Raw genomic sequence first — 45,789 nt, 5'->3', positions numbered from 1 at the left:
GGATTTGATGACGGAATCATGTACAAAATTATCTACAAGGCTGATAAGATGAACCGGTTTGTAAACTTCTACGAAAAAATCGCAGTATAGCAGGTTGTTGATAATTCTTACTTCCGAAACTTGAGTAATTCATCAAATCTACTGTTTTTTTTAGAATTCTTCTTAAGAACTTCAAGAATCGCCTTCTTACTTTCTTTCATTCAATTATATTGTTGATTTGTACAATGCTTTTGTATAATAATGCAAAGATAGGGTGAATCGGCGGATGCCTCACCGTCTTACATATTACTATTCCGTTAAAATAGCGTTACAAGACCTTTGATTCTTTGATGCAGAGTCCCCTTCTCTGTAAAGAGCAATCTCCTAAAATTCACCATCCTCGGCCAACACAAATCCGAATGTCCCACCTAAGGTCTAGTTGGACATTCGGTGTCCGTCTGACCAAGGCAATTTACTTTAACCGGCTTTCCAAATGCTCCTTAATGGCAGCAATAAATGCCTGAGAATTCACCTGTCTGGCGTCTACGCCTTCCATAAGAGGGACGAGATCCTTTGTGGCTACTCCTGCATTCAATGTATCCAGGCATGCGCCTTCCAACTGATTGCCGAAGTTCTGAAGTCCTTCCAGATGGTCCAGTTCGCCCCGCTTACGCAACGCCCCGCTCCATGCAAATATTGTAGCGATCGGATTCGTCGAAGTTTCCTCCCCTTTCAGATAGCGGTAATAATGCCGGGTGACCGTCCCATGGGCAGCCTCATATTCATACTTTCCATCAGGGTTAATCAGCACAGAGGTCATCATCGCCAGTGAACCGAAAGCGGTGGAAAGCATATCACTCATCACATCGCCGTCATAATTCTTGCAAGCCCAAATGAAACCGCCCTTGCTCCGTATCACACGAGCGACGGCATCATCTATCAATGTATAGAAATAAGTAATCCCGAGTTTTTCGAAGTCGGACTTATATTCTTTTTCATAGACCTCATTGAAGATCTCGCGGAAGCGCGCATCATAGGTCTTGGAGATTGTATCCTTCGTGGCAAACCACAGATCCTGCTTACTTTCCACAGCAAACTTAAAGCAACTTTCTGCGAAGGAATGAATACTTTTATCGGTATTGTGCACCCCTTGGATGACACCGGGACCGGAAAATTCGTGGATGACTTGTTCTTCGCTTTGACCGTCCTTGCCTTTAAAGACCAGTTTTGCGGTACCTGGCTCATTGACCCTGATTTCCACATTCTTATAGATATCTCCATAGGCATGGCGGGCAATGGTGATCGGTTCTTCCCAACCTTTCACCAACGGATGGATGCTCGGGATAGTGATAGGTGCACGGAAGACAGTGCCATCCATGATACTTCGGATTGTAGCATTAGGACTCTTCCACATTTTATGCAGATGATACTCGGTCATACGCTGGGCATTTGGCGTAATCGTAGCGCATTTCACAGCGACGCCATATTTTAAAGCGGCATTGGAGGCATCAATGGTTACCTGATCGCCTGTCTTGTCACGATAAGGCAGTCCTAAATCATAATATTCTGACTTCAGGTCTACGAAAGGCAATATCAGTTCGTCTTTGATCCACTTCCATAAGATACGGGTCATCTCATCTCCGTCCATCTCCACAATAGGAGTACTCATCTTGATCTTATCCATACTATTCTTTATTGCGATTCATCCACGTTTAAAGGGATGAAATCCGTTAATTACTTTGTATCAATTTCCTACAAAAATAGCTCTTTAATATGGTTTCCCCAAGAAAAGAAGACGTTTTTTCACAAAAACAGATATAAAAGAAGTTGAAAAGAATAAAACTGCTTTTTCCGATCAATAAAATTGACATAAAAAATCCCCAGGAAGTATTCTCCCTGAGGATTTCACTCTATTCTGTCTGTTTCAGGCTCAGTCATGACACCGGTCATGGACATTTGCCTCTATGCAAGCATTGACTTTCATCCGAAAACTCCGGAAGTCGGAAAGGATATTCTTATCCCCAAACTTCCTTGGCGATCGACTGGACCAAATCCACTTTCTTCCATTGCTCATCCTCGGTCAGTTTATTGCCTTCCTCTGTGGAAGAGAAACCACATTGGGGACTCAGGCAAAGCCGGTCTTTAGGAATGTAATTGGATGCGTCATCAATACGACCCAAAATCTCTTCCCTATTTTCCAGTTTAGGACTCTTGGAAGTAATCAGTCCCAATACGACAAGTTTATCTTTCGGGACAAAGCGAAGCGGCTCAAAGCCACCTGCGCGGTCGCTGTCATATTCCAGATAGAAGGCATGGACCTTTTCATGAGAAAACAGGATATTGGCAATCGGTTCGTACCCGCCTGAAGCTGCCCAAGTAGAATGGTAGTTGCCACGGCAGACATGCGTGTTGATGACCAGGTCTTCAGGGAGATTTTCTATAGCCATATTATTGACTTCCAGATAGGTATCAGCCAGTTCTCTGACATCATAGTCATCACCTCCTTGATTGGTCCAGAAGCGCCTGTCTACCAGCATGCCCCAAGTACAATCGTCCAACTGTATATTTCTGCATCCCAGTTCATAGAAAGCCAGTATCGTCTTATGGTATGCAGTAGCCAAATCCGTCAGGAGAGCATGGTTATCGCCACCATAGATGCGCTTGATATCTTCTGTATTCTCCCCACGGGTCAATTCAGCATAGGTCTGTGCCGGTGCAGGGATGGTCTGACGTGGTACGACGTCTTCTCCGGCAATGTCCCGAAGGAATTTAAAATGTTCAAAGAAAGGATGCTGCGGGTTGAAGGAGACCTTATCGACCAGATGGGCGGAATCATTCCGGGTATTCTCCCCGTGGAAGTGATAACCTTCCTTCATTTCTTCCTTCTCTATTCCATTCAAGCCCCACATGAAATCCAGATGCCACCAACTGCGGCGAAACTCACCATCAGTCACACCTTTCATACCATGCTCCTTCTCTTTCTTCACTAAGTCGCGGATGCATTCATCCTCTACAGCTTTCAAACCAGAAGCATCAATTTTGCCTTCTGAAAAAGCTTTTCTCGCATTTTTCAACTTCTCCGGACGAAGAAAACTCCCTACTACGTCCGCTCTGAACGGCGCATTCTCAAAATCCTTTTTCATTTCATTTAATCCTGAATAATATTTCTTAATTATAAAAGTTTCTTTAAGGTTACTAGGACAACTGACACGTCTATCAAATAAAAATGTCTTCCAAGGAGAGGTCCACAGGAAGACATTTTTTATTAAAGTACAGACATTAATTTTCAGAAACAGTACCCTGGTCAGCAGGAGCCTTGTCTATCAAGTCCATAAACTGATCCAGTTTCGGAGTGATGATAATCTCGGTACGGCGATTACGCTGCTTACCCAGTTCTGTGTCGTTGCTGACAATCGGATTGTATTCGCCACGGCCACCGGCAGTGATACGCTTAGGTTCTACGCCGAAGTGATCTTGCAGATACTGGGCTACAGATGTAGCACGCAAAGCAGAGAGATCCCAGTTGTTGCGGATATTCTTCATCAGTGCACTCTTCGTGTTCACCGGTACGTCATCCGTATTACCTTCGATCAGGATATCATAGTTCTTGTAATCCATGATGATCTTGGCGATCTTGCCCAAGGTCTCTTCTGCACGGTCATTGACGAGATAAGAACCGCTCTGATAGAGCATATTATCGGCCAAGGAGATGTACACAACACCCTTGAGAACTTTGACATCAACTTCCTTCAATTCATCCTTGCTCAGTGAACGGGTCAAATTGTTCGTGAGAACCAGATTCAGAGAATCGCTCTTGCTCTTTACCTCTACAAGATGGCGGATATACTGGTTGGACTCGTTGATCTGATCAACCAATTTCGAGATATTGATATTCGTAGAATTGGCATTGGTCAAACTTTGGTTCAGGGAGTGCTGTAAAGCATCATAAGCCTTCTTCTGCTGATCGAGTTGATCTTCCAAAGAAGTCACACGCACATTGGCTGCAGACAGTTGCTCCTTGGTGTTCTGGTAATCAGAAGTGAGCTGCTTGTTTTCAGTCTGGCAATTTTCAAGAGCCTTTTTACTGGCACAACTTGAGACAAGAAGTGTAGCGACAATAAGGCTTAAAAACAATACGTTTTTCTTCATATTTATCCTTATATTTTTAGTTATTAATTATCTCAAAAATATTGTTTTGTTCGATTGTTTACGCAAAATCCCTTGTATGCAAAGTTATGAATAAGACGTCGAAAAGTCCTAAAAAGTTAAAGCGTTTATATATTTTTAACTTCGTGGAAAAGAAATTACTGAGTATTAACGATTACAATTAGAATAAAAGCGTTAACTTTGCAGCCGAAATTCGAATTCGGGGGCGTAGCCCAGTTGGTTTAGAGCGCTGCAGTCACATTGCAGAGGTCAACAGTTCGAGCCTGTTCGTCCCCACCATGAATTTCCTTTTTCTTTCTCATTCAGTTATTCTGAAAGATCACTTTTCCGCATTTCGTTCCCAGTCCATATCCCTTTCCTATAATAGGATTATCTCCGGATAGGTTCAAGCATCTTCATGTACATCCCATAACCGGCTTTTTCCATTTCCTTTTCAGGGATGAATTTCAGAGAAGCGCTGTTGATGCAATAGCGTAGAGATCCGCTGCAAGCCGGACCGTCATTGAACACATGTCCCAGATGAGAATGGCTATGCGCACTGCATACTTCTTTCCTGACCAAACCGTGGGAAGTATCTGTCTGCTCCGTCAAGAGATGATTGTCAATGGGTTTGGAAAAGGCCGGCCAGCCGCAACCCGAATCAAATTGATCAGTGGAGAGGAAGAGTGGCTCCCCTGTAATGATATCTACATAGATTCCCGGTTCGAAATTGTCATAGTAAGCATTCGAAAAAGGTAATTCCGTCGCCGCATGCTGCGTCACTTCATATTGTTCCCTTGTCAGCATTTTCCTCAGTTGGGCATCATCGGGCACTTGGGCGTATTTCACTTCAGTACCATTCTGGTTGGCGAGCCTTGCCAACTGGAAGATGCTTTGAGGCAAATGGCAATATCCTCCGGGATTCTTATCCAGATAGTCTTGATGATAATCCTCTGCTTTAAAGAAATTATGTAGTTCAGAGACCTGAATGGCGACTTGTCCTTTTATCTCTTTCTGCAATTTCCATAGTTCAGCCTTGATGACTGGTAAATCAGCCGGGTCTGTATAATAGATTCCTGTCCGGTATTGAGTTCCGCTGTCATTTCCTTGCTTGTTCACGGCTGTAGGATCAACAGCCCTGAGATACAGTTGCAGTAGCAACGTCAAAGGTAAGATCTGTGGATCGTAAGTCAGATGGACAGTTTCTGCGAAACCTGTCTTATCCGTGCACACATCTTCATAGGTAGGTGCTTTCCCATGACCGTTGGCATATCCAACTTCTGTATGGGTAACACCCCTAATTTGCTTCAGAAAATGTTCAGTACCCCAGAAACATCCTCCTGCCAAATATAATTCTGCTTGGATATTCATAGCATTTTCCCTCCTTAATTTTAATGAGCAATCTACAAACAAGAAATGGATGCCCTGCTTCTCTTGCAAAGCCAATAAAAAGATTCCTTCTGCTTGTATTGGCAAATATACGATATATTTCGGAACTATGCAAATTATCACCTCTAACTTCATGCGTGTTTAAAGGATTCTTTTCCTAAGGCTTCCTTGATGTCCCAAAGGGTCCTTCTTATAAGGATCTGACTTCTTTGGAAAGACTGATCAAAGTCGGGAAGGGAGAGGGCAAGATGATGAAAGCGATGAGGGGATATTCACAAAACTTGAGGAAACGATTTCACCTTATTATAGTTGGCATTGAACTCCGTGCTACGGATAACGAAGAATTGACTTATTATTTGTCATTCTCTAACAAAAAACGTTTCCATATAGTTGTATCTCATATAAAAACATTATCTTTGCAGGCAAAAGTAACACGCGTCTAATATATAGAAATATGATTCTTTTTTTCAGAACTCCATCAAAAAGTGTGATCGCAACCGAAATCGACCATCAGCCGAATGAGGAAGAAATCAAAGAACTGAGTTGGCTGTATGACGATGCCAAACCTGAGGACTCACAGGAACTTAAAGGTTTCTTTGTAGGGCCACGCCGAGAAATGGTTACTCCTTGGAGTACGAATGCCGTAGAGATTACTCAGAACATGAATCTCCACGGCATTTCTCGTATAGAGGAATTCTTTCCTGTCAGCAACAAGGATGCGCAGTACGATAAGATGCTGCAGCGGATGTATGAGGGCATCAACCAGGACGTGTTCACCATTGACCGCCAGCCTGAGCCTATCCGCTACATTGAAGACATCGAGAAATACAATGAAGAAGAAGGTTTGGCCTTGTCTCCTGAAGAAATAGAATACCTCAAGAAAATAGCAAAAGAAAACAACCGCCTTCTAACTGATTCCGAAATTTTCGGTTTCGCACAGATCAATTCTGAACATTGTCGTCACAAGATCTTCAGTGGTGAGTTCATCATTGACGGAAAGGAAATGGAAAGCTCTCTTTTCGCAATGATCAAAAAGACAACAAAAGAGAATCCCGGCAGAATACTTTCCGCCTATTCAGACAACGTGGCTTTCGCCCAAGGTCCTGTCATTGAGCAATTCGCTCCTGCTGACCAGACGACCTCAGACTTTTTCAAAGTTGAGGATATGGAAAGTGTCATCTCATTAAAAGCAGAGACACACAACTTCCCCACTACTGTAGAGCCTTTCAACGGGGCTGCAACAGGAACGGGCGGTGAGATAAGAGACCGTATGGGTGGAGGTATCGGCTCTTGGCCGATCGCCGGTACTGCTGTCTATATGACTGCCTATCCGCGACTGAAAGATGATAACGGCAAACCTGATCCTGAACGTGACTGGGAAAATATCCTGCCTGTCAGAAAATGGCTCTATCAGTCACCTGAGGAAATCCTTATCAAGGCCTCCAATGGTGCCAGTGATTTCGGCAACAAATTCGGTCAACCTCTGATCACGGGTTCTTTGCTGACCTTTGAGCACACAGAGAACAATGAGAAATATGCTTACGACAAAGTTGTGATGCTCGCAGGAGGTGTCGGCTATGGCAAGAAGCGCGACTGCCTGAAGAAGAAACCTGAAGAAGGTAACGAGATCGTAGTTGTCGGAGGTGACAACTACCGCATCGGTCTGGGTGGCGGCTCTGTGAGTTCTGTAGACACCGGACGATATAGCAATGGCATTGAGTTGAACGCTGTGCAACGCGCCAACCCTGAGATGCAGAAACGTGCCTATAACCTCATCCGTGCTCTTGTTGAGGATGAATCCAATCCGCTGATCAGTGTTCATGACCATGGCTCAGCAGGTCACTTGAACTGTCTCTCTGAACTGGTTGAGGATTGTGGTGGAAAAATCGACATGACTAAATTGCCCATCGGTGACAAGTCACTCAGTGCTAAAGAAATCATCTGCAACGAGAGTCAGGAACGGATGGGACTTCTGATCAATCAGAAATATCTTGACCATGTCCGGAAAATTGCTGACCGCGAGCGTGCCCCGATGTATGTGGTAGGGCAAACGACCGGTGATGCACATTTCAGTTTTGTACAAGGTGACGGGAAGAAACCTTTCGACCTGGATGTATCGCAGATGTTCGGACATTCTCCCAAGACAGTAATGGTCGACAAGACTGTCGAGCGGCATTACGAGAATGTTTCTTACCAACAGGATCTCTTGGATCAATATCTCAACCGTGTCTTACAATTGGAAGCTGTAGCCTGCAAAGACTGGTTGACAAATAAGGTCGACCGGTCTGTCACGGGGAAAGTGGCTCGTCAGCAAGGCCAGGGTGCTATCCAACTGCCCCTGAGCGATTGTGGGGTTGTCGCTCTGGACTATCGTGGGACACAAGGTATCGCAACTGCCCTCGGACATGCTCCACAAGCAGGTCTGGCTGATCCGGAAGCCGGCAGTGTCTTGTCGGTTGCTGAATCTCTGACGAATCTCGTATGGGCACCATTAGGAGAGAAAGAGACAGGACATGCAGGAACAGATGCTGACAGACCACTAAATTATGTTTCTTTGTCTGCCAATTGGATGTGGCCTTGCCGCAGTCAAGATGGAGAAAACACCCGATTGTTTACAGCAGTGAAGGCTTTGTCGGATTTCTGTTGTGCCCTTCATGTGAATGTGCCTACAGGAAAAGACTCCTTGTCTCTCAGTCAGGACTATCCTAATGGAGAAAAGATCATTTCTCCGGGAACAGTCATCGTCACTGCCGGCGGACAGGTAAGTGATGTCAAGAAAACGGTCAGTCCGGTCCTCGTCAACGACAAGAACTCCTCTCTCTACCATATCGATTTCAGTTTCGACGAACAGCGTCTGGGAGGAAGTGCATTCGCCCAAAGCCTCAACAAGATAGGAGACGATGTACCGTCCGTCAAAAACCCGGACTATTTCGTAGACTGCTTCAATGTCATACAGGAACTTGTCCATCGGGGTTGGATCATGTCGGGTCACGATATCTCCGCAGGTGGCCTGATCACCACACTGTTGGAAATGACCTTCGCTAATCCCAACGGAGGTATGCACATCAATTTGTATGATTTTGCAGGTAGTGACATTGTCAAGAATCTATTCGCAGAAAACCCGGGCGTGATTATCCAAGTCAGCGATGAACACAAACACGAGTTGAAAGAATTCCTGGATGAAGAGGGCATCGGTTTTGCGAAAATAGGTTATCCTACACCCAATATAAGAAAAATCGTGGTCGTCAAGAATGAATTCAAACACGAATTTGACATTGACGCACTTCGGACTGTCTGGTACAAGACTTCTTATCTGCTGGACCGCGACCAGAGTATGAACGGAATGGCCAGGAAGCGGTATACCAATTATAAGAAGCAACCCCTGGAATTCAAATTCAATCCTCATTTTACGGGTAAGTTTGCTCAATATGACTTGAATCCTGACCGTCGCGAACCTTCAGGCGTCAAGGCTGCCATTATCCGGGAAAAGGGAACGAATGGAGATCGTGAGATGGCTTACGCTTTATACTTGGCCGGATTTGACGTAAAGGATGTCATGATGACAGACCTCATCAGCGGCAGGGAAACGCTGGAAGAAGTCAATTTCATCGTGTTCTGTGGAGGATTCTCCAACTCTGACGTACTGGGGTCCGCAAAGGGATGGGCCGGTGCATTCCTCTATAATCCGAAAGCGAAAGAAGCTCTTGACAAATTCTATGCGAGAGAGGATACCTTGAGCCTGGGTATCTGCAACGGTTGCCAGTTGATGATAGAACTCAATCTCATCAATCCTGAACATCAGCACCGTGCTCATCTTCGCCCGAACCGATCTCAGAAATTCGAAAGTGCTTTCATCGGTCTGAGCATCCCGTCAAATGACAGTGTCATGCTCGGCAGTCTGTCGGGAAGCAAACTTGGAATATGGGTAGCTCACGGAGAGGGTCGTTTCTATCTGCCTGAACCTGAGGACCACTATCATGTCATCGCCAAATACAATTATGCGGAATACCCGGGCAATCCCAATGGCAGTGACTACAATGTCGCAGGACTCTCATCTGCTGACGGCAGACATATCGCAATGATGCCACATCCGGAACGTTCGATCTTCCCTTGGCAGAATGCTTACTATCCGGCAGAACACACCCATGATGAAATCACGCCTTGGGTTGAGGCTTTCGTCAATGCCCAGAATTGGATTGAACAAAAAACGAAATAAGTACAACTCTTATAACGAGGGGGATGCAATATTCCCCCTCTGCTTTCTAAATTGATCATGCCTATTTCTGAAACTAAAATAGAGTACAGTGCCCTCTTCAAAGCTTTCTTTAAGATCGGACTGATGACGTGGGGTAAAAGCAATGCTTTGGTCACTGCGCTGAAGAACTATACCGTTGACAAGAACAAATGGATTGATCAACGGCAATTCGACAATATGATATCCATCGCAGAAAGTTGCCCGGGCATAAGAGCCATTAATATAAGTGTCATTACAGGTTATACACTCCGAAAGACTCTAGGAGGCATCCTTGCAGCCTTAGGCCTTATTATCCCCTCTGCAATACTCATTTCAATTATAGCCATGATCTTTCTGTCTGTCAGGCATACCCATATCTTCGCAGCCATGTTCAGAGGAATCCGCCCCGCTGTTGCAGCCCTCCTCGCACTCCCCACTTTCAATTTAGCGAAGCGGTCACATCTGACGTGGGCCAATTGCTGGATACCCGTCAGTGGGATGCTATTCATTTGGCTCCTGGGCCTCAACCCCATTCTGATCATTATCGCAGCTTGTGTCGGCGGTTTTGTATATGGGAAATTCGTGCAACCTACAGAAGAGAAATGATATTCCTTTTAAGAAACGAAATACCAACTCCCCAATAATTCAGGACAGATCGTACAAGATGATTTTTCTATACCTCTTCATAGCATTTTTTGAGATCGGACTCTTTGGGTTCGGTGGAGGAACAACTATGCTCTCCTTGATCCAAGGACAGACCGTCGGTCATTTCGGTTGGTTGACGATGGGGGAATTTACGGATCTTCTTGCGCTCTCACGAATAACTCCGGGACCTATCGAACTGAATTCTGCGACTTACTGCGGGTACACCGTTATCCATAATGCCGGCTTTGACAATATGGCATCAATATTAGGAGCATTCATCGCACTTCTGGCGATGATCCTGCCATCCCTCATTATTATCATTTTCGCAGGAAAGATATTGATGAAGTATCTTCATACCTCTATAGGGAAAAGCATATTAATGGTACTCAGACCGACAACAGTAGGTCTATTGGCAGCAGCTACGCTCCTACTATTTACAAGTGATAATTTTTCCACACCAGATCAACCGTGGCAGTTTGGAATCAGCATTTTCCTATTTTTAGCGACGCTCATAGGAACCGGGAAGTTCAAGATCAGTCCGGTCAAGATGATCGGTTATTCAGCTATTGCCGGTCTCTTACTTCTTTATTGAAGTAACGTGATCCCAAGAGCAATTAGTGTTTCTATCGTTCTTTGAACACTAATGTACAATTTTGTCTCAATAACAAATCGTGTAGGTAAGTTATAGAATTATTTTTGCCAACTGAAAAAGTTTACCGAACAGTAATTTATTTAGTGGACACAAGTGAACGAATGTAAACGTTTGCATGGAGTTAATGATATTTTTAACTTAAAACAACAACAAAGTAACATTAAAGATTTTAATTTTGCATTAGTAAAATTTAAAACTTTGATAAATGGACCAAACCTATTAATACTGTTGAAATAATCTAAAACCTAAACCTTACAATTAACAAGACACTTAATATTCCTAATAGTGAGTTTCCGACAGTTAAATCAGAAATCATGGAACAGGAAACATGAAACAACCTTAATTTTAAAAAAATGATGAATCAGGTTAAATTTACAATGTCTCTTAGGATATTTGCATTATTATGCGGATTTATCCTCTCTGCTAATGGCTTTGCACAGCAGATCATAGTTAAAGGACATATCAAAGACGTTTCAGGTGAACCTATTATCGGTGCGACCATACGTTTTGCTAATGGCAATAGCGGAACTGTATCCGATTTGAATGGCGATTTTACCTTGAAAGCAAACACAAGTGAAAATTTAACGATAACCTATGTAGGCTATCAAAAAGCTACTGTCAAAGCAATCCCAAGGCTGACGGTTATTTTAAAAGAGGATAACAAGATGCTAAATGATATTGTTGTTATCGGTTACGGAACCGTTAAGAAAAGTGATGCAACCGGCTCTGTCGTATCCGTTGAGGCAGACCAATTGAACAAGGGCCTTGCCACTTCTCCTGCGGACTTGTTACAAGGTAAAGCCACTGGAGTGCAAATCATTAGTAATGGAGGTGGGCCTGGAGCTGGATCTTCTATCCGTATTCGTGGCGGCTCTTCTCTTTCGGCATCAAATGATCCTCTTATTGTCATTGATGGACTACCAATAAGCAGTACAAGCATTTCCGGACAGAGCGACATTCTTTCAAGCATTAATCCGAACGATATCGAAAGTTTCTCTATACTAAAAGACGCTTCAGCCACTGCTATATATGGTTCACGCGCTTCAAATGGTGTTATCGTCATAACAACCAAAAGAGGAACAAGTGGGAAGCCTCAAGTTACAGTTGACCTGACAAGTTCTTTTCAAAAAATTGCTAAAAAGGTAGATGTAATGAATGCTAACGAATTTAAAGAATTTTTCATGGACAATTATGGCTCAAATGAAAATGCAGTTGCAAGTTTGGGAAACTCCAGAACAAATTGGCAAAATGAGATTTATCGTACAGCCTGGACTGAAGAAATTAATGCGGGAATCTCAGGAGGATATATGACAAAAAATAAGGCATTCTCTTTGCCCTACCGGATTTCTACCGGATTTCTCAATGACGATGGTATTGTCAAGACAACAAATATGAAACGTGGAACATTGTCATTTAATCTAACCCCCACACTATTGGATAATCGGCTCACTATTAATTTGAACGGAAACGGTGTTTATTCGAAAAACACTTTTGCTGACGATGGAGTCATCAATGCAGCAGTACAATATGATCCTATGAAACCAGTTTACGACACATCTGGAATTCTCGGTTACACAGCATGGCAAACCAGTTCGAGGGTTTCTAATACAATGTCAACCTTAAATCCTGTAGCTATGCTCAATGCCGAAGACAAGACATCAAACATTAGGCGTTTCATCGGAAATACTCAATTCGATTATAAATTTTTCTATATACCTGGTCTTCGTGCAAACCTGAATCTGGGCATTGACGTCTCCACATCAGATGGCTGGAACCATTGGCTAAAAGGAAGTGAAGTCTCTTTCCACGATAAAGTCCAGAATGGTGCAGGTTTGTGGGAGAAATATACCCAATTCCGGAGAGACCAGACCTTAGAATTTTATCTTGATTATGCAAAAGACCTAAAATCTATAGCCAGTCATTTTGACATATTAGGAGGTTACTCTTGGCAACATTTCTATAACAAAACGACAGATATCAAGAAATCTGCTGACGGAACCAGTGATTATGCATCGACTCCACTTACAAAAACAGAAAGCTACCTGATTTCCTTTTATGGACGTTTGAATTATTCTCTTATGGATCGCTATTTGTTCACATTCACATTACGCGATGATGGTACTTCACGATTTCAAAATAACAAATGGGGACTTTTCCCCTCTTTAGCTCTTGCATGGAGAATGTCAGAAGAACCTTTTATGAAACAAATCAACTGGCTTTCTAATTTAAAGCTACGCTTAGGATATGGTATCACAGGGCAGCAAAATATTGGTCAAGGAGATTATCCTTCTATTCCAACTTATCACATGAATCAAGGTGGTTCCTATTACCAGTTTGGTGATCAAGTTATTATTCCAATCACACCAAAAGCTTACGATGCTGATATCAAATGGGAATCAACGACTACGTATAACCTCGGCCTAGACTTTGGATTTCTCAATAATCGTATTAACGGTAGTATTGATGCTTATCAACGTAAGACTAAAGATCTCCTAAACTATGTTCCCATCCCCGCTGGTACAAATTTGTCCAACTATTTACTTATGAATATCGGAAACTTAAAAAATACAGGATTGGAATTAACCTTAAATTTCGTTCCTATTGAGAATAGGAACTGGCATTGGGACATCGGTTTTAATGTTTCCTATAACAAGAATAAAATCACCAAATTAACAGCTGATGATAATCCTGATTATGTAGGTGTTCTTACTGGCGGTATTAGCGGTGGTGTAGGTAATAATGTACAAATCTATCAAGTAGGTCAAGCAGCAGGCTCATTCTATGTTTATCAGCAAGCCTACGACTCCAATCATCATCCAATAGAAGGTACTTATGTAGATAGAAACGGAGATGGTCAGATTAATGAAAAAGATAAATATGTATATAAACATCCAAATGCAGATGTTTTTATGGGCTTCAATACTGAAGTCAGATATAATCAATGGACATTATCCGCGTCTCTTAGAGCAAGTTTAGGGAATTATGTTTATGACAATGTTGCCTCTAATAATGAAATGAAAGCAGATATGTGGACAAATAATTTCATTGCCAATCGATTAAAATCTGCTGTAAATAGTAATTTTTCACAGGCACAATATTTATCAGATTACTATGTACGAAATGCCTCTTTCCTAAAGTTGGACAAAATCACATTAGGCTATAATGCAACTAAATGGTTACAATTACACTTGACGGTTCAGAACGTATTTACTATAACTAAATATGACGGAGTGGATCCAGAATTACCTATTACTACTGATAATAAGCAAGGAGGAATAGACAATAATATGTATCCTCGTCCACGAACAGTATTATTTGGAGCAAGTTTTAAATTCTAAAGACAGCAATTATGAATAACAAAAATAAATTATATAGGATTTGTGCATTAACCTGCATAACAATAATCACTTTTTCAGCCTGCACAGGTGATCTAAATGTGACTCCAATTGATCCTAGTACCAATACACCTTCCAACACTCTTACTAGTACTGAAAAATACGACCAATTATTAGCAAAATGCTATAGTGCTTTTTCAGTAAGTTCACCGGATGGTAGTTCTGGAAGTCCGGATATTGATGGTATTGACGGTGGATTCGGACAATATTTACGGGCCTACTTTAATTGTCAGGAACTACCCACAGATGAATGTATAATGGGATGGAACGACCAAACTATAAAGGATCTACACGGTTTACAGTGGACATCCTCAGATGTTTTTGTATCAGCTATGTACTATAGAATTATGTACGAAGTGTCCTTATGCGATGAAGTGATCCGTCAGATCAACAATTCCAGCATTAAAGACCCCAAGATGGAACAATACAAAGCAGAAGCCCGTTGTATACGTGCCTTAGCATATTTACAAGCAATTGATCTATATGGAAATGTTCCTTTCACCGATGAGACATCATCTGTAGGAGGTACCAAGCCATCACAAATCAAGCGTTCAGACTTATTCTCATGGTTGGAAAACGAACTCAAATCGCTGGCAGAAGATGATAACCTACCAGCTAATCCGGAGAAATATAGAGCAGGGAAGGGAATGGCTTACATGATGCTTGCAAAACTCTACCTTAACGCAAAAGTATACACAGGAATCGTAAAATATACAGAGTGTGCAGAAACGTGTAAAAAAATTTTAGAATTAGGTTATCAACTTGAATCACAAAGTAATTACTTTAATATGTTCGGAGCCGATAATGACCAATTTCAAGGTATCGGCCATGAAATCATATTCAGTATTTACCAAGATCATATCAATACACAAGCCTATGGTGGAACGACTTACATTATTAACAGTGAGACTGGTGGTTCTATGGATTATTTGAATCTTATAGGTCTTGGAGGTGCTGGATGGGGAGGTCTAAGAGTAACACCTGAATTTGTTGATTTATTCCAATCATCTGATATTCGTGGCAAGCGTTTCTATACAAACGGACAAAATAAGGATATTAAAGATATAGGAACCTTCACAGATGGTTATGCATATTATAAATTTACAAATAAAAAGGCAAACGGAAGTAATGTAACTAATATCAATTCTTTTACTGACACTGATTTCCCTATTTATCGCTTAGCCGATGTTTATCTGATGCTTGCTGAGTGTCAAGTAGTAGGAGGGGTTAATGTCAATATTGATGGTCATAATGGCATCTATTACTTTAATGAAATCAGAAAGCGTGCAGGTGCCCAAATAATCGCATCACCAACAGCAAATGACATCATTCAAGAGCGTGGTCGTGAATTAGCATGGGAAGGACACCGTCGCACAGATCTTGTCAGATTCGGACAACTTACTTCCAATAATTATTTGTGGAGTTATAAAGGTATGAATAGCAATACCGGGGATCCTCATGCCGTAGACAATAAATTTAATCTATATCCGCTCCCAGCTAGTGAAATTACAGCCAACACAAATCTGACACAAAATTCGGGATATTAACTAAAATAATGTGGGTGTATAAAAAATAATGGTAGTAAGACTTAACTGTGTCAAAAGCCCCAACTTCCACAAAAAAAGTAGCCTGATCTATAGCCTAACAGAGTGCTTCCATTGTAATAGCAACCTGCAGAGTTTCTTCAAAAACCTGTCCAGGAAATAGGAATACATTATTAAAAGCACGTAGTATACTCCCGAAACTGTGCTGCTATAAGAGAATTCACTTATCTACTTCTTGTTGGCTACTGTAGAGAACAATCCACGGATGAGGTACCCTCCATTTGAGAAATGTTGCGTAAGTAACAGGAGAAAAAATCAGTCCTGGCCCAGCATCCTTTTCCTGAAGAGGATAAAGAACATCATCCACAACTTATAGCAGCCTATCCCAAGATTCTGCCGGCAGGTTTTCATAGCATTCTTTATAATATTTGCTATCCACTAAATTCTAAAAAAGCCAAAATCAGCAGAGGGAAACCCGTAACTGGGCTTTTCCTCTGTTTTTTTATAAAAGTTAACTCCCCCGCAATTCAATAAGGCTCTAACTCTGCGGAGCTTTTTCCCATTCTTCCATGATCACAGATTCATCACTATCAGTATTGCCATAAATGAGGTAAAGTCAATGTAATACATCTATGTAAGGATGAGCATAATAACGATTTATGAGAAAGTCACTGTCTGACCTTTCTGCTTATGATGTTACAAAGTAAATGTGCCGCAAACATCACCCATATCTCTATCTGTATTGTGGTGACACTATCCTCATAGAAAAAGTGTAATAGGAAGTTCTGTTTGAACCGCTTGTAAAGCGCCTCTATATCCCATCTCTACCTATATACCTCATCAATATCAGCACCTCATGTTCAAAATTGTTAGTTAGCAATACGACAGGATTTTGCCTTTTTATTACTCCATCGCCAAACCCTAGCTTAGCCTAGATCTCTTTCTCAAAGACAATGTGCTTGTCGGTATGTGCTATTTTGCCTTTAGGGCTGATATAGGTAAAAACAATTAACTCAGTGTCCCTGAAGCCCTTTGCCATTTAAACCACATAACACAAACTCCTTTCCGTCAGTCCTCTGTACTGGGCATAATAAATGTAAGATCGGGCCATGATCAAAGTCGCATTGGGGGAAGAAGCACTCCATTGAGCAGATAATGGTCGTACTCAGCAACGGACATGAGCTGGACGGACCATAAGGGTCCCCCGATAAGATACTTTACTGTTATGCTTCCTGTTGCTCTTGGGAAGGCGATCAACACCTTTGAGGATATTGTCGAACAATGTGAACATCGTTGAGCCCATTATACATAGCAGCATCTCCAGTTCCTTTCCTTCGTGATTTATCCGTCTATCTGCTAAAATGTCCAAAAATGCTCCAGAAGATGACATGAAACACGGCAAAGAGCTTCTGGGAGCAGTGCCTATAGGTTTCGTCAAACATACTTGCAGTGGAATGAATACCTAATGTCCAAATGATTCGATTTTCTAACTTCCACTTTCATGCTAAATTCTCACAGAAAATTAAGGTGTTCCTATACGCCAATAAGTATAATGATAATAAGATGTGTAGATGTGTCCAACCGTCAGCTTCTCACATAGGACTTGCCACTGGTTGTCCAGTGGCAAATTTCCTGGATTTCTGACTTATTCTACAATTTTATCAGTTTACTATACACATACAGTCCTGTAAAAACAAAAGTAACAGCAATGGCAGAATTTCATACGATGAGTTCAAACTAAATTTTCAACTAACAAAAAGGTTACTAGACAGCATTATTTATAAATATCTAACCATAGCAGGATAAGTCAAATCTTTTAGAACGAAATCAAATCAACAAATATCTCAAGACTTATAGCTCTATGATCAAAGTTTGACGTGGCTTCAATTCTAAATTTCTATCTAGTTTTACAGTTCCTCCTGTTATTACATCAGTTCCAGAAATGTGGTCACCAATTATCTCTGCATAACGTTTCACATCCATTGTAGTGGGTTTAGAAGTCCCATTCAAAATTGTCATTAAAGCCTTACCTTTATATTGTCGAGCAATAACATATACTCCTCCATACGGACAAAATTGTATTTGTCTACCTTGCGTGATCAAAGCATTATTTTGCCGCCAATGTAAAAGTTTACTCAACCAATCAAATATATTGTTTTGAATTTTTGAACGTCCTTGGTAAGTAAAACAATTATACTTATCACCAGGAAAACCACCAGGAAAATCTTTACGAACATTACCATCAGTGACTTCTTTTGTGCCATTCATAAGAACTTCTGTACCATAATAAAGTTGAGGGATTCGGTTAATTGTTAAAAGTAATGCCAATGCTTGTTTCAAACTCGATGTATCATTTCCATTTTCTAAAAACCGATTTGTATCATGATTTTCTATAAAAGCCATTACAGAAGAAGGATTAGCATAAAGATAATCATAGCACAGACTATTATATACACGATTTAAGCCTTTTTCGCCATTATCAGTTTCCTCAGTTTTAGCCTTATTAATTTTATCATAAAGACTAAAATCCATAACAGTTGGAAGATAACTGTTCAGTTTGGAGATTTTAGAATCTTTCTGCCATGCAGCAGTATAAGCAGGTTCAGTAACCCAAGTTTCACCAACCACGTTAAAATGCGGATATTCTTGAATAAGTGTTTTCATCCAACCCGCCATTGCTTTTCGGTCAGCATAAGGGTAAGTATCCATACGAATACCATCTATGCCAACAGTTTCTATCCACCACTCACTATTCTGAATAAGATATTTCATGACATGGGGATTACGCTGGTTTAAATCAGGCATAGTAGGGACAAACCATCCGTTTACGGTCTCTCTCTTATCTATCTGAGAAGCATAGGGATCGAGCACAGGGGCCAATTTATAAGAGGTCTGTCGATATTTACTCTTTGCATCCTCACCGATAAGCCATTCAGGAGAATTAAACCAATCTTTAGAAGGCATATCTTTCACCCATGGATGCTCAAAACCACAATGATTGAATATCATATCCATTATGACTTTCAATCCCTTTGCATGAGCAGTTCGAACAAATTGCTGATATTCTTCATTTGTACCAAACCTCGGGTCTATATGATAATAATCTGTTGTTGCATAGCCATGATAGGTACTGGTCCCGTCATGATCAGGAGAATTATTCTCCAAAACAGGAGTGAGCCAAAGAGCTGTAATCCCCAACTGCTTAAAATAATCGAAATGGTTCATGATTCCTTCCAGATCACCACCATGTCGAAGGCTTGGTACAGAACGATCTTCCCGATAAGAATTCAACCCTTTAATATGATTTTTATGATGAGGCCCCTGAGCAAAGCGATCAGGCATGAGCATATATAAAACATCAGCATTGGTAAAGCCTAAACGACAATTACCCGGCATTACACGATCTTTTAATTCATAACTCACATCCTTTTTAACCTTACCTTGTGTAAAACTCAAGATCATACGACCAGCTTTAGCTCCCTTTATATTTAAATATACAAATAAATAATCTGGTGAATCTAAACGTACCACAGAATCAACTTCCACACCTGGATAGTTCATAGAAAAAGTTGAATTTCTAATGTCTTTACCATAAACCATTAACTGTAAAGAGGGATTCTTCATCCCTACAAACCAATTTGTGGGTTCAATACGATCTATCTTCATAGCTTTTATTTGTCCTATGACCAATAAACACCAAAACAAAAATAATAATTTTTTTTTCATTTTTCGAATCTTTTTTTAGGAGTTTCCATGATTATATAATATCAAGAATCATCTGAGATCCGATTAATATTATTCATCATTCCAAATACCATTATCTAATTTCTTATATTTGTCATTCCATCCAATTTTAAATTTTAGTCATGAAAAATTAGAGCAGACTGGGGATATACAAATATCTGACTTGAGTTGATCGTTCGAAGTCCTTCCTCATTAATTTGTCCTTTTTCGCAAACGATCGTATACCTTCCCGGAGGAATAATGATTGACCGTGTATCCTTACTACCGTTCAAGACGACGAATATATTTTTCCATGGGTCTTTTCCTGCATGATTTCTCAATACAAATGCGACCAATGCACTTTGAGAAGGCAAAAAGGCTAAATGCTTCCTTACAAGCTCTGCCTTACCCAGCCGAAAAGCAGGATGATCTTTGCGCAATTTTATTAAATTGCTATAATATCCGTAGACTTGAGGATAACGTTTCAAATTAGTCCAATCCAAATGATTTATGCTGTCCGGAGAATCAAAACTGTTTTGGACTCCTTTTTTACTCCTCAGCATTTCTTCACCAGAAAACAAAAAAGGAATTCCTTGAGAAGTAAATACAGCAGTTTGTGCAAGCTCATCGAGACGGATCAATTCATCAATGCTTATATTTGGAATTTCTTTTTTCAGTCGATCAACTAAACATAAATCGTCATGGCAACTCACATAAGTAATTTGCTGAGTTGGTTGAATAGTCCAAGCCTTCTTATCATAATTTACCCTAATCATATCTACTTGGGGATGAGAAATAGCCCCTACTATGCCAAACTTCAAACTTTCTTCTTCTCCTGGAATACCAGCCAAGAAAGCACCTTTATGCACGTCTGAAACGGGACCAAGAAGAGCATCGCGCATATCATCAGAAAAAGCGGCAACGCCAGGCATCTTCATAAGATTACCTTTTAATGCCAACTGATTTTCAGGATAAGCACAATGACCAGCACTCCACCCTTCACCGTAAATAAATATTGAAGGATCTATTTTATCCACTTCCGATCGAATATCATTTATTGTCTGAATATCATGAACTCCCATTAAGTCAAAACGAAAGCCATCGATATGATATTCTCTTATCCAATATTTTATGCTTTCAATCATAAACTTTCTCATCATTGGCTTCTCAGAAGCAGTCTCATTACCACAACCAGAGCCATTAGAATATTTCCCCTCTCTTGTCTTCCGATAGAAATAATCAGGATATGTTAATTGAAAATTACTGCCTTTTATCTGATAAGTGTGATTGAAGACTACATCTAAAATGACCCTAATACCTGCTCGATGTAAAGCCTGTACCATTTCTTTAAATTCCCGAATACGTACAGAAGGATCATACGGATTCGTAGAATACGATCCTTCTGGAACATTATAGTTCAGAGGATCATATCCCCAATTATACTGAGGAGAATCAAGTTTCATTTCGTCTATAGAAGCGAAATCAAAAGAAGGCAGAATGTGTATTGCATTCACACCTAGAGAATGCAAGTAATTAATAGCCTTCCGGTCCGTCAAAGCTAGAAATTTTCCTTTATTGGCAAAGCCGGAAGAAGAATCAATGGAGAAATCACGAAAATGCAATTCATAAATGACCAGATCAGCAGGAGTATGGAGATCAGGTTTTTTGTCTCTATTCCAATGAATCGGATCTGTTGATTTCATATTGATTATAGCCCCACGCTTACCATTTATTCCTACAGCTTGAGCAAAAATCCCAGGTGTCTCTCCAAAACCCGCATCGAAAGTGTAAAATAATCCTTTCAAATCTCCATTTATTGATCCAGTCCATCTACAATTTTTTGTTCTCTTTAAATGCAAGATTCTCTTAGGTTCTCCACCTATTCCAGTATTGTAAATTCTAACCAACACGCCCTTTACCTCATTAGGAGCGAAAAGGCTAAAGGAAGTTTTATGAGAAGTATAAACTATTTCTCTAATAGATTGTGCATGTAAACCATAAGAGAAACAGCATGCAAGCACAAACACAAATATAGAATGATTAAGCTTCATATTTATGCATTATTAAATACACACGTTCAAAACGTTAAGTAATCACTGATATGAGTTCTTCACTATCCTCTTCCCGACTGACGAATCAACTCTGAAACCATAGTAGAGAATTTTTGATTCGATATCAAATCCTCAATATTCAAATGCATCCGATAACGCCAATAATGATGCGGATCTGAGGGAATGTTGATGCGCTCGCCATTTTCATCAGACAAACGAAGGCTCTCATCTAAAGACAGCCAATCCTGAATACTCAAAACACAAAGCATAGACGGTGAATACAAATGACAGGAAATAATTTCCTTTGCCAGCCAACCCGGTAGCGGATGAGGGGCTGCCCCCTGATGTCCCAATACTGAATGATAATAATCCTGTGTGCGAGACAAGTCCTCGTCCCACCACTGTCTCAAAGTAGGCATATCATGACTGGATATTGTACTGACAGAACGATAGGGATTCCGTTCCAAATGACTAAAACGCATATTTGACTCCTTTGGCATGCTCTGAATTTCAAGGCTGAGGATCTTCAGACGATTGATAACCTCAGGCACACAAGCCGGCACCATTCCCAAATCTTCGGCACAAACTAACATCCGGGTTGATTGGATCAACCGAGGCAATTTCTTCATGGCCTGTTCCTGCCAAAAAGTATTATTCCGACGATAGAAATAGTCGTCATAGAGTCTATTGAAAGCCGCTTTATCACAATCAGACAAACTCTCATAAATAAAATTGAATTGGGCGGAAATCCTAGGATGGAATTTATGACAATCCTTATAGTCACGAACGAAAAGGACATCACTAATCAGAGTGTAAAGCCCATCCCTTACTTGTTTGTCCGACTCGCTCACAGACGCTCCGAAAGTTTCTTTTATCTTTCTCTGTGTGTCATACTCAGGGCGCATACAATAGCACTCGGCATCTATTTTCTCTAAATATTTTTCACGCACCTCGCCTATTCTGTCATGGAACACCCTGTCAAGTACCCAGTCTGTAATAAACGGTTCTGTAAAACGCCTTTCTTGGAAATTGAGTCCATAGCCCCGAATCTCATCTATCGACAGACCTAAGGCAGGAGAGAATTGGCCGAGAATGCCTTGCACAGCATTTATTGGAATCTCCCAAATACGGAAAAAGCCTAAAATATGATCGATGCGATAGGCGTCAAAGTATTTTGCCATATTCTGGAAACGATGAACCCACCACCTACAATGATCTTTTAACATTACGCCCCAATTATAGGTCGGGAAGCCCCAATTCTGCCCATTGACTGAAAAAGCATCCGGAGGAGCGCCCGCTTGTCCGTTGAGATTAAAATACTCAGGTTCCATCCACACATCACAGCCTTGACGATTGACACCAATTGGAATATCCCCTTTCAGAATCACGCCTTTGCTACGGGCATAGCGATGTACATCTTTCATCTGACTGTCAAGGATATACTGTACGAAGAACCAAAAAGAAAGTTGGTCACGACATTCAGAACCACAATCTGACACTCTTTCCCATTCCTTTTCATTCCAAGTTGTATGACCGTGCCATTTAGAAAAATCCGCAGTGTGATATTCATCCCTTAATACGCAATAATGAGCATAGGGAACCAGCCATCGTTCCGTTTCTTTGAAGAACTTCTTAAAATCGGCACTCTTTAAGATCTGCCTACCTTCTTGACCGTACAATTCATGAAGGTACCCGCACTTTGCAGCATTGACCCGCTCATAATCAATCTGAGGAAGGCTATTCAATTCAACCTGTAAATGACGATAATAATCCATACGATCTGTATCCTTTAAAATCGGTAAAGCATTGAAATCAGCATATTGAGGGTGCAGAGCAAAAATACTGATACAACTATAGGGATAGGAATCCGTCCACGTGTGTGTTGTTGTCGTATCATTCACCGGCAATATCTGAAGGACTCGCTGTCCGACCATCGAGATCCAATCGATCATACGTTTCAAATCACCAAAATCCCCGACACCGAAACTTTTCTTACTCCTTAATGAAAAGACCGGCACCAATGTCCCTGCCAGTCTGCGGTTACAACGCTCCAAAAAGGATTGCCCCAATTCATATACGATTGTTGTTCCGTCTTCCATTTGCGGAAACTGCAATATCCTGTTATATCCGGTTTCCCATAAAGGCCGAAGAGTTTTATCCTTATTGAGAACGACAAATTTAAACTCTGCCCGATGGTTCGGGAAATCAGAAGCATCTAAATCTACAATCCACTCATTATAATCCTGCTCAACCATCGCAATAGCCTGAGTCACATTCCAGTCTTTCAAGGCCTTTCCCTGACCAACAACCGCTAACCGTTCACCCTCAACCAGTTGTGGTGCTCTGACTTTTAAACGAACGGTTTGTAGGAAAAGAGAAGGCACTATCCTCCCCACTCTCCGATTATTAACACAATCTGTGAAAGCAGAACTATACAGATAAGAGTCTTCGGGCATATCTTCCCATTTGTCATACAAGATATAGGAATCAGCTTTTTCCGCTGTAATTTCAAGGAGATGCCTAATCAATGTCCATTCACATCTCAAGACCGTCTGTTCCTTTTCCACCTGATAAAAATACCTCAACACCCGAGGCGTCTTTCCCATGGAAACCCGGCACTTCCATTCTTTCCCATCAGATGTATGCATCTCATAACGCAAAGGCTTGATGGTTTTACTCTTAGTCAGGTAAAGGACAACTCTTTCCCCAAACTGAGTTCTATACGCTATATTAAATTTAAATTCCATAGATGTATGCTTGATAATCTCTGTGCTAAATTAATAAAAATCAGTAAGAATTTCATAAAAGTTTCATATAAATATCCAATGCGAATTGCAAACGTTTGCATAATCTCTATTTATTCATTCTCTTTATCTTTAATTAATGATACAAACAGAGCACCTATCAGCAATACAACTCCAGCCAAAATCATCATATTTCCCTGCACTGAACCCATTAAAGAAAGCAATATTCCCCCAAGACTTGCTGCTATAATTTGAGGAATACAAATAGTACCATTAAAAAGTCCCAAGTAAGCTCCCATATGACCATAGCCTTCCAAAGCATTAGTCACAAAAGTAAAAGGCATTGCTAACATTGCAGCCCATGCAAATCCAATAAGAAGAAAAGGAAGGAAAAGCAAATATTGGTCATGAATGAAGGCCGTCATTATAAAGCCAACACTCCCTAAAAAGAGACTCAACCTATAAGAACTTTTCTTATTTTTAACACGTGAAAGTACAATTGCCCAAAGTACACTTCCAATCGCCTGTATAGCAAATAGTACACCGACCCAGTTTCCTGCTTCTTGATACCCCTGAGAACTAGTTGTAGACGGTAACGACATATCAACGGACCAGCAATTGGAAGCTATAGTACCATTTGTATAAGTCCACATGTACATAAAAGCAAACCAACAGAAAAATTGCACTAACCCAACCTTCCAAAAAGTAGAAGGTGCAAGCCTCAACAGTTTAAACCAATTTGTCCGATTTACAATATTTGTCTTCTTAAGCTCATGGTATTTTGCATATTCATCTGGTGGCATTTCTTTTACATGAAGCAAGGTATAAATGACGCATAAAACCAAAATAGCCGAGCCAATATAGAAACTATAAACTACCGAGTCAGGTATAACCCCGGGAACAGCTGTATTAGCAATACCTAAAATCGTAAATAAAAATGGAAATACATATCCGACCAAAGACCCAGCGTTACAGAGAAAACTCTGAATAGAATAAGCTAATCCTTTCTGTTTCTCATTCACCATATCGCCAACCAACATTTTAAAAGGTTGCATAGCCATATTAATACTTGTATCAAGAAACATCAAAGAAATTAATCCAAATACCATCGCCTCATTTACAGACATCCCGAAAGAGCCTGCATTAGGCAACAGGCACATTACCAATACAGCCAAAGCAGACCCCACAATTAAATAAGGTATTCTTCTACCTAACCTACACCAAGTTCTATCGGAACATGTCCCCACAATAGGTTGAACAAGAATTCCCATCAGCGGAGGAAGTATCCAAAAATAACTTAAATTATGAGGATCAGCTCCAAGGGTAGAAAAGATACGGGAAATGTTTGCACTTTGCAATGCATATGCTATTTGCACACCAAAGAATCCAAAACTTAGATTCCAAAGCTTAAAAAAGTTCAAGTCAGGTCTTTCTTTCATTCTATTATCTACTTTTACATATTCTAAAAACTATTTTTATCTTTCCTAGATTTTTTAGCGAGTAGAACCCCTTATTATAAGACGTGTCGGAACAATCTTTTTTTCTATCTTGTCCATAGGTATAGTTCCTTCTACTAACCCAATTAATATATTCGCGGCTTCCACTCCCACTGTCCTTCCCCGCTGTTCCACAGTAGTCAGCATCGGGTCACACGCTTCAGCGCGATATCCATTAGTAAATCCACAGATACTAATATCATCAGGCACTTTAAATCCCATTCGTTTGGCCGTATATAAAGCTCCTATAGCTGTATCATCATTCACTGCAAAGAAAGCATCCGGATGATCCTCCATGGATAAAAGTTCTGGTGTAATTTCCTCAGCTGCAGAACGATTATCACATAAACGGACATACTTCTCTTTTATAAGTAGTCCGTGCTTTAATAAAGCATCCTTATAGCCATTATAGCGGTTTTTTGAAATCTCCAAATTCATGGAAGACCCATAAAAAGCAATACGTTTACACCCCGTTTCAATCAAATGGGATACCGCCATATAGGCTCCTCTATAATCATCGACGACAACTCTAGAACAATTTACACCTGTACAGATACGGTCGTAAAATACCAACGGCACACCATGGTTCATAAGTTTCCGAAAATGATCATATTTTTTAGTATCTTTAGCTTGTGAAACAATAATGCCACATACCTTATTTTTATAAAATGATTCACAAACTTCAACTTCTCGATCATAATGTTCATCGCTTAATGCTACCATAATATGATAACCCCGAATTCTTGCTTCTTCCTCTATCCCTGTAAGTACAGAAGAGAAATAATAATGAACGAACTGTGGAAGAATAACTCCTATGACTTTCATTGGCATATCCCTACTATGTCGGAGGGCTGCTCCAATAATATTTGGATAGAAATTATGTTCTTTTGCATAAACTTGAATGCGAGCTCTTTGCCAACCGCTAATCCGGGGGCTATCTTGTAAAGCCCTAGAGACCGTTGCTATCGACACGCCTAAATTGCGTGCAATATCTTTCATAGTAATTGATTTTTGCTCTTTCATGTTATTCTAGTTACAACTTCAAAGATAATTAAAAACAATCATTCTTCCGTTAATCTAACTCCCTTAATTACATAAAGCTTGCGCAATCGTTTGCATCGGCATTTTAAAATAGGACTGACAAGGTTATTTTCCCTTCCACAACAAGCTTTTATGACAAGTTTGAGTTTAGGATACATCCCTCACTTTCCTGATAGTCAAGGTCTGATCACAATATTTGACCACAGTCTGGCGATGGGTAATAAACAGAATCGTATGCTGATGCTTGGACAGTAAATTTCCTAGGAGACGGCGCTCCGTATCCGGATCAAGTGCGCTCGTCGCTTCATCAAAAATCATGATATGACGATTGCGGAGAAGACAACGGGCAATACTGATGCGCTGAGCCTGCCCTTCGCTGAGTCCTCCCCCTTGCTCACTGCACATTGTCCCCAACCCTTTAGGAAGATCAAACACAAATTCCGCACAACTTTCCTTCAGTGCTTCTCCCATCTCCTCATCCGTCGCATTTATTTTACCCAAACGCAGATTGTCACGAATAGTGCCGCTCATCAAGGTATTGCCCTGAGGGACATAAGAGAAATTACACCGGTGCAAAGGCGACAACTTTTCTGATACGTGGTCATTGTAAATTTCGAGATGTCCTTTCTGTGGATGCAGGAAGGCCAGCAAAAGGCGGATCAAGGTCGTCTTGCCTGCACCTGTCTCTCCCAAGATTGCCGTGGAAGACCCGGGAGGAAAATCAAAAGAAAGATTTTTGATAACATACCCGTCAGCAGTATCATATTCAAATGAAACATCTTTCAAACGAATGCCACAAGAAGGGTTTAAACTGACAGGATCTCCTTGCTCCTCCAAGACATCTTTCTCCAATTCCATCAACCTTTCTGCTGCAGTATAGACATTGACATAAGCCGGAACTAGTTTTGCCATATCCCGAACAGGACCTTGAATGCGGTTCACCAATTGCAGGAATGCCGTCATCCCTCCAAAAGTCAGTGTATGCCGGGACATGCGGACTGCAGCCCAGAAGAAGGCCAGCAGATAGCCGAAAGTAAATCCCAGGTTTACGACCAGATTACTGAACACCCTGAATTTTGTCCGTTTGATGACTTTTTGCCGGAGATGATGCTGAACATATCCCAGACGTCCTACCATGACACTGCCCGTTTCGAGTGTTTTGATCAGTGCACGATGCTGGATCGTTTCCTGTAAAACACTTTGGACTTTACTGTCGAAATGGCGCACCTGACGATTCAGACGCCTCATCCGCCGGACATAAATTTTACTGGCGAGAAAGAAAAGCGGAAAGACTGCTACGATGATCAGGGCAAGTACATGATCCATGGTAAAGAGATAGGTGAAAGCAGCCAGGAACATCACCAACACACTGAGAACAGAAGGAATGGTCTCTGTGAGAAAGATGACCACCGTATTGACATCAAACTCCAGTCTGTTGAGCACATCGCCCGAATGCCGCTTTTCTTTTCCTCTCCATTCCGTACGGATCAACCGGTCGACAAACTGCTGTTGCATTTTGTTCTGAGCTCTGATTCCCAAAACATTGCTGATCCATATATGTGCAATATCTAAGGCGAAATCAAGGATCACGAGGAATGCCATCCAGATGACAGCCCAAAGGATGCTCCCCCGTATCGCTCCGGAAGCAACATCTATAGCATATTTGACAGCCGTGACCTGAACGAGGCTGACGATCACCTCAAGCAATCCGACGGCAGCATTCAAGACAGCTTGCAACCGGTTACCCTTCCAAGCTTTCCAGAGCCATCTCAGAATTGTACGAGTACCATACTCGCTTTCTGGCAATCTAAGAAATGATTTTAATCCTGCCATGTCACTTCCCTGCATACTTTTCCAGGGGATACAGAATCAACTGCATCTCCCCGACCTGCACGCATCACTATTTGATCATAGATTTATTCAGAGTATCTTTCATGTTGTACAGAGCATTTAAGGACTCCATCTATTAGATTATTTCCTTTGTCTTTCATCCAATCCCCACATTAGTTTTTCGCGTAATGTAGAGAAATATCTTCTATTCATCAATTTGACGACATGGATAGAATACGGTGCTTTTCGAATCGTCAATTGTGTTCCCCCGACAAGTTTCTCAGACCTCCCATCCATAGCGACAAGGAAATTATGAGAGCGGGACTCGACCTCCAGTTTAATCACACTGGTATCCGTGATGACGATCGGACGCATATTCAGACTGTGAGGGGCTACCGGAGTAAGACACAGGCTCCGGCTTTGAGGGATGATGATAGGACCACCATTGGACAAACTGTAAGCCGTACTCCCCGTAGGAGTAGTGACGATCAATCCATCAGCCTGATAGTTGACAAGAAACTCATCATTGATATAAGTCCGGATACTGATCATCGATGCCGTATCCCGTTTGGAAACAGCCACCTCATTCAAGGCACAGGGGTAACCTACCAGATGCTCACCATCCGTCTCCACACGAATCACCGTATGGTTTTCCAAAAAATAATTGCCGGCATAAATATCGTCCAAAGCCTCTTCGATCTCCGACGGGAGGACATCTGCCAAGAAACCCAAACGCCCCATATTCACGCCAATGATAGGGATCTGTAGTTCCCCCACCTTTTTGGCTGTCCTGAGGAATGTCCCATCGCCGCCTATGGAAATAGCATAATCGGCCTCTTCCAAATCCCCCGGGTCGACTTGAACCAAAGCATGTCTTTGGGCAAGATATTGCTCAATACGCTGAATACAAGGAGCAATATCCTCCTTCCGGTAATCATTTCCAAAAACGACGAATTTCAACTTTTCTTCGGACATATATTATTTTGCCGTTTCAATCTTTATTATTATATTTGCAAATGTAGCGAATTTTTTTGAAAAGTATTCTTAACAATATAGATAATATAGAGATTATGGCAAAAGTATATGAATTCCTTGCTAATGGCTTTGAAGAAATCGAAGGCCTTGCCCCTGTCGATATCCTCCGCAGAGGTGGTGTAGAGATCAAGACTGTAAGCGTAACCGGTTCTGAATGGGTTCAGACTTCTCACGGGGTGACGATAAAAGCTGATTTGAAATTCGAAGATGCTGATTTCGGAGATGCCGATATGTTGATGATGCCGGGAGGAATGCCCGGAGCAACTAACCTCAATGCCCATCAGGGCGTACGGGATGCTCTGATGGCTCAATATCGTTCCGGTAAGAGAATAGGCGCTATCTGCGCTGCACCGATGGTATTGGGCAGTCTAGGACTCCTAAAAGGCAAGAAAGCCACTTGCTCTCCGGGATTCCAGAAATATATGACCGGTGCCGAATATACCGCTGCCCTTTACCAGGAAGCCGGTACCATAATTACAGGAGAAGGTCCCGCAGCCACCCTGCCTTACGCTTATCGCATCCTCAGTTATTTTGTCGGTGAGAAAGCTGTCAAGGACTTGCAGGTAAAGATGCAGTATGCCCATTTGATAGAAGAAGCAGCAAAAGGCGTCAAATTCTAAGAGACAAGATCGGTTTTATGACTCAGGATTACGTCATCATTACAGCAGGGGGAAAAGGGACAAGAATGGGGTCTGCAGTACCTAAACAATTTCTCCCTATTGGCGGGATACCTGTCCTGATGCGCACCATCAATCGATTCAGGGCATACTCGGACAAGTTGAGTCTCATTCTCGTACTCCCTAAAAGCCAAATCGATTATTGGAAGAATCTCTGCAAGACGTATGAGTTCGACGTCCCTTGTCAGATCGTTTGTGGCGGAAAGACACGTTTCCATTCGATCTACAATGGACTGCAGGCCATACCTGACCAAGCTGAAGGAATCGTAGGCATCCATGATGGCGTCCGCCCTTTCCCTTCAGTTAAAGTCATCACCCAATGTTACGAAACTGCCCGATCGGCAAAAGCTGTCATCCCGGTAATGCCGGTCGTAGAAACATTAAGATACCTCCCCGAACACAGGAATGTGCCTCGGAGCGACTATCGGTTGGTGCAGACGCCACAGTGTTTCAATATCTCTCTACTGAAAAAGGCTTACAGACAACCCTATAATCAGGACTTCACAGATGATGCTTCTGTGGTAGAAGCTTACGGAGAGAAAATAACGCTCATTGACGGCAACAGGGAAAATATTAAACTCACCACACCTTTCGATATGGAAATAGCAGAATTATTCGCGAAGAAAGACTCTTTATAAAGAACTGCCGAAAGTCAATAGAACTCTTTTTATATTTCACACAATCAAAAAATCTTAATTCTCCATTAACAGACAGGAAGAATAGCGCACCTTGAATCATATTCTCGAACAAGACATCAAATTCTTACCCGGAGTAGGGCCAAGACGGAAAGAGATACTGAGTAAGGAACTTGGTATCAATACCTATGGTGACCTTTTGGAATACTATCCCTATAAATATGTTGACCGAAGCAAAATCTACCGCATCAACGAATTGTCAAGCGACATGCCCTTCATCCAACTCAAAGGGAAGATTCTCAGTTTTGACGAGTTTGCCTTGGGGGCACGGCAGAAAAGAGTGGTCGCTCATTTCTCAGACGGCTTCGGTGTCATCGATTTGGTCTGGTTTCACGGTACGCAGTATATCTACAAAAATTATAAGGTTAACACCGAATATATTGTTTTTGGAAAACCCACTGTCTTTGGGGGACGTTTCCAACTGACTCATCCTGATATTGACCCCGCAGACCAACTCGAACTGTCTGCCATGGGGATGCAGCCTTACTACATGACGACTGAAAGGATGAAGAAGATGGGCCTCACTTCCCGCGCCATAGAGAAGTTGACCAAGACTCTCATCGAGAAAATCTCCCTTCAGCCTCTACCGGAAACACTCCCTCCTTTCATCCTTCAGTCACAACACCTCATTTCCCGTGATCTGGCGTTCAACTGGATACACTATCCTCACAATACCGAGGAAATGCAGCGTGCACGACTGCGCCTTAAATTCGAGGAACTTTTTTATCTCCAACTGAATATTCTCCATTATACCAGCGAAAGGAAAAAACGGTATAAAGGTTATATCTTCCAACACATCGGAGAAAAATTCCATTATTTCTATAACCATAATCTGCCCTTCCCTCTTACGAATGCCCAGAAAAGGGTCATGTACGAGATCAGAAACGACATGAAAACCGGCAGGCAGATGAACCGCCTTCTGCAAGGTGATGTCGGTTCGGGGAAAACGCTGGTAGCCTTGATGTCCATGCTCATTGCCATAGACAATGGCTATCAAACTTGTATCATGGCCCCTACGGAGATCCTCGCTGAGCAACATCTCGTTACGCTCCGCGACTTTCTCAAGGACATGAATATCCGTGTCGAACTCCTTACCGGACTTGTGAAAGGCAAGAAACGTGAAAAGATCCTTGAAGGCTTGGCGAATGGCGACATACAGATTTTAGTAGGCACACATTCCATCATCGAAGATCCTGTGGTATTTCTGCACCTCGGTCTTGCGGTCATCGACGAGCAGCATCGTTTCGGTGTCAAGCAAAGGGCAAAACTGTGGCTTAAAGGAGAGCGTCCCCCTCATATTCTGGTCATGACGGCTACGCCTATCCCCCGGACTCTCGCCATGACCATCTATGGTGACCTTGATGTCAGCGTCATCGACGAACTTCCTCCTGGGCGCAAACCTATCGTCACAACGCACTTCTATGACACTCAGACGACAAGTTTCTATGGTATGGTCCGACGACAGATACTCCTTGGTCGGCAAGCCTATATCGTGTTTCCGCTCATCAAGGAAAGCGAAAAGTCTGACCTTAAGAATCTTGAGGAAGGATTTGAGACCCTCAAAGACATTTTCCCGACATTCAGACTCAGTAAGGTGCATGGGAAAATGAAATCGGCTGAGAAGGAAACTGAGATGCAGAAATTCGTGAATGGAGAGACGCAGATACTGGTGGCTACAACCGTTATCGAGGTGGGAGTCAATATCCCTAACGCCACTGTCATGGTCATCCTTGATGCCCAGCGTTTCGGTCTATCCCAGTTGCACCAGTTGAGAGGCCGTGTCGGACGGGGCGGGGACCAGAGTTTCTGCCTTCTCGTGACCAATCATAAACTGAGTGAGATTACTCGCAAGAGGATTGACATCATGTGTGAAACCAATGACGGATTCCGCATTGCCGAGGCAGACCTAAAACTCAGGGGACCGGGGGACTTGGAAGGCACACAGCAAAGTGGAATAGCCTTGGATCTGAAACTGGCAAATATCGCCCAAGACGGACAAATCATACAATTAGCCAGAGAGCAGGCTCAACAGATCGTTGACCATGACCCTCAATGTGACAAGATAGAGAATCAGATGCTGTGGACAAGGTTGAACCAACTTCGAAAGACGCACATCAACTGGGCAGAAATCTCATGATCTCTTCTGACTGTAGCCGATGCTAAGCCAGACTTTTGAACGACAGATTCTCCAGTAATTACACTAGCAAGAGGACCAAAGGCCTTGAATCAGATAAAGAGCATCCTATCTTTTTCACTTTTATTAAGTTAAAACGGTGATTTGCATAAAAATCCAAATCCTAAATAAAAAGCAAATCCACGTCACTTTCAATTGCCGAAGAACTCAAATTCAAAATGTAAGTAATAAAGAAATTGATACTTTAAACATTTTACAATTTAGAGGGAAAAGATTACTGTTTACGTAAATAATTGATTTATATCAACCCTAAAAATTTACAAGAACTTGTAAGGAAAAATTGAAATATATACCAGAAGAACAGACGAAAGAAATCGCAGGAAAAGCCTGAAATAAACGGTTTGAAAAGCCAAGAATCCCAGAATCGGTTTCTGTTAAACCGCAATAAAAACTGTTAAGGGTGTTGGCATTTTGCAATATTTTCGTTACATTTGCAATGTCATTTATAAAAAAAGCTTTTATATAATGACAGTTTATTCTCTAAGGGGAATCATTTAGTTTCCCATTGAAAAACTTAAACCTACATCACACACCGCATGAATTTAAAAACAAATATCAAGAAATTATCTATAGCAGCATTGTTGGTCCTCACAGCAATTCCAGCTTGCGGACAAGACCTTTTAGCGAGAGAGGCACCAGTGGATCGTAAAATGAGAGCAGTTGACACTGTTGCAACCAGATATTATATCATCAAAGAGAATCGTGAAAATCCTGCTGCAGATTTGTATGCAGACTTTTCCAACCAATACGCCCATCGGGCAACTCCACTACCAGACCATTTTAAAATAGACTTACGAGGTTTCTGTATGCCAACCCCCAGTCGTGTCATCACGTCCAACTTCCAATATCGTTGGGGCAGGATGCACAAAGGTCTCGATATCAAGGTATATATAGGCGACACCATCCGCGCAGCATTCGCAGGTAAAGTGCGTGTCGTGAGATACGAAAGAGGCGGCTATGGACACTATATCGTCATTCGCCATAACAATGGCCTTGAGACCATTTACGGTCATCTGTCCAAGCAACTGGTCTCAGAGAATCAATATGTCAAAGCAGGCGAACCTATAGCCTTAGGAGGCAACTCTGGGCGCAGTACAGGTTCGCATCTTCATTTTGAGACACGTCTATGCGGTGTAGCTCTCAATCCTGCTCTAATGTTTGATTTCCGCAATCAGGATGTCGTAGCCGACTATTATATTTACAACAAAGATACTTATCAAGCTGAATCTGCAGAAGCCACTCGCCTGAGAGGCAAACGGGGCAATGGCAGTTACAGTCGTTCTGATGTCTATGGAAACAGCGAGGTTGCTTCCACGAAGCAAGAAGAGACACTTGAAAGAGAGTTTGGAGGTCAGAACATGTATCACAAGGTGAAAAGCGGAGAAACGCTTGAATCGATTGCACGGAACAGAGGTGTTTCCGTGGATCAGATCTGCAAGCTTAACCACTTGACGAAGTCTGCCAATATCAGACCCGGCATGATCCTTAGATATTCTTGATATTACATCACATTCATTTTCAATACCGTTTTTACCCGCTGATCACAAGTAATTAGCGGGTATTTTTTGCTCTACTTATAACACTCTTTTTGTCTTAAATTCAAGCGTGATTGTATCGCACTATGTCAAGCCATAGGAAGAGACCAATATGTACCATAATGGTATAGCGAAATGGTGCATAATGGTGCACCATTATGCACCATTTTGGTGTCTATCTATTATGAAGGTTACACCTGCTCTCCCATAAACCTTAGTGGCAGGAACTTTCCTTCCTACCCAACAGGCTCACAAGACCATTTCTTCATTGACAGATAATGCCATAACTCCATATCAGGTTTGACTCTAGCAACAACAATAGTATAACGACAAATCGTCTGTCATAAGTCTAAACGATGAATAAACAAAGGGAAGCGACATGATGCTCATGGAAATGCAGAAACGAAGAAAATCTGTTTTCAAGTTTTACAAAGAATCAGGGAATTATCACTAATAAAGAAAACGCTCCCCCACTTATTGCCTGATGAAACAACAAAACAGAAGGCATTGAATTGGTTTTCAAATAATAGAAGATATTGAATTTATAGGGATAACCTAAAATCGAAAAAGTACAAACAAGGTAAAGCCCCTACAAACTTTACCTCAACGCTTTAAGAAGGCACGAAAAGCAAAATAAAAATGAACCCATAGTGTGGTTAACAGACCGTAATGCTTCTTCATGACCTGAAACCGCTCGATCAATGACGCTTTATGGTTTTTCGTTGTCAGCCCCTCTGCCAGATAATTCGTCACGACCCCATGCACATTCCGTAATGCCAATCCCCTTTGTGCACATTCACGCATGATACGGATACACCAATCGACATCTGCGGAATAATGATAAGCGGTATCATAAGGAACTGTCTTGGCAATCTGAGTCAAAGCATAAAAAGACTGATGACATACCAGCATCCCCCATTTAAAACTCTTCCAGGAGAGATGCTCAGGTGGGCATAACCGGCGATGGCGCAGGAAATTCCCGTCCTTATCCACGATATCCGTATCACCATAAAGCACCCCCGGCAAATCCTCTGACTCCCCGACACTCAAAGAAATCCGGTCTAAAGTGTCCTCATTAGGGAAAGTATCACCTGCATTCAGAAATACGACATACTCATTTGTTGCTAATTGCAGACCTTTATTCATGGCAAAGTAAAGTCCCTGATCTTTCTCAGAGATGACTCTTACGGAATGCCCGGTGCGCTCTTGGTCATTCACAAACTGGTAATTTTTGACGATGGCCAAAGTCTCATCCCCCGAAGCACCGTCTATGATCAGATGTTCAATGCCTCTATAAGTTTGCCTTAAGACACTCCGCAGTGTTCGTTTCACTACTGCCTGAGCATTAAAAGTACATGTAATAATGGTAAAAGTAATCATAGCCGATAATGCTTAAACGCTCTGACCTGGTTATAAATATCAATATATTTCATGGCCACGGCATGTTGGGAATAGTTAAGTTCCACCTTATGCCGACATTCTTGTCGGATAGCATCCTGGTCCACCTCGGAGAGTATCGAATAGATGCCGTCTGCGAGATCTTCCACATCTTTGAAATTCGCCAAATATCCGTTTTTCTGATGGTCTATCATCTCCGGAACACCGCCTGTCCGAAAGCCGACACAAGGGATACCGCATGCCATCGCTTCCATAATCGTATTGGGAAGATTGTCTTCAAGAGAAGGCAGGACGTAGACGTCTACTGAATTGTAAATATCTACTATCTTCCTTTCATCTTCGACATAGCCTTGTGGAAAAACAGGGAGCAATAATTTATTCGCGATTTCCTCTGAATGGCCCCCAAGGACAACGATGCCCGTATTTTGCTTCATATCAGGGTGCTTCTCCACCAACTTCTGAATAGCTGCCGTAAAATAAGACATGCCCTTCCGCTCATCAGTAACTTTTTGAGATACAAACAAAATCAGTTTCTTATTTGCAGGCAATCCCACTCTCAAGCGCGATTCTTTCCTATCCTTCGGAAAGAAGACATGCGTGTCTATCGGATTAGGGATATCCGTCAGACTCAGTCCTGTAAGCAAGGTACTCTGCGAAGCCTGGTTTCTAAGCCATTTACTGCAAGTGACAAAATAGATGCTACCGGCTTTCAGCAGTGCCTGTTTTCTATGCCAGATCCGATAAGCCAGATCGTGTTCAGAACCGCCATTAGGCAGTAACGGGCAATACTGGCAAGTGGAATGAAAACGAGTACAACCACGGGCATAATGGCAAATACCTGTAGCTGGCCACAGATCGTGCATGGTCCACACGACAGGTTTTCCACTCTGCAAGATCTTCCTGATATTTTTCAGAGACAACATACCCTGATTGATCCAGGAAAGGTGGATGATATCAGCCTCTTTAAATTCCCGTAGTTTTGTAATGTCGGTACCTGCATTGGCAATATCTATATCCCAAAGATGATCTTTATGAAAATGCAAATGACAATAGATGCACCACCGTTCCCATAAGAATTTCAGATGACCACTATGGGGCAAATGAGCCACGGTAATATTTTCTGATTCCTTGTTCTTCACCAGCATTTTTGCCTTGACGCCATTATTGTTAAGCGCATCCATCAAGCGGTTAGCCGCAACTGCAGCTCCACCAGTATGTTCACTTGTATTCACAATCAGAACTCGCATAGTATACCCTTTCTTTGATAACGATCTGCTATATCTGTCACCTGAATTGCAAAGTTAATAATAAAAAAAAGAACGAAAGCATAAAAACAAAAAAATACGCTACGACCCTCGTCGGGCTGCAGCGTACTGCCTATGTTTAACTAAAAAATCTTTCTTAACGAAAGACAGTCTCGCGACTCCCTTTGTCATCTGTTAAACAATCATTTAAATCTACCTTAAACCTAATAACTAAAAACCTAAATTTATTACTACTAACCTAAACAATCTATTAACCTTTTTGTACTTGCAAAGATAGCCTGCTTTTTGGACCTTTGCAACAATAAACTGGACTTTTATCACAATCTGTCGATCTTCTTGACATATATCAACTTTTTGTGTGCGAACACATCCAATACTCCGACTTGCACGCTCATAAATGGAATTCACCTCCCCAAAGATGGCCTAAACGGCTTTCATTCAGTTTTTTCAATCAGAGCCACGGCATAAGCCGAAATACCTTCCATACGACCGGTAAAGCCCAACCGCTCGGTAGTAGTGGCTTTCAAGGAGATATCTTCTTCATCCACTTCCAGGACATTTGCCAAGCAAACTTTCATATCGGGTATATGAGGATTTAATTTAGGCTGTTCCGCACAGACTGTGGCATCAATGTTGCCCAACCGATATCCCTTCTCAATGACCAAATCCATCGTCTTACGGAGGAGAATCTTACTGTCGATATTCAAAGTTGAGGCAGCTGTATCCGGAAATTGATAACCTATATCCCGCAAATTGGCTGCACCTAAAAGTGCATCGCAAATGGCATGAATCAGTACATCTGCATCACTATGCCCTAAAAGGCCTTTGGCATAATCTATGCGGATACCACCCAACCAAAGTTCGCGCCCCTCAACGAGTTTGTGAACATCATAACCTAAACCTACTCGTATTTTCATCACCTTATAACTTAAATCTTTTCAAGTCTATCTATCTTGTGCACCTACTATCTCTCAATCCATGACTATCCCTCAGTAATTGAGTCCATATCCATTTATTTCAAGTTGAAATCCAAGACTTTACGGTCTTCCAGAAATCCGGAAATATGATCCTCGATATGTGCCGGCATTAAATCGACAGGACAACCCGTATAAAGCATATCACCGGTTTTCAAGGTATCATACATACTAATGGAGGAAATCAATTCATCTACCGTATAGCCCATGTCTGAAGAGCAACTCTCCTGACTGACTGCATCGTTGACGTTCAGATGGAAATGGATGGCCTGGACGTTATAGAATTTCTCTTTGCTGACCCATTCCCCAAGTGCCGCAGAAGCGTCAAAGCCCGTTGCCTTATCCCAAGGCAATCCGCTTGTCCTCAGTTTCTTCAACAAGTCAGAGGCAATGAAGTTGACACCTACAGTTACAGCGTCATAATAACGATAGGCGAAGCGTGTAGGAATAGACTTGCCCAAGCGACAAATACGGACGACTAATTCAGCACAATACCTGATCTCGCCCAAATTATCCGGAATGAAAAAAGGTTTACTGCCTTTAAGTAAAGCCGAGTCCGGTTTGAGATAGATCACAGGCCCCTTAGGTAACGAAGCATCTTGTAATGCTCCGGTTTTACTCGGATAATTTCCTAATACTGTAAATATTTTCATCCTTTATCAATCCTAACATTAAGATGTTCCGTCTGCAACTTGGGTATATAAAATCGTAAAGCCCCATCCCTGTTTCTCCTAAAGTCATACGATTTTCTGAATGCTGATCATAGAAAAAGACAAAGGGGAGAGAAAGAAAAAGTGTCTGCTCTTCAGTAGAAAAACAGACACTATATGAATATTTTCCGTCTGCCTTACATACCCCATTTAATAAACGGGTAAGGGACAAACAAGACTTTACTTCCGATTTTTTATTCAGCCAACAAAGTAAAGCGTCTAAAATCAACGATCTTCAAACCTTCACCCTGTTTCTTGAGCCAGTCAGAAACGCTCACCTTATCGCCATCAGCGAATTGGAATTCCTGATCAACCAGGCAATTCTCCTTATAGAACTTATTCATACGGCCCTTGGCGATATTCTGGATCATCTGTTCAGGAAGATGAGCAGCTTTCTGTTCAGCAACCTCTTTTTTGATCTTACGAATCTCATCAGCGTCAGCCTCAGTAATCTCTTTCTTCAAGATTCCCTCGTTAAGATGCTCTTCGCTCTCAGCGATATAGAGATTATAACCAGCCTTCTTCAGTGCATTAGTGACAGCCTTTTGAACTTGTTCTTCCTTGGTCTTTTGGACAGCGATTTCCAGTTCTTTCGTTTTGGTCTCCTGAGAAACATGAGCCTCATCAAGGGCAACCGGATTCATGGCAGCAACCTGCATAGCCAGTTTATGTCCGGCCTCTTCATTCTCTTCATTCAACTGAACCATAGTAGCCAGAAGGTGCTTGTTCATATGATCATAGACAGATACGTGATCACCTTCAATGAAATTATAACCATCCAAGTCCATATGCTCACCGGTGATACCAGAACGATGCTTTACAGCCAGTTCAGCCGTGTCACCATTAGAGAGTTTCAGTTGTTTGACCTCATCCAATGATTTACAGTGATTGGCAATAGCACCGTCCAGGATTTCCTGAACCATAGCGATAAAGTCTTTCCCCGCAGCAACGAAATCTGTTTCACACTTCACGCCGACCATAGCTGCAAATCCAGGAACCTTCTTGACAAGGATACAACCATTGGAAGTTGCACGGTCAGAACGCTTTGCTGCAATAGCCAACCCGCGTTCACGGACGAGTTCTATTGCCTTATCCATATTGCCTTCAGACTCTACGAGAGCTTTCTTGCAATCTGTAAGACCTGCACCGGTCATCTTACGAAGTTTCTGAATATCTTGAATCGAAACCTTCATTTTAATTTTCCTTTAAATTATTAAAAATAAAAAAGGGTCCAAACATTTCAGTGCAAAGATTCCTTGCACCCCGATTATGTGGACCCCATATCATTTTATTCAGCTGCAGGAGCTTGTCCTTCAGCCTTTGGCTCTTCCTTAGCTTCAGCAACTGGTTGAGCCGGTTCTGTTTCTACAGGAGCCTCACTCTTACGAGCTTTTCTGGCAGAACGCTTAGGATTTTCTCCAGCTTCTTCTTTCTGCTCTGCAGCAGCTTTCTCGTCAGCCTTCTCTACCTTGCGCTCTTCCAAGCCTTCGGCAATTGCACCGCAAACTGCATTCAGGATAACTTCAATAGAATCCTTGGCATCATCGTTTGCAGGAATGACATAATCGATATTACGGGGATCTGAATTGGTATCAACGATACCGAAAACAGGAATACCCAGACGGTTAGCTTCTCTGACAGCGATATGCTCTTTGAGGACGTCAATGACGAACAATGCACTGGGTAAGCGAGTCAGGTCAGCGATAGACCCGAGGTTCTTCTCCAGCTTTGCACGTTGACGTGTGATCTGCAGCAGTTCACGTTTAGACAAATTTGAGAAAGTACCATCATTCATCAGTTTGTCAATGTTTGCCATTTTCTTCACAGCCTTTCTGATTGTTGGGAAGTTAGTCAGCATACCGCCCGGCCAACGTTCAACAACATAAGGCATATTGACAGATGCAGCTTTTTCAGCTACAATGTCTTTGGCCTGTTTTTTAGTAGCGACAAACAATATTTTCTTGCCAGATTTAGCGATACCCTTCAAAGCCTCTGCAGCCTCATCTATTTTAGCTACAGTTTTGTTAAGGTCAATGATGTGGATACCATTACGCTCCATAAAGATATAAGGAGCCATAGCAGGGTTCCATTTTCTATGAAGGTGTCCGAAATGACAACCTGCTTGGAGTAACTGGTCAAATGTAGTTCTTGACATTTTTTTATAATTTAATTGTTTACTTTCCTTTTAATTCTTTTCATTAGGAACAATCGACTGGTAGACGAGGATTTAAAATCCTGAGAACAGGTTTTCAATTGCTTTAGGCAATATCCAGCCCCATTCCACACGAATCCAGTCAATTTGGATACTAAACTTCGCTCAGTACTTTCCTGATTTTGAAAAATCCAAATTCCGCAATGCGTTTAACGCTTACTGAACTGGAAGCGACGACGAGCCTTTGGACGTCCTGGTTTCTTACGCTCAACCTTACGGCTATCACGTGTAAGGAATCCTGCATCCTTCAATGCTTTCTTGTCATCAGCATTTATTTTCACGAGAGCACGGGCAATAGCAAGGCGCAAAGCCTGGCTCTGGCCGGTAAAGCCTCCACCGAAAATATTTGCCTGAATATCATACTTTCCATCGGCATCCAACTGTTTCAGCGGCTGCAAAACAACATAACGGAGAATGGTTGATGGGAAATATTTTTCAATATCTTTTTTATTGATTATGATCTTACCGGTTCCCTCTTTCAGGTAAACACGAGCTATAGAACTCTTGCGGCGACCGACTGCATTTATTACTTCCATCTTAATTTCCTAATTATTTGTACTGATTAATATCAATTTTCTTCGGTTTCTGAGCTTCTTTGTCATGCTCAGCGCCTTCATAGACATAGAGATTATCCATCAACGCACGGCCTAAACGACCTTTAGGAAGCATACCCTTAACGGCGTGACGAATGATTTTATCTACGCCACCGGGACGCTTACGCAATTGTTCAGGGTTGGCGAAACGCTGTCCTCCAGGATAACCTGTATAGCGAATATACACTTTATCTGTCTCCTTTTTACCGGAGAAAACGACCTTATCAGCATTGACTAAGATGACATTATCACCACAATCAACATGAGGTGTAAAGCTGGGTTTGTACTTTCCACGAAGAAGTTTGGCAACCTTTGTGCAGAGCCGACCTACTACCTGGCCCGTACAATCTACGACGACCCACTCTTTCTTCACTGTTTCCTTATTAGCAGAAATAGTTCTGAGACTTAATGTGTCCATTTTAATTTTTAATTTACTACTAAAAAACTTTTATGCGATTTGATTCAGTGTACTTTGTCACTCCCCAGTCTAAAAGAGAGCAAGCAAGATAGGCTCACTGATGCGTAAACGATTCACTAACCATGGCAATCGGCCAAAACTACCATTATTAACACGAATACACACGGGAATCCTAAGTGCATTCCCGAACAATCAGGTTGCAAAGATACATAATTTATCTTAATAAGCTTGACTTATCTTCTGCCGTACATGACAAATTAAATATTGTTAATACAATTTGCAATATTTAATATAGTCAACAAGTTGAAGGACTAACCATTTGTGCGAAATTTATCAACCTTTTTCTTATCCCATTCTGCGTCAAGCAAATGCCGCTTCAATTTGTCAAGATTATAGGAATTGATATACCTTAACTTTTTAAACAGCCCATGATTATAGGAAAGATAAAGTTGCCTCGGCATGTAAACTCCATACAAAGTGGTCTTACTGTCAAACGTACTGAAGAACCTACCATGACCACTTAGAATCCACATTTCTGCATTAAAACGATTCTTCATTTTGTCACCTTCAAGTGCCGGCAAACTAACAAGGTAATTAGAACGAGCCCACCAGAAATTACCCGAATAATGAGAATGACAAGTATAAGGGGGATCAATCTTTAATGTTCCATAGGTATCATAACCATCCATCAGGACATTAGCGGCGACCTTCCACTCATAAAATGTAAAATACTCCATCATCTTACGCCAGGCCGTCACATTGCGTCTGAACTTTCTATAAGTCAAGGAGTGGTTTGTCGTAGACATGAGGGAAATGCCTTTCGTATGGAAATAATACACCAGACATTGGTGCGTTTTACAAAAGTTTTGCATGAAATTCAAAGCAGGAAATTCAAACTTTGTTTTTATCCTTTCAATAGAAATAGCTTCCCATTTTTCATCTGCCCCGATAATTGATCTCAATTCATCTAAATCACTGTCTCTACTAACCACACAACTGATAAACAACTTCTGTGTAGCTTCAAAAAGTCCGGAAGATTTTAAACTTTCAATCTGATCTCTCACCAAATTCTGCCAGCCAGGTGCACAATATACATGATAAATACCATATATAGGGAGCAGGTTTTCCGGAGAATGATCCCATGGGGTCAAATCATAACGCTTATAAACATGGAATACAGAATCATATAATGATTTTAGAGACATAATCGTAAATAATTGATTTTGCGACAAAAATACATATTATTCTTTGAACATCAACGATTTAATTGTAAATTTGCACGAAATATTATTAAAATGGACAAAGACAATAAAATATCTGTTATTATCTGTACCTATAATGGAGAAAAGTATATCCGTGAGCAAATCGATTCTATTCTAAAACAAACTTATCCTGCATATGAATTGATCATACAGGATGATGGATCTAAAGACTCTACACCAGATATTTGCAAATCCTATGCCCAATCATATCCATTTATCAAATTCTATCAGAATTCCATCAGACTCGGATTTAATGAAAATTTCAGGACAGCTACTTTGAGAGCTACAGGAGACTACATTGCCCTGTCTGATCAAGACGACGTCTGGTATCCAGATAAACTGGAAAGGCAAATTGCAGCTATTGGAAATCATGATATCTGTTTTAGTTGTCATAATCGGGGCACAAGTCCTGAACATACCGTCTTTGTCACCCCACAATATGCACTTGAAGCCCTTCTCTTTAATGCTTTTGCAGGGCATACGATGCTCCTTGAACGCCATTTTGCACAGGATCAAAGTCATTGGTTGGGATACATCCCCTATGACTGGAGCCTCGCGATCCAAGCACAACTCCACCACGGAATCGTACGTATAGAAAAACCTCTCAACTGGCACCGTACACACCAAGAATCTACAGTGGCTGTCGAACAAAAAAAATTCCATAAAGAGTTTGACCACAAACTTACTTATCAGCCTTATCTCTATGGACTTAGAAATTATCGTGCACTCCAACAGAAAGAATCCTGGAATTTGCTTTACAAGTACATCTACGATTCTACTTCCAACTCTTTTCAACCTCTTGCCCACACTATGAGTGGCCTGATGTTAAAGAAAAGTATCTTTGCACTTTTGCATTTGTGCTATCTTTGCATGAAGCACAGACATACGATCTACTACAATAACAACGCGAAAGGACTTTCAGGTATTATCAGAAGTTTCTTCTATCCATTTATTTTCTCCTATAATAATATCCAATTTGATCTCTGCTCTACTTCGAAGTATAAGGATAGCCACTCAACTATCAACTGAATCGTTGGAGATAGAGAACGACTTTGGCATTATTATTGCTCTAACTTCTGAAAACGATAACGATGCATGGACCTTTTCACATTATAGGAAACATAGAGGTCAAGAAAAACGAAACGACCTTTCTTGACCAAAAAAGGATTGATCTTTTAAGATGTATCCGCCACACTGGTTCTATCCGATCAGCCTCCATGACGATGAATATGTCCTATCAACAGGCATGGTCTTCCATCAAAATCATGAATGCGCTCTCGCCACTTCCAATAGTCATTAAACGCAGAGGTGGCGCAAAGGGTGGCGGTGCAGAAGTCACGAACTATGGCGTTACCTTAATTCGGAATTTTCTAAAGACAAAACAACAGCATACAGAATATTTACAGGGATTGGACGACATATGGAAAGACTGTCTACTCTGATCCTGACAATCGAAAGTTTCTCTCTTTAATCAGAGATTGTCTAGAAAACTTCTTTTATGTTTTCCTAACCCCAATCCTCCTCCCGTATTCCCAACTTTTAATGACTCACCATTAGCTCAATTAATTTTAAACTTAGTATACTAGAATATATTTAGACCTCCATATTTCCACAACTGACTGATAATCTATTCCATACGCCAACCATTCATTCATCGCATAAATCTTTATCAATAAAGGATAACTGGGTAAAAGTGGTCATAAGTACGTTTTACTACACCACATCTACACCCATTTTACCTTCCTGAAGCACCTTCCTACATTTTTGTAAAATACTACTAAAAAACTACATTCCTGATAGGGAATGTACGGTCTAAATGAAAGAGAATGTCTTAGCCTGGAAAAAGTTGACTTAAAGAAGTTAAATTTAAATCAGGAAAGAGATGAAAAAATATTACGAATTTACGGAAGCAGAGCAACGGTCAGTACTGAAGGATTACTACGAAGGCTGTA

The 45,789-nt window shown here is 41.5% G+C and carries 32 protein-coding genes and 1 tRNA gene; 12 read left to right on the top strand and 21 right to left on the bottom strand.

What is annotated here, in order from left to right:
* Window positions 1-451: 451 nt before the first annotated feature.
* The 3 genes from NG821_RS07690 to NG821_RS07680 form a co-directional block, all read right to left on the bottom strand.
* Window positions 452-1,663: an NADP-dependent isocitrate dehydrogenase gene (locus tag NG821_RS07690; protein ID WP_252761079.1), complete on the bottom strand. Its 1,212-nt coding sequence runs from the start codon at window positions 1,661-1,663 to the stop codon at window positions 452-454.
* A 331-nt stretch (window positions 1,664-1,994) separates the two neighbouring features.
* Window positions 1,995-3,122 carry a 5-methyltetrahydropteroyltriglutamate--homocysteine S-methyltransferase gene (locus NG821_RS07685; protein WP_252761078.1) on the bottom strand — a complete coding sequence of 376 codons (1,128 nt, stop codon included), beginning with the start codon at window positions 3,120-3,122 and terminating at the stop codon, window positions 1,995-1,997.
* Window positions 3,123-3,258: 136 nt separating this feature from the next.
* A complete protein-coding gene (locus tag NG821_RS07680) occupies window positions 3,259-4,128 on the bottom strand; it encodes an OmpA family protein (protein ID WP_252761077.1) in 870 nt (289 codons plus the stop codon).
* Between the two features lie 219 nt (window positions 4,129-4,347).
* Here NG821_RS07680 and NG821_RS07675 point away from each other — a divergent pair.
* Window positions 4,348-4,425: transfer RNA gene (locus tag NG821_RS07675), tRNA-Val, on the top strand.
* A 90-nt stretch (window positions 4,426-4,515) separates the two neighbouring features.
* On the opposite strand, the gene msrB is transcribed toward NG821_RS07675, so the two are convergent.
* Window positions 4,516-5,496, bottom strand: a complete 981-nt coding sequence (msrB, locus tag NG821_RS07670; RefSeq protein WP_252761076.1) for a peptide-methionine (R)-S-oxide reductase MsrB — start codon at window positions 5,494-5,496, stop codon at window positions 4,516-4,518.
* Window positions 5,497-5,968: 472 nt separating this feature from the next.
* Here msrB and purL point away from each other — a divergent pair, with 472 nt between their 5' ends.
* The 5 genes from purL to NG821_RS07645 all read left to right on the top strand — a co-directional run bounded on the left by purL (window position 5,969) and on the right by NG821_RS07645 (window position 15,987).
* A complete protein-coding gene (gene purL, locus NG821_RS07665; RefSeq protein WP_252761075.1) occupies window positions 5,969-9,730 on the top strand; it encodes a phosphoribosylformylglycinamidine synthase in 3,762 nt (1,253 codons plus the stop codon).
* Window positions 9,731-9,787: 57 nt separating this feature from the next.
* Window positions 9,788-10,354, top strand: a complete 567-nt coding sequence (locus NG821_RS07660) for a chromate transporter (RefSeq protein ID WP_252761074.1) — start codon at window positions 9,788-9,790, stop codon at window positions 10,352-10,354.
* A gap of 58 nt (window positions 10,355-10,412) precedes the next feature.
* Window positions 10,413-10,985: a chromate transporter gene (locus NG821_RS07655; RefSeq protein ID WP_252761073.1), complete on the top strand. Its 573-nt coding sequence runs from the start codon at window positions 10,413-10,415 to the stop codon at window positions 10,983-10,985.
* 416 nt (window positions 10,986-11,401) lie between these two features.
* The gene (locus tag NG821_RS07650) at window positions 11,402-14,383 is read left to right on the top strand and encodes a SusC/RagA family TonB-linked outer membrane protein (RefSeq protein WP_394802068.1); all 2,982 of its coding nucleotides are present in this window, start codon (window positions 11,402-11,404) and stop codon (window positions 14,381-14,383) included.
* A gap of 11 nt (window positions 14,384-14,394) precedes the next feature.
* Complete coding sequence (locus NG821_RS07645; protein ID WP_252761071.1) at window positions 14,395-15,987, top strand: RagB/SusD family nutrient uptake outer membrane protein; 1,593 nt, start codon at window positions 14,395-14,397, stop codon at window positions 15,985-15,987.
* Between the two features lie 1,162 nt (window positions 15,988-17,149).
* Here NG821_RS07645 and NG821_RS12605 read toward each other — a convergent pair.
* The 8 genes from NG821_RS12605 to NG821_RS07610 form a co-directional block, all read right to left on the bottom strand.
* Window positions 17,150-17,275: a hypothetical protein gene (locus tag NG821_RS12605; RefSeq protein ID WP_262921873.1), complete on the bottom strand. Its 126-nt coding sequence runs from the start codon at window positions 17,273-17,275 to the stop codon at window positions 17,150-17,152.
* A 560-nt stretch (window positions 17,276-17,835) separates the two neighbouring features.
* Window positions 17,836-19,710: a glycoside hydrolase family 13 protein gene (locus NG821_RS07640; RefSeq protein ID WP_252761070.1), complete on the bottom strand. Its 1,875-nt coding sequence runs from the start codon at window positions 19,708-19,710 to the stop codon at window positions 17,836-17,838.
* Window positions 19,711-19,844: 134 nt separating this feature from the next.
* Window positions 19,845-21,758, bottom strand: a complete 1,914-nt coding sequence (pulA, locus tag NG821_RS07635) for a type I pullulanase (protein WP_252761069.1) — start codon at window positions 21,756-21,758, stop codon at window positions 19,845-19,847.
* Between the two features lie 62 nt (window positions 21,759-21,820).
* Window positions 21,821-24,505 (bottom strand): 4-alpha-glucanotransferase, encoded by a 2,685-nt coding sequence (locus tag NG821_RS07630; RefSeq protein ID WP_252761068.1) that lies wholly within the window; start codon window positions 24,503-24,505, stop codon window positions 21,821-21,823.
* 110 nt (window positions 24,506-24,615) lie between these two features.
* Window positions 24,616-25,941: an SLC45 family MFS transporter gene (locus tag NG821_RS07625; protein ID WP_252761067.1), complete on the bottom strand. Its 1,326-nt coding sequence runs from the start codon at window positions 25,939-25,941 to the stop codon at window positions 24,616-24,618.
* Window positions 25,942-25,995: 54 nt separating this feature from the next.
* Entirely contained in the window at window positions 25,996-27,021 is a 1,026-nt protein-coding gene (locus tag NG821_RS07620; protein WP_252761066.1) for a LacI family DNA-binding transcriptional regulator, read from the bottom strand.
* A gap of 165 nt (window positions 27,022-27,186) precedes the next feature.
* Window positions 27,187-28,872 (bottom strand): ABC transporter ATP-binding protein, encoded by a 1,686-nt coding sequence (locus tag NG821_RS07615; RefSeq protein WP_252761065.1) that lies wholly within the window; start codon window positions 28,870-28,872, stop codon window positions 27,187-27,189.
* Window positions 28,873-29,010: 138 nt separating this feature from the next.
* Window positions 29,011-29,844 (bottom strand): NAD kinase, encoded by an 834-nt coding sequence (locus NG821_RS07610; protein WP_252761064.1) that lies wholly within the window; start codon window positions 29,842-29,844, stop codon window positions 29,011-29,013.
* A gap of 95 nt (window positions 29,845-29,939) precedes the next feature.
* On the opposite strand from NG821_RS07610, the gene NG821_RS07605 reads away from it, so the two are divergent.
* From NG821_RS07605 to NG821_RS07590, 4 genes are all read left to right on the top strand, one after another.
* Window positions 29,940-30,524, top strand: coding sequence for a DJ-1 family glyoxalase III (locus tag NG821_RS07605; protein WP_252761063.1), 585 nt, complete (start codon window positions 29,940-29,942; stop codon window positions 30,522-30,524).
* Between the two features lie 17 nt (window positions 30,525-30,541).
* Window positions 30,542-31,219 carry a 2-C-methyl-D-erythritol 4-phosphate cytidylyltransferase gene (locus NG821_RS07600; protein WP_252761062.1) on the top strand — a complete coding sequence of 226 codons (678 nt, stop codon included), beginning with the start codon at window positions 30,542-30,544 and terminating at the stop codon, window positions 31,217-31,219.
* A 91-nt stretch (window positions 31,220-31,310) separates the two neighbouring features.
* Window positions 31,311-33,413: an ATP-dependent DNA helicase RecG gene (gene recG, locus NG821_RS07595; protein ID WP_252761061.1), complete on the top strand. Its 2,103-nt coding sequence runs from the start codon at window positions 31,311-31,313 to the stop codon at window positions 33,411-33,413.
* Between the two features lie 593 nt (window positions 33,414-34,006).
* On the top strand, window positions 34,007-34,969 hold the full coding sequence (locus tag NG821_RS07590; RefSeq protein ID WP_252761060.1) for a peptidoglycan DD-metalloendopeptidase family protein: 963 nt from the start codon (window positions 34,007-34,009) through the stop codon (window positions 34,967-34,969).
* A gap of 639 nt (window positions 34,970-35,608) precedes the next feature.
* On the opposite strand, the gene NG821_RS07585 is transcribed toward NG821_RS07590, so the two are convergent.
* The 9 genes from NG821_RS07585 to NG821_RS07545 all read right to left on the bottom strand — a co-directional run bounded on the left by NG821_RS07585 (window position 35,609) and on the right by NG821_RS07545 (window position 43,780).
* On the bottom strand, window positions 35,609-36,385 hold the full coding sequence (locus tag NG821_RS07585; protein ID WP_252761059.1) for a glycosyltransferase family 2 protein: 777 nt from the start codon (window positions 36,383-36,385) through the stop codon (window positions 35,609-35,611).
* Window positions 36,382-37,650 (bottom strand): glycosyltransferase family 4 protein, encoded by a 1,269-nt coding sequence (locus NG821_RS07580; protein WP_252761058.1) that lies wholly within the window; start codon window positions 37,648-37,650, stop codon window positions 36,382-36,384. Before NG821_RS07580 ends, NG821_RS07585 begins: the two co-directional genes overlap by 4 nt.
* A gap of 452 nt (window positions 37,651-38,102) precedes the next feature.
* The gene (gene ispF, locus NG821_RS07575) at window positions 38,103-38,585 is read right to left on the bottom strand and encodes a 2-C-methyl-D-erythritol 2,4-cyclodiphosphate synthase (RefSeq protein ID WP_252761057.1); all 483 of its coding nucleotides are present in this window, start codon (window positions 38,583-38,585) and stop codon (window positions 38,103-38,105) included.
* Between the two features lie 95 nt (window positions 38,586-38,680).
* Window positions 38,681-39,295, bottom strand: a complete 615-nt coding sequence (locus NG821_RS07570) for a fumarylacetoacetate hydrolase family protein (protein ID WP_252761056.1) — start codon at window positions 39,293-39,295, stop codon at window positions 38,681-38,683.
* A 251-nt stretch (window positions 39,296-39,546) separates the two neighbouring features.
* Entirely contained in the window at window positions 39,547-40,545 is a 999-nt protein-coding gene (gene tsf / locus NG821_RS07565) for a translation elongation factor Ts (RefSeq protein ID WP_252761055.1), read from the bottom strand.
* A gap of 95 nt (window positions 40,546-40,640) precedes the next feature.
* The gene (gene rpsB / locus NG821_RS07560; protein ID WP_252761054.1) at window positions 40,641-41,507 is read right to left on the bottom strand and encodes a 30S ribosomal protein S2; all 867 of its coding nucleotides are present in this window, start codon (window positions 41,505-41,507) and stop codon (window positions 40,641-40,643) included.
* Between the two features lie 206 nt (window positions 41,508-41,713).
* On the bottom strand, window positions 41,714-42,100 hold the full coding sequence (rpsI, locus tag NG821_RS07555; RefSeq protein WP_252761053.1) for a 30S ribosomal protein S9: 387 nt from the start codon (window positions 42,098-42,100) through the stop codon (window positions 41,714-41,716).
* Between the two features lie 13 nt (window positions 42,101-42,113).
* Window positions 42,114-42,575, bottom strand: a complete 462-nt coding sequence (rplM, locus tag NG821_RS07550; protein WP_252761052.1) for a 50S ribosomal protein L13 — start codon at window positions 42,573-42,575, stop codon at window positions 42,114-42,116.
* Window positions 42,576-42,886: 311 nt separating this feature from the next.
* Window positions 42,887-43,780: a hypothetical protein gene (locus NG821_RS07545; protein WP_252761051.1), complete on the bottom strand. Its 894-nt coding sequence runs from the start codon at window positions 43,778-43,780 to the stop codon at window positions 42,887-42,889.
* 90 nt (window positions 43,781-43,870) lie between these two features.
* Here NG821_RS07545 and NG821_RS07540 point away from each other — a divergent pair, with 90 nt between their 5' ends.
* Both NG821_RS07540 and NG821_RS07535 read left to right on the top strand, forming a co-directional pair.
* Complete coding sequence (locus NG821_RS07540; protein ID WP_252761050.1) at window positions 43,871-44,866, top strand: glycosyltransferase; 996 nt, start codon at window positions 43,871-43,873, stop codon at window positions 44,864-44,866.
* 62 nt (window positions 44,867-44,928) lie between these two features.
* Entirely contained in the window at window positions 44,929-45,279 is a 351-nt protein-coding gene (locus NG821_RS07535; RefSeq protein WP_252761049.1) for a winged helix-turn-helix domain-containing protein, read from the top strand.
* The last annotated feature ends 510 nt before the right edge of the window (window positions 45,280-45,789 follow it).

This window comes from Segatella cerevisiae, assembly GCF_024054555.1.
Taxonomy (GTDB): domain Bacteria; phylum Bacteroidota; class Bacteroidia; order Bacteroidales; family Bacteroidaceae; genus Prevotella; species Prevotella cerevisiae.
Note: the sequence above shows the minus strand (reverse complement) of the source record. Positions and strands in the feature narration are given on the sequence as shown.

What these genes read in the sequence shown, in the direction of transcription:
- NG821_RS07685 (WP_252761078.1), bottom strand. Translation starts at nt 3,122, where the DNA reads ATGAAAAAGGATTTTGAGAATGCGCCGTTCAGAGCGGACGTAGTAGGG.
- tsf (WP_252761055.1), bottom strand. Translation starts at nt 40,545, where the DNA reads ATGAAGGTTTCGATTCAAGATATTCAGAAACTTCGTAAGATGACCGGT.
- NG821_RS07610 (WP_252761064.1), bottom strand. Translation starts at nt 29,844, where the DNA reads ATGTCCGAAGAAAAGTTGAAATTCGTCGTTTTTGGAAATGATTACCGG.
- msrB (WP_252761076.1), bottom strand. Translation starts at nt 5,496, where the DNA reads ATGAATATCCAAGCAGAATTATATTTGGCAGGAGGATGTTTCTGGGGT.
- NG821_RS07605 (WP_252761063.1), top strand. Translation starts at nt 29,940, where the DNA reads ATGGCAAAAGTATATGAATTCCTTGCTAATGGCTTTGAAGAAATCGAA.
- NG821_RS07570 (WP_252761056.1), bottom strand. Translation starts at nt 39,295, where the DNA reads ATGAAAATATTTACAGTATTAGGAAATTATCCGAGTAAAACCGGAGCA.
- NG821_RS07615 (WP_252761065.1), bottom strand. Translation starts at nt 28,872, where the DNA reads ATGGCAGGATTAAAATCATTTCTTAGATTGCCAGAAAGCGAGTATGGT.
- NG821_RS07535 (WP_252761049.1), top strand. Translation starts at nt 44,929, where the DNA reads ATGCATGGACCTTTTCACATTATAGGAAACATAGAGGTCAAGAAAAAC.
- NG821_RS07630 (WP_252761068.1), bottom strand. Translation starts at nt 24,505, where the DNA reads ATGGAATTTAAATTTAATATAGCGTATAGAACTCAGTTTGGGGAAAGA.
- NG821_RS07540 (WP_252761050.1), top strand. Translation starts at nt 43,871, where the DNA reads ATGGACAAAGACAATAAAATATCTGTTATTATCTGTACCTATAATGGA.
- NG821_RS07585 (WP_252761059.1), bottom strand. Translation starts at nt 36,385, where the DNA reads ATGATTACTTTTACCATTATTACATGTACTTTTAATGCTCAGGCAGTA.
- NG821_RS07600 (WP_252761062.1), top strand. Translation starts at nt 30,542, where the DNA reads ATGACTCAGGATTACGTCATCATTACAGCAGGGGGAAAAGGGACAAGA.
- NG821_RS07545 (WP_252761051.1), bottom strand. Translation starts at nt 43,780, where the DNA reads ATGTCTCTAAAATCATTATATGATTCTGTATTCCATGTTTATAAGCGT.
- NG821_RS07620 (WP_252761066.1), bottom strand. Translation starts at nt 27,021, where the DNA reads ATGAAAGAGCAAAAATCAATTACTATGAAAGATATTGCACGCAATTTA.
- ispF (WP_252761057.1), bottom strand. Translation starts at nt 38,585, where the DNA reads ATGAAAATACGAGTAGGTTTAGGTTATGATGTTCACAAACTCGTTGAG.
- NG821_RS07590 (WP_252761060.1), top strand. Translation starts at nt 34,007, where the DNA reads ATGAATTTAAAAACAAATATCAAGAAATTATCTATAGCAGCATTGTTG.
- NG821_RS07645 (WP_252761071.1), top strand. Translation starts at nt 14,395, where the DNA reads ATGAATAACAAAAATAAATTATATAGGATTTGTGCATTAACCTGCATA.
- NG821_RS07650 (WP_394802068.1), top strand. Translation starts at nt 11,402, where the DNA reads ATGAATCAGGTTAAATTTACAATGTCTCTTAGGATATTTGCATTATTA.
- NG821_RS07625 (WP_252761067.1), bottom strand. Translation starts at nt 25,941, where the DNA reads ATGAAAGAAAGACCTGACTTGAACTTTTTTAAGCTTTGGAATCTAAGT.
- pulA (WP_252761069.1), bottom strand. Translation starts at nt 21,758, where the DNA reads ATGAAGCTTAATCATTCTATATTTGTGTTTGTGCTTGCATGCTGTTTC.
- purL (WP_252761075.1), top strand. Translation starts at nt 5,969, where the DNA reads ATGATTCTTTTTTTCAGAACTCCATCAAAAAGTGTGATCGCAACCGAA.
- NG821_RS07580 (WP_252761058.1), bottom strand. Translation starts at nt 37,650, where the DNA reads ATGCGAGTTCTGATTGTGAATACAAGTGAACATACTGGTGGAGCTGCA.
- rpsB (WP_252761054.1), bottom strand. Translation starts at nt 41,507, where the DNA reads ATGTCAAGAACTACATTTGACCAGTTACTCCAAGCAGGTTGTCATTTC.
- rplM (WP_252761052.1), bottom strand. Translation starts at nt 42,575, where the DNA reads ATGGACACATTAAGTCTCAGAACTATTTCTGCTAATAAGGAAACAGTG.
- NG821_RS07660 (WP_252761074.1), top strand. Translation starts at nt 9,788, where the DNA reads ATGCCTATTTCTGAAACTAAAATAGAGTACAGTGCCCTCTTCAAAGCT.
- NG821_RS07680 (WP_252761077.1), bottom strand. Translation starts at nt 4,128, where the DNA reads ATGAAGAAAAACGTATTGTTTTTAAGCCTTATTGTCGCTACACTTCTT.
- NG821_RS07690 (WP_252761079.1), bottom strand. Translation starts at nt 1,663, where the DNA reads ATGGATAAGATCAAGATGAGTACTCCTATTGTGGAGATGGACGGAGAT.
- NG821_RS07640 (WP_252761070.1), bottom strand. Translation starts at nt 19,710, where the DNA reads ATGAAAAAAAAATTATTATTTTTGTTTTGGTGTTTATTGGTCATAGGA.
- NG821_RS07655 (WP_252761073.1), top strand. Translation starts at nt 10,413, where the DNA reads ATGATTTTTCTATACCTCTTCATAGCATTTTTTGAGATCGGACTCTTT.
- rpsI (WP_252761053.1), bottom strand. Translation starts at nt 42,100, where the DNA reads ATGGAAGTAATAAATGCAGTCGGTCGCCGCAAGAGTTCTATAGCTCGT.
- NG821_RS12605 (WP_262921873.1), bottom strand. Translation starts at nt 17,275, where the DNA reads ATGTTCACATTGTTCGACAATATCCTCAAAGGTGTTGATCGCCTTCCC.